General features: G+C 27.8%; 44 protein-coding genes and 1 riboswitch (1 of these 45 running past the window's edge). Of the genes, 4 read left to right on the forward strand and 40 right to left on the reverse strand.

From position 1 onward, the window contains the following. Nucleotides 1-211: 211 nt before the first annotated feature. The 4 genes from treP to EJJ37_RS12795 form a co-directional block, all read right to left on the reverse strand. Nucleotides 212-1,618 carry a PTS system trehalose-specific EIIBC component gene (gene treP, locus EJJ37_RS12780; protein WP_133015967.1) on the reverse strand — a complete coding sequence of 469 codons (1,407 nt, stop codon included), beginning with the start codon at nucleotides 1,616-1,618 and terminating at the stop codon, nucleotides 212-214. A 177-nt stretch (nucleotides 1,619-1,795) separates the two neighbouring features. Then, the gene (locus EJJ37_RS12785) at nucleotides 1,796-2,140 is read right to left on the reverse strand and encodes a PqqD family peptide modification chaperone (RefSeq protein WP_133015968.1); all 345 of its coding nucleotides are present in this window, start codon (nucleotides 2,138-2,140) and stop codon (nucleotides 1,796-1,798) included. Next, the gene (locus EJJ37_RS12790; protein ID WP_133015969.1) at nucleotides 2,130-4,055 is read right to left on the reverse strand and encodes an OPT family oligopeptide transporter; all 1,926 of its coding nucleotides are present in this window, start codon (nucleotides 4,053-4,055) and stop codon (nucleotides 2,130-2,132) included. The genes EJJ37_RS12785 and EJJ37_RS12790 overlap by 11 nt, the downstream gene beginning before the upstream one ends. A 157-nt stretch (nucleotides 4,056-4,212) precedes the next feature. Further along, nucleotides 4,213-5,655, reverse strand: a complete 1,443-nt coding sequence (locus EJJ37_RS12795) for an FAD-dependent oxidoreductase (protein ID WP_133015970.1) — start codon at nucleotides 5,653-5,655, stop codon at nucleotides 4,213-4,215. 654 nt (nucleotides 5,656-6,309) lie between these two features. Between EJJ37_RS12795 and EJJ37_RS12800 the strand changes: the two genes are divergently transcribed. Next, the gene (locus tag EJJ37_RS12800) at nucleotides 6,310-6,597 is read left to right on the forward strand and encodes a hypothetical protein (RefSeq protein WP_133015971.1); all 288 of its coding nucleotides are present in this window, start codon (nucleotides 6,310-6,312) and stop codon (nucleotides 6,595-6,597) included. Nucleotides 6,598-6,941: 344 nt separating this feature from the next. After that, nucleotides 6,942-7,334 (forward strand): hypothetical protein, encoded by a 393-nt coding sequence (locus EJJ37_RS12805; RefSeq protein WP_133015972.1) that lies wholly within the window; start codon nucleotides 6,942-6,944, stop codon nucleotides 7,332-7,334. 218 nt (nucleotides 7,335-7,552) lie between these two features. On the opposite strand, the gene EJJ37_RS12810 is transcribed toward EJJ37_RS12805, so the two are convergent. From EJJ37_RS12810 to EJJ37_RS12860, 11 genes are all read right to left on the reverse strand, one after another. Beyond that, complete coding sequence (locus EJJ37_RS12810) at nucleotides 7,553-9,604, reverse strand: ABC transporter permease (protein ID WP_133015973.1); 2,052 nt, start codon at nucleotides 9,602-9,604, stop codon at nucleotides 7,553-7,555. Continuing rightward, nucleotides 9,594-10,361: an ABC transporter ATP-binding protein gene (locus EJJ37_RS12815; RefSeq protein ID WP_133015974.1), complete on the reverse strand. Its 768-nt coding sequence runs from the start codon at nucleotides 10,359-10,361 to the stop codon at nucleotides 9,594-9,596. Before EJJ37_RS12815 ends, EJJ37_RS12810 begins: the two co-directional genes overlap by 11 nt. Before the next feature lie 92 nt (nucleotides 10,362-10,453). After that, a complete protein-coding gene (locus EJJ37_RS12820; RefSeq protein WP_133015975.1) occupies nucleotides 10,454-11,464 on the reverse strand; it encodes a sensor histidine kinase in 1,011 nt (336 codons plus the stop codon). After that, nucleotides 11,461-12,129, reverse strand: a complete 669-nt coding sequence (locus tag EJJ37_RS12825; protein WP_133015976.1) for a response regulator transcription factor — start codon at nucleotides 12,127-12,129, stop codon at nucleotides 11,461-11,463. The genes EJJ37_RS12820 and EJJ37_RS12825 overlap by 4 nt, the downstream gene beginning before the upstream one ends. An 84-nt stretch (nucleotides 12,130-12,213) precedes the next feature. Beyond that, entirely contained in the window at nucleotides 12,214-13,143 is a 930-nt protein-coding gene (gene rbsK, locus EJJ37_RS12830) for a ribokinase (protein WP_133015977.1), read from the reverse strand. A gap of 184 nt (nucleotides 13,144-13,327) precedes the next feature. After that, nucleotides 13,328-13,804: a glutathione peroxidase gene (locus EJJ37_RS12835; RefSeq protein WP_133015978.1), complete on the reverse strand. Its 477-nt coding sequence runs from the start codon at nucleotides 13,802-13,804 to the stop codon at nucleotides 13,328-13,330. 156 nt (nucleotides 13,805-13,960) lie between these two features. Further along, complete coding sequence (locus EJJ37_RS12840) at nucleotides 13,961-14,392, reverse strand: MarR family winged helix-turn-helix transcriptional regulator (RefSeq protein WP_133015979.1); 432 nt, start codon at nucleotides 14,390-14,392, stop codon at nucleotides 13,961-13,963. Nucleotides 14,393-14,637: 245 nt separating this feature from the next. Further along, a complete protein-coding gene (locus tag EJJ37_RS12845) occupies nucleotides 14,638-15,498 on the reverse strand; it encodes a DegV family protein (RefSeq protein WP_133015980.1) in 861 nt (286 codons plus the stop codon). 172 nt (nucleotides 15,499-15,670) lie between these two features. Continuing rightward, on the reverse strand, nucleotides 15,671-17,482 hold the full coding sequence (locus tag EJJ37_RS12850) for an immunoglobulin-like domain-containing protein (protein ID WP_133016012.1): 1,812 nt from the start codon (nucleotides 17,480-17,482) through the stop codon (nucleotides 15,671-15,673). Between the two features lie 31 nt (nucleotides 17,483-17,513). Further along, the gene (locus EJJ37_RS12855; RefSeq protein ID WP_133015981.1) at nucleotides 17,514-23,483 is read right to left on the reverse strand and encodes a fibronectin type III domain-containing protein; all 5,970 of its coding nucleotides are present in this window, start codon (nucleotides 23,481-23,483) and stop codon (nucleotides 17,514-17,516) included. Between the two features lie 156 nt (nucleotides 23,484-23,639). Continuing rightward, nucleotides 23,640-24,428, reverse strand: a complete 789-nt coding sequence (locus EJJ37_RS12860) for an EAL domain-containing protein (RefSeq protein ID WP_133015982.1) — start codon at nucleotides 24,426-24,428, stop codon at nucleotides 23,640-23,642. A 252-nt stretch (nucleotides 24,429-24,680) separates the two neighbouring features. On the opposite strand from EJJ37_RS12860, the gene EJJ37_RS12865 reads away from it, so the two are divergent. Further along, nucleotides 24,681-25,397, forward strand: a complete 717-nt coding sequence (locus EJJ37_RS12865) for a LytR/AlgR family response regulator transcription factor (RefSeq protein ID WP_133015983.1) — start codon at nucleotides 24,681-24,683, stop codon at nucleotides 25,395-25,397. Between the two features lie 33 nt (nucleotides 25,398-25,430). Here the strand turns inward: EJJ37_RS12865 and EJJ37_RS12870 are convergent, their stop codons facing one another. The 14 genes from EJJ37_RS12870 to EJJ37_RS12935 form a co-directional block, all read right to left on the reverse strand. Next, the gene (locus EJJ37_RS12870) at nucleotides 25,431-27,263 is read right to left on the reverse strand and encodes an ATP-binding protein (RefSeq protein ID WP_133015984.1); all 1,833 of its coding nucleotides are present in this window, start codon (nucleotides 27,261-27,263) and stop codon (nucleotides 25,431-25,433) included. A gap of 172 nt (nucleotides 27,264-27,435) precedes the next feature. Then, nucleotides 27,436-27,804, reverse strand: coding sequence for a hypothetical protein (locus EJJ37_RS12875; protein ID WP_133015985.1), 369 nt, complete (start codon nucleotides 27,802-27,804; stop codon nucleotides 27,436-27,438). A 176-nt stretch (nucleotides 27,805-27,980) separates the two neighbouring features. After that, entirely contained in the window at nucleotides 27,981-29,867 is a 1,887-nt protein-coding gene (locus tag EJJ37_RS12880; protein WP_133015986.1) for an endonuclease MutS2, read from the reverse strand. A 378-nt stretch (nucleotides 29,868-30,245) separates the two neighbouring features. Beyond that, complete coding sequence (locus EJJ37_RS12885; protein WP_133015987.1) at nucleotides 30,246-31,808, reverse strand: ABC transporter permease/substrate-binding protein; 1,563 nt, start codon at nucleotides 31,806-31,808, stop codon at nucleotides 30,246-30,248. Further along, nucleotides 31,805-32,941 carry an ABC transporter ATP-binding protein gene (locus EJJ37_RS12890; protein ID WP_133015988.1) on the reverse strand — a complete coding sequence of 379 codons (1,137 nt, stop codon included), beginning with the start codon at nucleotides 32,939-32,941 and terminating at the stop codon, nucleotides 31,805-31,807. The genes EJJ37_RS12885 and EJJ37_RS12890 overlap by 4 nt, the downstream gene beginning before the upstream one ends. Nucleotides 32,942-33,057: 116 nt before the next feature. After that, the gene (locus tag EJJ37_RS12895; protein WP_338032271.1) at nucleotides 33,058-33,684 is read right to left on the reverse strand and encodes a GntR family transcriptional regulator; all 627 of its coding nucleotides are present in this window, start codon (nucleotides 33,682-33,684) and stop codon (nucleotides 33,058-33,060) included. A gap of 117 nt (nucleotides 33,685-33,801) precedes the next feature. Continuing rightward, on the reverse strand, nucleotides 33,802-35,460 hold the full coding sequence (cplR, locus tag EJJ37_RS12900; protein ID WP_133015989.1) for an ABC-F type ribosomal protection protein CplR: 1,659 nt from the start codon (nucleotides 35,458-35,460) through the stop codon (nucleotides 33,802-33,804). A 111-nt stretch (nucleotides 35,461-35,571) separates the two neighbouring features. Beyond that, nucleotides 35,572-35,985 (reverse strand): MarR family winged helix-turn-helix transcriptional regulator, encoded by a 414-nt coding sequence (locus EJJ37_RS12905; protein WP_133015990.1) that lies wholly within the window; start codon nucleotides 35,983-35,985, stop codon nucleotides 35,572-35,574. A 21-nt stretch (nucleotides 35,986-36,006) separates the two neighbouring features. Continuing rightward, nucleotides 36,007-36,567 carry a hypothetical protein gene (locus EJJ37_RS12910; protein WP_133015991.1) on the reverse strand — a complete coding sequence of 187 codons (561 nt, stop codon included), beginning with the start codon at nucleotides 36,565-36,567 and terminating at the stop codon, nucleotides 36,007-36,009. Between the two features lie 136 nt (nucleotides 36,568-36,703). Then, nucleotides 36,704-37,501, reverse strand: coding sequence for a metallophosphoesterase family protein (locus tag EJJ37_RS12915; RefSeq protein ID WP_133015992.1), 798 nt, complete (start codon nucleotides 37,499-37,501; stop codon nucleotides 36,704-36,706). Nucleotides 37,502-37,510: 9 nt separating this feature from the next. Continuing rightward, nucleotides 37,511-38,428, reverse strand: a complete 918-nt coding sequence (locus EJJ37_RS12920; RefSeq protein ID WP_133015993.1) for an ABC transporter permease — start codon at nucleotides 38,426-38,428, stop codon at nucleotides 37,511-37,513. Further along, the gene (locus EJJ37_RS12925) at nucleotides 38,428-39,531 is read right to left on the reverse strand and encodes an ABC transporter permease (protein WP_133015994.1); all 1,104 of its coding nucleotides are present in this window, start codon (nucleotides 39,529-39,531) and stop codon (nucleotides 38,428-38,430) included. Before EJJ37_RS12925 ends, EJJ37_RS12920 begins: the two co-directional genes overlap by 1 nt. Next, entirely contained in the window at nucleotides 39,521-41,029 is a 1,509-nt protein-coding gene (locus EJJ37_RS12930) for an ABC transporter ATP-binding protein (protein ID WP_133015995.1), read from the reverse strand. Before EJJ37_RS12930 ends, EJJ37_RS12925 begins: the two co-directional genes overlap by 11 nt. A 106-nt stretch (nucleotides 41,030-41,135) precedes the next feature. Next, on the reverse strand, nucleotides 41,136-42,194 hold the full coding sequence (locus EJJ37_RS12935) for a BMP family lipoprotein (protein ID WP_133015996.1): 1,059 nt from the start codon (nucleotides 42,192-42,194) through the stop codon (nucleotides 41,136-41,138). 351 nt (nucleotides 42,195-42,545) lie between these two features. Here EJJ37_RS12935 and EJJ37_RS12940 point away from each other — a divergent pair, with 351 nt between their 5' ends. After that, nucleotides 42,546-43,217, forward strand: a complete 672-nt coding sequence (locus EJJ37_RS12940) for a cyclic nucleotide-binding domain-containing protein (RefSeq protein WP_133015997.1) — start codon at nucleotides 42,546-42,548, stop codon at nucleotides 43,215-43,217. Between the two features lie 57 nt (nucleotides 43,218-43,274). Here EJJ37_RS12940 and EJJ37_RS12945 read toward each other — a convergent pair whose 3' ends face one another. From EJJ37_RS12945 to gltB, 11 genes are all read right to left on the reverse strand, one after another. After that, complete coding sequence (locus EJJ37_RS12945; RefSeq protein WP_133015998.1) at nucleotides 43,275-45,587, reverse strand: cation-translocating P-type ATPase; 2,313 nt, start codon at nucleotides 45,585-45,587, stop codon at nucleotides 43,275-43,277. A gap of 211 nt (nucleotides 45,588-45,798) precedes the next feature. Beyond that, a complete protein-coding gene (locus EJJ37_RS12950; protein WP_133015999.1) occupies nucleotides 45,799-47,310 on the reverse strand; it encodes a bifunctional metallophosphatase/5'-nucleotidase in 1,512 nt (503 codons plus the stop codon). Between the two features lie 83 nt (nucleotides 47,311-47,393). Beyond that, nucleotides 47,394-48,686: an MBL fold metallo-hydrolase gene (locus EJJ37_RS12955; RefSeq protein WP_204596862.1), complete on the reverse strand. Its 1,293-nt coding sequence runs from the start codon at nucleotides 48,684-48,686 to the stop codon at nucleotides 47,394-47,396. 73 nt (nucleotides 48,687-48,759) lie between these two features. Then, complete coding sequence (locus EJJ37_RS12960) at nucleotides 48,760-49,887, reverse strand: SLC13 family permease (RefSeq protein WP_193553929.1); 1,128 nt, start codon at nucleotides 49,885-49,887, stop codon at nucleotides 48,760-48,762. A 40-nt stretch (nucleotides 49,888-49,927) separates the two neighbouring features. Continuing rightward, complete coding sequence (locus tag EJJ37_RS12965) at nucleotides 49,928-50,251, reverse strand: thioredoxin family protein (RefSeq protein WP_133016001.1); 324 nt, start codon at nucleotides 50,249-50,251, stop codon at nucleotides 49,928-49,930. Between the two features lie 125 nt (nucleotides 50,252-50,376). Beyond that, on the reverse strand, nucleotides 50,377-50,643 hold the full coding sequence (locus EJJ37_RS12970; RefSeq protein WP_133016002.1) for a hypothetical protein: 267 nt from the start codon (nucleotides 50,641-50,643) through the stop codon (nucleotides 50,377-50,379). A 103-nt stretch (nucleotides 50,644-50,746) separates the two neighbouring features. Continuing rightward, on the reverse strand, nucleotides 50,747-51,481 hold the full coding sequence (locus EJJ37_RS12975) for an amino acid ABC transporter ATP-binding protein (protein WP_133016003.1): 735 nt from the start codon (nucleotides 51,479-51,481) through the stop codon (nucleotides 50,747-50,749). Nucleotides 51,482-51,494: 13 nt separating this feature from the next. Next, the gene (locus EJJ37_RS20885) at nucleotides 51,495-52,271 is read right to left on the reverse strand and encodes an amino acid ABC transporter permease (protein ID WP_133016004.1); all 777 of its coding nucleotides are present in this window, start codon (nucleotides 52,269-52,271) and stop codon (nucleotides 51,495-51,497) included. 66 nt (nucleotides 52,272-52,337) lie between these two features. Then, complete coding sequence (locus EJJ37_RS20890) at nucleotides 52,338-53,156, reverse strand: transporter substrate-binding domain-containing protein (RefSeq protein ID WP_133016005.1); 819 nt, start codon at nucleotides 53,154-53,156, stop codon at nucleotides 52,338-52,340. Between the two features lie 135 nt (nucleotides 53,157-53,291). Then, nucleotides 53,292-53,477, reverse strand: a riboswitch (Lysine riboswitch). Between the two features lie 221 nt (nucleotides 53,478-53,698). Beyond that, on the reverse strand, nucleotides 53,699-55,168 hold the full coding sequence (locus EJJ37_RS12990; RefSeq protein WP_133016006.1) for a glutamate synthase subunit beta: 1,470 nt from the start codon (nucleotides 55,166-55,168) through the stop codon (nucleotides 53,699-53,701). Nucleotides 55,169-55,180: 12 nt separating this feature from the next. Continuing rightward, nucleotides 55,181-57,671, reverse strand: the 3' portion of a protein-coding gene (gene gltB, locus EJJ37_RS12995) for a glutamate synthase large subunit (protein ID WP_133016007.1). Its footprint extends 2,078 nt past the window's final position; 2,491 of the gene's 4,569 nt are visible here — the last part of the coding sequence; its start codon lies off the right edge, out of view — the gene reads right to left on this strand; it ends in the stop codon at nucleotides 55,181-55,183.

Consider the following 57,671-nt stretch of genomic DNA (forward strand, 5'->3'; position numbering starts at 1 on the left):
CATAGTGTTTACTATCTTAACTACTTTTATTACAACTATTTATTCTGTACTCTTCGTTATTTTTCTCTATGAAAGTATTATTTAAATTACTATAAATACGGTTTAGTTTCCTACACTATATTTCTTTTTAGCAAATAATGGACGATACATATCTAGTAACTTAATTACCTTCAATATATCATCCTTATATTATCCTTTTAACTTTATTTTTTTAGCTTAATTTTTTTCTACCAACAATTATTGTTAATACAAATGGAACTACTATTGCTACGACCATTGCTACAGCAAACATTAACATATGTTGTGGTTGGATTGAAAGTATTCCTGGAATTCCTCCAATACCTATTGCATTTGCCATTACTCCAGTTCCTACTGAAATAACAGCTGCTATACCAGATCCTATCATTCCACAAACAAATGGGAATCCGTATTTTAAGTTAACACCAAATATTGCAGGCTCTGTTACTCCTAAGTATGCTGAAATACATGCTGGTATTGAAACTTGTTTTTCTTCTTCATTTTTTCTTTGTAAGTATATCATTGCAAGTACCGCTGAACCTTGTGCTATATTTGATAGCGCAATCATTGGCCATAATAATGTACCACCAACTTGTGACATTAATTGAAGGTCAATTGCATTTGTCATATGATGTAAACCAGTAATAACTAATGGTGCATAAACAAATCCAAATATACCTGCAAATAACCAACTGAATGATGATGTTAAACCTGAATATACTACTGTTGATATAATATCTCCAATTTTCCAGCCTATAGGTCCAAGTACTGTATGTGCAATTAGTACTGCTGGTACTAATGCAAAGAATGGTACTATTATCATAGAAATAGCTGCTGGTGATATTTTTCTAAAGAATTTCTCTAAGTAAACTAATACAAACCCTGCTAAAATTGCTGGAATAACTTGTGCTTGATAACCAATCATATTAACTTTAGCAAATCCAAAATCCCAGAATGGAATATCAGCTCCACCAGATACTGCATAAGCATTTAAAAGTTGTGGTGATACTAATGTAATACCTAATACTATACCAAGTATTTGAGTAGTTCCCATCTTCTTAGTTATAGCCCATACTATACCTACAGGTAAGAAGTGGAATATTGCTTCACCTATTAACCATAAGAAACTATAAGTTCCTGCCCAAAATTGTGATATTTCAATTAAAGTTTTTGTACCATTTTCAAAAAACTTTACATCACCAATAATATTTCTAAATCCTAATATAAGACCACCAACTATAATTGCTGGAATAAGTGGTGAAAATATTTCTGCTAAATTTGCCATAAGTCTTTGAATAAAAGTCATATTTGATTTTGCTGCATCTTTAGCACTATCTTTACTTACACCTTCAATTCCTGAAACTTTTACGAAATCATTATAAAAATCAGTTACTGTATTTCCTATTATTACTTGGAATTGACCAGCCTGAATAAAAGTTCCCTTTACACATTTTAACGCTTCTATTTTTTCTTTATCTGCTATACTTGTATCTTTTAATACAAATCTCATACGAGTTACGCAATGTGTAACGGCACTAATATTATCTTTTCCACCTACATATTGCAATAACGCCTTTGAATCATCGATATATTTTCCCATCGTTTTGCCTCCTAATTTCAAACATGTACGTACATCTTACGTTATATTTAAATAATAACTTGTACGTATATGTTTGTCAACACCCTTTGAAATAGTTTTCACTAGTAATTTTATCCTTTTAAAACATAAGCCCCAAGCGGAAGGGATATTTTCCCTTACACTTGAGGCATATAATCATTAATCTATTTTTTCAATATAATTACAATTTACATAAATATGGTTAAGAAAAACTAGTAATCTTTCATAAAGTGGATTTACCTTATCTCCAAACTTTACTTCTAAGCACTCTCCAATTTCCTTAACAGTTTTAACTCCATCAATTTGTGTAAATACTTCACTACTAATTTCATCAAGGGTAATTTCCTTATATAAAGGAATTTTAAATTTTAACTTTCTGAAAAACTTTTGAATCTTATGATCCTGTTTTTCAAGTACTGTAACTATTCCATTATCATCAATTTTATAGTTAAGATTATCGCAAATTCTAAATTTTAAATTTAGAATTTCTTCATTATCTTTCATTCTTTTTCACCTTTGACATCATAATTGGAATTGTAGTAGCTATAACTAAAACAATTAATAATAGTATTCCCATCATATTGCTAGCAGCAAATCCACTTGGAACTCTTGGTTTTATTAATCCTGTTACTTGTAATATAATTCCTACTAGTCCTATGATAGAACCTCCTGCAACAAGTCCTGATGAAAGACTTATTCCATTTGCAACTTTTACTTCTTTATCCTCTTCACTCTTACTCATCTTCTCAACAAACACACGTATTAATGCTCCAACTAAAATAATAGTTGTTGTTGATATAGGTAAATAGAAACCTATTGCAATTGTCATTATTGGTAAATTTAATAAGAATAAAAATAACGCCATTACAACACCAACTATAATCATTGGCCAAGGTAAATTACCTGACATTATACCAGATGTTAATGTAGACATTAAATTTGCTTGTGGTAAAGCAAATGGTGCATCTGCTCCAGTAATTCTTAATTGACTAGAAAGCACTAATATTGTTCCTGTAGTAACAATAACACCTACTATACTTGCTATTGCAAAATAGTTTTGCATTTCTTTTTTACTTCCACCTATAACATAAGTTACTTTTTGTGATTGGCTATATCCACCTGCTACTGATATTGCTACAACCATAAATGCTGCAAATAAAAGTAGTGATTTATTATCGGCTTGACCTTTCCATCCCATTATTACAAAAACTAATGTTAGTATTACTAATGATGCAATTGTCATTCCTGAAACTGGAAGGTTTGATGTTCCTATAGTTCCTGTTAAACGTCCTGCAACTATTACAAACAATAATGATAGTATTAGTGAAACAATTGCAGATACTATTGCCATTGCAATACTTTGTGAAATAAAGAATCCTGCTACAAATGCTATTACAACACCTGCTAAAAGTAGTATCATTTCACCTGAACTCTTTTCTCCATTACCATCTTTAGCTGATTTTGCTTTTAATGTTTCTTTTATAGAAACAACTATAGTTGGTATAAGTTTAAGAGCACCTATTATACCACCACAAAGCATCATACCTGCACCTATATACTTAACATAACTTCCTGTTATAGCATTTACATCCATTTGACTTATAAGAACTGTTGTATCATTCCATGCATGAGCATTACTTTGTGCCATATCTGTAAAATAACCTATTAATGGTGCAATACCAAAATTAGATAATATTGATCCAGCAAGCATAGTTAATGAAACTTCTAACCCAACTATAAATCCTATTCCTAATAAAAGTGGATTTACTTCAATAGAAAATTTCCATTTATAAAACTTACTTCCTACATATGTAATAGTATTATTTATTACATTTAAAAATGAACCTGTTAATACGTTTATGATACCACTTATTACAAAACCTATACCCATAAATTTAATAGCATCTCCGCCACCTTCAGAAGCAACTAATGTTTCTGAGATTGCCATTGATTCTGGATACATAAGTTTTCCATGTTCTTCAACAATTAAATAATTATAAACTAATGATAAAGCTCCTATTCCAAATAAAGCTCCACCTACTCCTACACTTAGCCCTTCTAGGAAAGTGAAGTCGCTTCCAATTAGAATAATAGCTGGTAAAACATATATCATACCACTAGCTATTGATTCCCCTCCACTTGACATACCTTGTGTTATATTTTTGCCAAGTATTCCTTTGTCTTTAGCAAATACACCTATAAACATTGAACCTATTATTGCCCCTGGTATACCTGCTGCTACTGTTAATCCTGATTTCATTCCTGAATAAGCAGTTGATGCTGCAAATATTACTGATAAAACTATTCCTATTATCATTACAGCAATATTAGTTCCTTTTTTTGATTTATCAGTTATATATGGAATATAATCTTTTCCATGTACACCACCGTAAGCTTCCTTAGGTAATTTGTTCTTCATATATAATCTCCTCCTTCGTTTTATTACTGCAACATAGTTAGTATAGTCATTTTATGCTATTACTGCAATATATTTAGTATATGTATTTTATTTTTTTACATTATTGGAGACTATTTTTTATTATAAATATCTCTATAATACTATTATTATATACTCTTTAATCTTCTACAATGCCCTTAACTGCAGGGCTATCTATCAAATTTCCTTTATAATCAAATCTTGATCCATGACATGGACAATCCCATGTTAACTCATCTGCATTCCAATGAAGTTCACAACCTAAATGCGCACATTTAGTTGATACAATAAATTCTTTTCCCTTTTTATCTTTATACACTCCAACCTTTTGACCTTTGTACTCAACAATTCCAGCATGCCCATTTTTAATATGCTCTATTTCACTACTTGGAATAGATATCTTTTGCGCTATAAAATTCTTAGCTGTTTCAACTAAATCATTAGCAATATTATTGATTGATAATGATAAATCAAATCTTTTTGGTGAAAATATTTCGGAGAAATTATTATCATTCCCTAATATCAAATCTGATATTATCATAGCTGATACCATAGCACTTGTCATTCCCCATTTATTAAAGCCTGTAGCAACATATATATTAGGTGTACTATCAGAATATCTTCCTATATAAGGTATACCATCAATAGTAATACAATCTTGAGCTGACCAGTGATATTTTTCTTTTGAGTTTGGATAAATTTCCTTTGCAAACTTTCTTAATTTATCATAGCTTCCTCCACCCTCATTTTCACCTGTTCTTTGACTTATGCCACCTAATAATAGTAATCCCTTATAATTTCTAAATGAATAACCTTGTTTTTCATAATCTATATACATTCCTTCAATATTATTATCTGCATTTTCTAAAGCTATAACATAAGATCTTTCTTGATGCATTTTCATAAAATAATATCCAGGTGCATTCATTATTGGATAGTGCGTAGCTATTACTATATGATTGGCTACTATATTTCCTTTATCAGTACTTACTAAGTTTTCTTCTATTTTTATTGCTCTAGTATTCTCGTAAATAACTAATTCCTTTGAAATATCCTTCAAAAACTTTAGCGGATTAAATTGTGCCTGATTATTAAATTTAATAGCCCCTTTAACATCTAATGGAATATCAATTTTTTCTATAAATTCTGCGTCTATTCCCAACTTTTTAGCTGCTTCTACTTCTTTTATTATTTTGTCAATTTCATTTAAGGAATAAATATATGCAGGAACTTTTTCAAAATCACAATCTATTTTTCTTTCTTTAATAATTTCTGCGTACTTTTTTATAGCAAGTTCATTGGCATATGCATACTGCTTAGCTTTTTCCTCTCCAAACTCTTCAATTAATGTATTGTAAATTAAATCATGTTGTGATGTTATCTTTGCAGTGGTATTTCTTGTATTTCCGCTTGCAATCTTAGATTTATCAATTAATACTACCTCTCTACCACTTTGCTTTAAAAAATATCCTATTAGTATTCCTGTTATTCCTGCTCCAATAATTAAAACATCAGTTTTTATATCACCCTTTAGTTCTTCTCTTTTATCAAATTCACAACTTTCATCCCATATTGATTTCATCAAATCACCTCCATTATATTATTTCACATTTATAAATCTGTATGCAGCTATATAAAAATAAGCATAATAGCATTTACTATTTTAAATATTTTTCATAATACTTCCTTTTAAATAACTTTACTGAATGTTTACCTCATATATATTGATTTAAGAATATTAATTCATGATTTTATTCGACTAAATATGATAAAACTTGTTATTTTAAAGCTTTTTACTTAGTTTTTATTTAATTAAATATTTCAAGTTTTACCATATTAAAACTCCTTATCCAGACTTATATCAAGCAAATACGACAAATTATATTAATTTTTCTATTTTATTATTCTTTTATTAAGTTTTATTAGCATATTTCAATGAATTTTACACACTTATTGCGTTATGCTATACTTCCTTTTGGTTAGCTAACCAAATTTAAATTGTATATCAAAAGTAAGGAGGTGGGGTTGGTGAAAGAAAAAAACTCTATATATTAATAGCAGTTTTAACATCTATTACTTTCTTTACTATTGGAATTCTACATATTAAAGGTCAAAATCTTAAATTAAATAATGAGAATCTTCTTTTATCTAATAAGTATCAAGAGTATAAAAATGCTTCAGAGGAAAAGTTTAACAGATTAAATTCTGATTTATTTAATAAAGAAGAAGAAATATTATGTGTTATTTAATTGCTGGAACTTTAACTACAAGTGTAGTAGTATCAGTACTTAATAGTGATAATATGGATAAGCTTACAAACGCTTTAGAGATTACTAAAAATAAGATTACTCAATATGAAAGTAATGAAGAATATTTAGTAAGCAAATATGGAGAAATCAAAGCCAATGCTGAAGCTGAAATCGCTAAGGCTAACTCAATAATCGAAGAGAAAAACACTGAAATTGAAACTCTAACAATTCAAATATCAGAAAAAGAAGAGGAAATTGCTAATTTAAAAGAATAATTAAAAGATAATACTTCAAATATAAAAGATTTAAATGATAAAATAAAGGAATTAGAAGCTGAAAAAGCTGAATTAGAAAGTGAAATAGACGTATTAAAAGAAGCAACTACTGCAGAAATAGATAAAGCTAATCAATATATTGCAGACACTTTAGAAACTGTTAATGAAATTAATGCTGATGCTACGCCTTTAACAAGTAAAGAGTTAGAAAATATTACTGGTAAATTAGATTCTTCAGTTGTTGATACTTCTATTCCTACTGTTAAAAATTTAAAAGTGTATTTTTATTTTATAAAGACCATACTCAAGTAACCTTTGAATTACCTGAAACTATAGATTTACCAATGAGTAAAAAAGGAAACATTGTGATAAAGCTTACTGATGAAAATGGAAAGGTTACAAGAAATGATAAAACTTGGGATGGATACTTAAATGACTCAAATGGTAATAAATACGGACAAGGTATTTGGTATGAAAATAATGAAGCATTTTTATTAGAAAAATATAATTCACTTAAAACTGAAGCTGAAGAAATGATTAAGAAAGCTAATATAATTATTCTGGATAAAAATCAAAAAATTAAAGATCTTGAAGATAAAATATTAGAACTTAATGATATCAAAATCAATACAGATACTATTGAATTAGAGGAACCTGATACAGGAACTCTTACTCAAGAGAATATTGATAGTGAAATAAATATTGAAAAAAACATTGATAGTGAAGTAAATAATTAAGAAGATATTAGTGTTGAAACAAATAGTATTGAAGATACTTCTATAGATAATATAGAAAATTTTGATACAGATGTTAACTAAATAAAGCAATTAAAAATCTCCTACTTATTTAAACTTATTAGTAGGAGATTTTTTATATTATATTATTATTAAAATAATAATATAATATTTATTTTCATAATTAATTCAATCCTAAAACTATTTAATGCTTAATTAATTTAAGTATTAACATTTCTCTTAAAAGTATAATATGTTCCTCCAAAGTAGCATATATAGACAACAAGCATTAAAGTAACTCCAAAGATTACACTTAAAACGAATGTTCCATCTCCAACAAAAACTGTAATTATATTTTTATAAAACAAATAATAATTATATATAAATATTGCAACACCAATCATTGCTATAGAAATAGGAACTATAAAATATATTGAAATTTGCTTTAAAATAATCTTACTTATTTCTTTATCCTCAATGCCTAGCCTTTTAAGCACATTAAATCTATCTTTATGCTCAATAGATTCAGAAAGTTGGCTAAGAGATAAAATAGTTAAACTTATCATTAATAAAACTACTCCTAAATATATACCAAGAATTCTCATAGCTAAAGTTGTAATTAAAATATTATTAGTTTCTAGTGATTTAATTCTTGTATCAATTACTCTATATGTTATATCTCGCTCATTACTATACTTTTTTACAAATTCAGAATTATTTTTTCTAAACCACTCATTTATATAGTTATTTTGAAATTCACTAGCATCTTCATAACTCATTTCATTATTAATATTAACAATAAAATTAGCTTCTGAAAAATCAAGTTTATTACATACTTCATCAGGTAAAATCATAATACTATTTGAATATGGACTATAAAAACCTTCTCCAATAGATTCTTTGTAATTTGATTTTTCACTTATTTTCAAAGTTTCACCATTTATATTTAAAGTAGAATTTCCTTTAATATAATTATTTATTTCTTCATCAGTAACTACACTATACCATTGAGTTGTAAACTCATTTTCATTTAGTTCAATTTCTTCATTTCCTAACATACTTCTTAATTTATTAAAATCACTTAAGCTTATTGCTGAAATTAATCCACTATTTTCATCTGTTTTTATACTATATTTCTCTACCTTACAATAACTCTCTACATCGTATCCTTTATTCATTAAGTTATTTAAAACTTCACTATAATCTAATTTAGGTAGTTCTTTACTATCATTTATATTAGCTTGTTCTAAAAATACTGTACTATAGTTATTTCTTATATCTATATCATAAGGAACTCTCATATCTAAATATCCAAGTGCCCACTGAGCCATTACAATAGTTATTATAAAACTTATCATAGCACCTAAAAAAGTCATTGATATTGTAGCCATTAATATGGGTGCCGTCTTTATTTTTGATACTATTGATCCTATGAAAAATAAATTTGTTCCTTCATATTTAAAATTAATCCACTTATTTTTTATATAAATAATTATATAAGCTATTGAATAAAATAATGCATAAGTTCCTATTATAAAGGTAATTAGAGATATTCCTATATTCATCAATGATTTTATACTATAATCACTTTTTGTGTTTATTAATTTAAAAGTACAATAACCACAAATAGTATATAAAATTATTGATACTATAAATATTACAGTATATATTTTGCCACTTCTTTTAAATTGGAACTCAACTTGTTTGTGTGCATTTAGCATATCTATAAGCTTGATCTTTCTTAAAACTATAATATTATACAAGCCTATTATACAAAACATAGCTATAAAAAATATAAATGTAATTCCTACTGTATCTATATATAATCTTAAACTAAATACTATTTTTTGCTTTGCACTTATTAATACTAAGGCTGTAATTGCTTGTGAAAATAAAGTTCCAACAAATATTCCTGTAATTATAGCTAAAACTCCAATTACAAGAGTTTCAATAAAAAACATTAATGCCACACTTTTTTGCTCTGCTCCAAGCAATATATACGTTGCAAACTCTCTTTGACGTCTTCTTATCATATATTTGTTCACATAAGCTACTAACAAAATAAGAATTGCTGTAATTACATAAGTTGAATACTGTAATATTAATTTTAAAGCTCTAAAGTTATAAGATTCCTCAGTAATCAATTCATAACTTGAACTAGAAAGAGAGGTAATTGCATAAAACAAACTTACACATATTGTTATAGTTATAAAATAAATTAAATAATCTTTTATAGATTTTTTTGCATTACTTTTGGCTAACTTAGCGTACATCCCTAACATCACCACCTAATAATGCTACTACATCTAATATTTTATTAAAAAATTGCCTTCGCGTATTTTCACCTCTTACTAATTCTGTAAATATCTTTCCATCTTTAATAAATAATATCCTATTACAATAGCTGGCAGTAAAAGAATCATGGGTTACCATTAATATTGTTGCATCTAAATCCTTATTCAGATTTGATATCATCTCTATTAACATTTGAGCTGATTTTGAATCTAAGGCTCCTGTAGGTTCATCAGCTAAAATAAGTTTAGGATTAGTTACTAATGCCCTTGCACATGCTGTTCTTTGTTTTTGTCCTCCTGATACCTCATAAGGATATTTTGAAAGTAAATCTTCTATTCCTAGTTTCTTAGCCACACCTAATACTTTACTATCTATATAATCTTTTTTAGTTTTATTTATTGTTAATGCTAAAGCTATATTTTCATGAATAGTTAATGTATCTAACAAATTAAAATCTTGAAATATAAATCCTAAATTTTCTCTTCTGAACTTTGCTATATTCTTTTGATTTATTTCTGTTAAGTCATTTCCATCTAAATAAATATTACCTGAACTAACATCATCAATTGTTGCTATCATATTTAGCAATGTTGTCTTACCTGATCCTGATGGCCCCATTACTCCTACAAATTCACCTTTTTTCACCGTAAAACTTATATCATCAATCGCTTTAACTATATTTCCTTTATTTCCATAGTATTTTTCAATATTTTTTATTTTTAATACTTCATTCATTATTATCACCTCAAAGATATTTTAACTTATATATCACACTGTAGATTCGATTTAATATTACTTTTAGGTGACAATGTTGTAACATTACTAAATTAGAACTTACAAAAGCTTCCCATAGGAAAAGTAATACTGACTTTTGTATAACTATTTATTTCTGATTCTATATCTATTAACAATCCTAATTTATTACATAATTTTCTGCATAAATATAATCCAATCCCTGTAGATTTACTATTTAATCGACCTGTACTTCCTGTAAATCCTTTTTCAAATACCCTCTCTAATTCATCTAAAGGTATTCCAATACCATTATCTTCAACTATCAATTTAATCCCATTTTTTATATCTCTTACATATATCTTAACTATTGGATCATTGTTATTTCTGTATTTTATAGCATTTACTATTACCTGATTTAAAATAAATTCAAGCCATTTGCTATCGCTATAAACATTTTTATCTAAATTATATATTTCAACATCTATATTATTCAAAATAAATATTTGCTTATTTTTTATTATGACCTTATTTATACATTCTCCTAATGACATCTCCCTTATTAAATAGTCTTTTTCTACCTCTTCACTTCTAGCATAAAATAAAGCTTGTTCAACATATCTATCTATGTTCTCAAGTTCTTGTAATACAAATCTTGAAGTACTTGTCTTATTATTTTCTTCTATAAGTTTTATAGATGCTATTGGAGTTTTTACTTCATGTATCCACTGTTCAATATACTCTTTATACTCTTTTCTACTATTTTTAATAGAATTTATTTCTTCTCTCATGGACTTACTAGCTTTCTTTAACAAATCATAATATGGCTCTGCTTCTAAATAGATTGGTTTATCAATAACTTCACTTATTAAGTATTTTTTATCCAAATTATCTACAGTTTTTGAAAGTTCATTGTAAAATTCTTTTCTACTTTTATATTGAAAAAATAAATAAACTCCTACTACTATAGTCCATACAAACGCTACTATCTTTAAAATGTCTATAGTATTTCCTACACTAAAAAGAAAAATTAATAAAATTATTAATCCAATAAAATTTACAAATATAACTGAAAATCTACTTTTAATAAAATCACCTAAGCTCATACTAGATATCCTTGTCCTCTTTTCGTTTTAATATAATCCTTCACCCCAAGCTCTTCAATTTTACTTCTTATTCTTCCAATATTAACTGTAAGAGTATTATCATTTACAAACATTGAACTATCCCAAAGATATTCCATAATATCTACTCTAGAAACTATCTTCCCTCTATTGTTTAATAAATAATGTAATATTTTAAGCTCATTTTTTGTAAGCTCCTGAAACTTTCCATTATACTCCACAGTACTTGCTAAAATATTTACCTTAACTCCATTATGTTCAATAACCTCTGTAATTCCTTCATTAGGATATGATCTTTTAATAAGAGAGTTTATTCTAGCCAATAAAATTTGAGTATTATAAGGCTTAGTTATAAAATCATCTCCACCTAATGTTATTCCCATTAACTCATCTATATTAGTATCTCTGCTTGTTATAAATATAATTGGAACATTTGAAAAGCTTCTTATTTCAGTGCAAATTTTAAACCCATCACTTTCTGGTAAATTTATATCTAATAATATAAGACTTGGTTTATTTTCTTTTACTAAATAGGGAATATTACTAAAGTCCTTTGGCTTAATAATTGAATATCCATTTCTAATCATTATATTTCCTATTTCATTTTGTAATTGCTCATTATCATCGATTATCATTATAGTATACATATCTAATAATTCCTTACTCTAGATTATTCTTAATATAGATTATACAAACATTTTCCATTTGCATATAGCAATTTTTATATAAATTTAATACTCTCCATAGATTTCTTCTATTTCTTTTAAATATGGAATTGATGGCTGAGCACCTTTTCTTTGAACTGATATTGATGATACTTTATTTCCAAAATTCACTGCCTTTATTAAAGTTTCTTTATTAATATTTTTAAAATCTAACTTCGAACTTAAACCTCCAATAAAACTATCTCCTGCTGCAGTTGTATCTATAGATTTTACCTTATATGCTAGTACCAATTCACAGAAATCTTTTCCTATTACTGCCGCCCCCTTATCTCCCAAGGTAATTATTACAAACTTAACTCCTTTTTCTAAAAATATTTGCCCTGCTCTATTTGCATCTTCCAAAGTTTCAACGGTAACTCCTGTTAATACTTCTGCCTCTGTTTCATTAGGAACTATAATATCTGTTACCTTTAAAAGTTCTTCATTTATTTCCTTTGCTGGAGCTGGATTTAATATTGTTACCTTTCCAAATTCCTTAGCTCTTTTAAATGCCTTTAAAGTCATTTCTTCAGCTGTTTCAAATTGAGCTATTAAAATATCAGATTCTTTAATTTTCTCTAATGAAGATTCAATTTCATATTCATCAATTGTCATATTGGCTCCTGATACAACTATTATTGAATTATTTCCATTTTCATTAACCATAATAAAAGCCATTCCTGTTGCTTCTTTTTTATCTTCAAAAACGTATTTCACATCTATATTATCTTCTTGTAGTTTATTCTTAAGAATTTGTCCATTTTCATCTTTTCCTATTTTAGCTATCATAGAAACTTCAGCTCCGCATCTTTTAGCTGCAACAGCTTGATTTGCCCCTTTTCCTCCTGCTATCTTTTCAAATGATTGTGATAAAATAGTTTCTCCTACCCTTGGTATATCATTAACTTTTACAACTAAATCCATATTAATACTTCCAAGTACACATATTTTATTCATAAATTCATCTCCTACTTCTACAACTCTATTTAAATTATTAAATCCTTTAAGTATATAATACACTTTTAATAAAAGTTATTTAATAACTTTTATTAAAGATTTCTTTTATGATTTTTCATAAATAAAAAAAAGATATTTATAAGTTACTAAGATTTACTTAAAAATACCTTTTTTAATAGTTAAATTATTTTAGCAATAATTTAATATCCTCTTCTATTTTTAGTGGTTTAACTGTAGGTGCATATCTCTTAACTACATTCCCTTCTGAATCAATTAAAAACTTTGTAAAATTCCATTTAATTTCTTTATTTAATAAACCCTTTTTCTCATTTTTCAAAAACTTATATAATGGATGTGCATTTTCTCCATTTACATCAATTTTTTGGAACATAGTAAAAGTAACTCCGTAATTTAATGAACAAAACTCTTGTATCTCCTCATTACTTCCTTTATCCTGATTAGCAAATTGATTGCATGGAAATCCTAAAATCTCTAATCCCTGTTCTTTATATTTTTTATTTAACTCTTCTAATTCAATAAATTGAGGAGTTAATCCACATTTACTTGCAGTATTAACTACTAATACTACCTTTCCCTCAAAGCTATCCATCTTTATATCTTGTCCATTCATCTTTTTAGCTGAAAAATCATAAAATTTCATATTCTTTACTTCCTCTCTTCAATAATTTTGTTAAATTTAATTTTATTCAATTAATTTGTTTTTAATAATAGACTTTGATATTTACACGTTTAATTATAAAAAGCTAAAAAATAATTAATTATAATCTCCTTCTAATTAAACGTATAAAACAAATTCTTATTTAAATTCCATTAATAATTTATCTAACATTTTTTTTAACTGTATTGCATCTTCAACATTACTACCTAACCTACAATACATTTGCTCTGGAACATCTATAATTTTATCCTTTAACTCTCTTCCTTTTTCACTTACTTCAACAATAACAACTCTATCATCATTCTTATCTCTATACTTAATTATTAACCCCATTAACTGTAACTTTTTTAATACAGGCGTAAGTGTTCCTGAGTCTAAATGAAGTTTTTGTCCCATTTCTTTTACTGTTATTCTTTCATATTCCCATACTACTAACATTGCAATATATTGAGTATATGTAAGCCCATACTTATCTAATAATGGCTTATAAATTTTGATTACTTCTCTTGAAGCAGCATATAATGAAAAACATAATTGGTTATCTAATTTTATTTTTTCATATTTATCCATAACTGACTCCTTTTGATTTTTTGCAATTTAATTTAATTCAATTAATTATGTTATGATTATATTTATAAAAAATATTTTTGTCAATCTTTTTATATCCATCTTTCAATATTAATTTTTCTTGAAGCTAACTCTAAAGCTTTGTTAATATTTTAGTCGTTAAGATAATATTTTCATCACATTTAATATTAATAATCATTATACTTAACGACTAAAATCAAAACCTTACTCTTTAATAATTATATTTTTTATAATAATTCTTCTACACAGGCTATACCTATAGCCCCTGGTCCAATATGACAACTAACACTTAGTGATAATGGATATAGCTGAATATCATAGTTTGGAAACGCTTCTTTCAACTCATCTTTCCACTCTATCCCTATTTCTTCATTACCTGTATATGCTGCATATATTCTCATATTTGAATTACCTGCAAACCTATTTTTAATATCATCAGCTATTGCTTCCTTCATAGCTCTCTTAGCCTGCTTCATTCCTCTAACCTTTTTAAATGCATCTAATTTTTCACCTTGAATTTGTAGAACTGGCTTAATATTTAATACTTTTGCAAAAGAAGCAACTGCTGGTGTAAGTCTTCCACCTTTTTTAAGGTAATCTAATGTATCAGGTACTATATAAATGCTAGCCTGATATTGTCTATCTTCCAATATTTCTTTTATTTCTTTAGCTGATTTACCTTTCTTAACAAGATTTATTGCATCTTTAACTGATTGTAATTGAGTTACAGATATTCTTCTATTATTAACAACAAATACCTTTCCTTCATACTCCTCTGCTAACATTACTGCTGTTTCATAAGTTCCACTTAGTGAACTAGACATAGGAATATATATTATGTACTCTTTCTCTTTAAGAACTTCATCCCAAGTTTTCATTACATCTCCTGGTGATGGTTGTGATGTATTCACATCTAAATTATCCTCTAAAAATTTATAGAATTCTTTTTGATTTAATGTTAATCCTTCATAATAAAGTTCTCCATTTATGTAAAAAGGCATAGGGATAACAGTTACTCCCCACTCATTAGCTTCCTTTGGTGTTATTCCACTATTACTGTCTGTTACAATTCCAATACTATTACACATATCTTTTCCTCTCTTAACTATTTACTCTAGTACATATTTTATATTTAACACTAATATTATTCAACCAAAATAATTTTAATAATATAGTTTTTATACCTCTTCATTAATAAATAAAAAAATTTTCTCATAGGAAAAGAAAGTATTCTATCTCCTATGAGAAAACTATATTATATTACTTTTTCTTTTTTGTTACTAAATATACTCCACTTCCAATAACTATAACTGCTACAGCTATAGTTACTCCATAGAATACACCTTGTCCTGTTTTTGGTAAATCATTTTTATTTTCTTCAGTTATCTTATCATCATTAGTAACACCATTATTACTATTATCTGATGAATCAGGATCTTCCGGATTTACTGGTACTTCTGGTTTATTTGAATTATCAGTATTTCCATTATCTCCTAGGTTTCCAGAATCTGAATCACCAGTTCCTATATCTCCAGAACCTGAGTCATCTGTTCCTGCATCTCCATTATTTCCGTTATCATCATTACTTCCATTATTGCCATTATTTCCGCTATCTCCTGATGTAGCATCATTTATTACTATATCTGGTATTGTAATAACATTTCCTTTATTATCTTCTGTCAATTCAATAGTAACTTCAGAACCTGTTACTTCATTGCCAGTTGCTGAATTAACTTGCTTTAATACATACTTTCCTGCCTCTTCTAACTCTGCATAAATTTCTCCCTCTTCATTACTTTCTAAAGTAGAAATATATATAAGATTTTCAGAATCAGCTCTAAACCATCTCTTCTTAACTTCAATTTTATATAAATTGAACTTCTCACCTGCAACTACTTTTCCTTCACTATTTGTTATAGTAGCTTTAAATTTATATGCTTTTGATACTCCATCTGAATCACTTGAATCATCTGATTTCTCAACAACTAAAGTAATTTCTTTTTCACTTACATTTCCAAATCTATCTGTGGCTATAGCAGTTATAATATAAGTTCCTGGAGTAGTTAAATCATAATCTCCTGTTATTTCAACAGTAATAGGTCTTCCTAAATAATCAACTGCAGTTATATACTCATTTAAATCAACATTATTTCCAGCAGAAATAGTTAATTTATCACTATCACTATTATTAACAGTTATTACTGGATTAGTTGCATTATCTTCTGCTATATCTTCAACAATTACCGTTGTTTCTAAAGAAGAAATATCTCCTTCTGTATCAGCTACACTATATGTAATAGCATAAGATCCAACTATTTTAGTATTAACCTTTCCTTCAACAGTAACATTGTCAGTAGAAATTACGCCATCTTCTTCGTCAGTAACTTCAATATAACTTTTTGCATCAAAAGTATCACCCTTAGATATAACAATCTTTCCATCAACTATTGAAGACGAATTTTTTAAACTAATTACCGGTAATGAATTTATAGTTAGTTTATCCTCACTTAAATTAGCCATATCAATACCACTAACTTGTTTATTTGTGTCATTTACTACATAACTATAAGAAATTCCATCACTATTCACACTAGCATCAATAGAGTATGCTGAACTTCCACTTGAAGTTTTAGAAACTTCTATTTCACATATATCTAATGTTCCACCAACTTTATTTAAAGCATCATTTGAAACAATAAAAATTTCCATACTCTTTTTATCACTACCCATTTTTACATGAGTTTTTACATCATTTGAATCAGAACTTACAATCCAATTAATGCTATCCTCTACAAATTTAACATTTCCATTAATTTCTAAGTTTATTTGTAATGATTTTATTACTGGCGTAAAATTACTTAATGCTATTTTTACTTTATCTCTGCTTATCTTCTCAACATTTAACTCTACAGAAGGGTTACTAACTTTATTATTATCTGCAGAACTATTTTTTGAATATGCAAATACACTTATAAAAAGTGTAAATATAATTACTAGAGGTATAATTTTCTTATTTATTTTTTTCTTAGCGTTTCTTCTCTCAGATCTCTTTTGGTAAATCTCCTTTTGCATAACAATCCTCCTTACAGCGCATTATTTCTTATTATCTACCTTCTGTAATCTTGTTAATTGTAGATTCTTTAATTTCAATTGCTTTAATATTGTTAGAAGTTAGACTTCTAATTTTTCCAGATGTTAAGCTTATTTCTGGTAATTCATCTGGTACTGTAATTCTAAATGTATCACTTACAAGTCTTTGTCCACCTTCTAATGCATCAGCGCTATCTGTTCTGTATAATTCAGCAAATATCTCAGTATTACTTTCCATAAATTCTGCTACATATTCTGGCTCAACCCAATAAATCCAATTTCCTTCAGCTATTTCTTCTAAGTTACCATTATCAGGTACTTCTGCTAAAAGTATTCCATCATATTTATCTGCAATATGCTCTTCATTTTGATTAAGCACTAAAGGTACATTAAATGCAGGATTTCCTCTATATTCACCAGTTATAATTATTGAGCCTGCTGGAATTGATTTCTCTTCATTTTCTTCAGTTTCAATATTATCAACTTGATATACATAATCTTCTTTTAATATTCCTATACCATTTTTATAGTTGATATTATCATCAGCAACACCAATTTCAATATTGTCTCCCGGAGGTGTTATTAATTCAAGTTCTGCAGCAGATATACTCTTTGTACCTAAAGCAGTTATTTTAACATATCTTGCATTATATGAATTTAATTGATTTCCTCCAGTAACTCCTTCTTTATCAAAGTAAATAGTTGCTGTAGGATTTTCTGCTGTTAAACTTAAAGTTCCTTCCTTAGCAGTTGTCCAATTCACTCCATCCTTACTTACTTCTATCTTATACTTATTAAGGGCACTGCTAACTATAGATTCTTTCTTAAATATAAATCCAGTTGTTTCTAAAGGTGCTGTATACTTAATACCAACTAAAGTTTGCATTTCTGTAGTGTCTAATATTAAATATGGATCATTATTTGGATTCATTTCAGTACCATGAACTGAACTATTATATTCTGATTTACTTAACATTCTACCTTCATAAGCAGTAGTATTATCATCATCTAAAGCAAGTGTTAAATCTTCATTACCTTCACAAGAGTGAATATCATTATTTTCTTCATGTACACTTATAGTATTCGTAGTTAATAAAGTACTAGATTTTGCTAATCCACCTTCATGACGTATTTTAACAGTTCCTATCTCAACTTCATTAGTTGGATTTAAGTTATAGTCATATGCAATAGCTGAATATTCAACCACTCTATTATTTATATTATCAACGACATCAGTATAAACAGTTTCTTCCCCATCTTTATTTCTTACAATAAATCCACAAGGTTCACCATTTCTGTAAATTTCATATCCTAAAATATTATCATTGCTCTTATCTACAGATAAATTAATTGAAACCTTTTTATCATTAACATAAGAACCATCTGTAATTGTATTACCTTTAGAATCTGTTCCAAATTCAGCTGATAAAGTAGTTCCTGCTTCCATATCTGCAGTTCCTGCCATTCTTCTTCTTCTAGCTTCATCATTTATATATTGAATCTTTTTAGTTTCTTTAGGGAATTGAGATACATATTCTAATGTTGTAGCATTGGCTATTATTCCATGTGCTTCATAGAAATCAGTTAAATCCTTTCCTACAACTTTAGAGCTCATTCTAATTAACCATTGATCTCTATCACCATTTGCTCTTTCTTCTTCTGTCATTTCTCTATATGCTCTATTTAATTTAGCAAAATAAGAATCATCATCTAAGTTACCATCAAAACCGTTAAGTAACATCTTATAAGTGCTGTTATCTTCATATGCTAAATAAGGTTGCCATAACATATTTAATACTACACTTCTATTCGTAGATAAACCTAAAGTGTTTGAAGTAACCTTCTCATATAAAGCATTCATTGATGATGCATATGGACTATCTTCATCAAGCATAGTTGAAGTAATAGCTACCATTAAGTTATTACTTGTTTCTGGATATAATCTATCTCCAATATCCATAACATGTCCCATTTCATGCCCTATTAAAGCACCATAAAGGTGAGCTTCATTTGAATTAGTTACATTTCCTTCTGAATCAAATTTATAAGGAACACCTTGAATATAATTAGAGCTTTCAAAACCAACACCTATATGATGTCCTGATGCATATGCTGCAGCACCCATTATCATTCTTTGATATTTAATATTTAATCTAGTTGCTGGTGCCTTGTGTTTATTGAAATATGCTGTATCCTCTGTATCTACTTCTCCATTATTATTAAAGTCTTGAACTGATTCAAATACCCCTTTCTTAGCAAATCCAACTTGAACTTCTTGCTCCCAAGCTAAAAGTGCATTATAAACTCTTTCTACTTGAGCTTCTTCATTACCAACTAAACCTTCTTCAATACCTTTTAATATCTCTGATGCTGGTAAAGTTAAAGTAAATCTATCTCCTTCAATATCAGTAGTGTTTAAAGGTGATGTTTTTTCATCATAAAGATATATATTATTTTCCTTATCTGTATCACTAACCTCTGTTGGATAAAGACTCTTAATATCTGTCATATATGCTTTTAACTCTGATATATATGTTCTTATTCTATCTTTAACTTCATTTTCTTTAGATTCATCATTTATTAAGTTATTAACATCTAAATGCGGAATATCTGTAACTCCACTTAAACGTATTTGTATATCTGCACTAGTGCTACCAGATGTCACCCTTGCCATTACTTGCCCACCTTTTTCTACATCAGCAGCTATAATTGATGGAATAGTAATTTCAGTTCTACCTGGTTTTATAGTAACAGTTCCTCCTTGATATGAACCTGGAAGACCATAGTTTTGAAGGAATGTTATTTGAACTCTTGTATTTGGATCACTTGATCCCATATATACAACAATTTGTTTTGATGTACCATCTTCATCAACACTTGGTCTTGCAACACTTCCTAATGATTGCCAATCATTTTGCATTCCTAAAGATGGACCAGTACCACCACTTCTAATACTTGCATCTAACTTAGTTATTTTTTCTGATACTTGTTTATCATCAAATAATTTCTGTGCTACCTCTAATTCTGCTTCTAAAACAGACTTATCTGGATGATACTCATTACTTATAGGATCCGGTGTATTTAATCTATTAGCTAAATCATCTAAAGTATCTTGAGTTACATCATCTTTAAGCACAAGTCTTAAATCATCAGTATATAAACCTTTTATATCATCAGCCAAACTATCATATTCATAAAATCTAATTTCAGACATTGTTTGTACACTTCCACCATATCCTGATGTATCTACCTTAATCTTCTTTGCAGTTATTGGTTCTGATAGCTTTACAGTGTAATATTTATGTCCATTAGAAACCTTTGATTGGAATGATGTTGGGTAAACTACATTTTGATTTCCTTCCTCATCCCAGTAAGTAACCTTAACTTTATATAAAGACATATTATATCCTTGCTCTAATGTCTCTGCAAAAGCTATTGACCCTATTGTATAACTATCATCAAATGTAATTTCTGAACCTCTATTAGCTCCATAACTAGCCCCTGTATCCCAGTCATTAACCTTCCATGAAGTAGTAAAATCTCCATCTACTAATGCATATTCTGAGTCGTATTTTAAAGCTGAATCGCTAGTTGCCCATCCATCAGCATCTAACTTGTTACGTACATCAATAATATGAGTTGTACCTATTTCATTTTCATCTGTTGGTCTATTGATAAGCTTATACTCTGACATAACTGGTGGATTAACAGATGTAGTACTAGCTATATATGTACTAGACATCTTACTAGTTCCTAAGTGATTAGTTGCAGTTACTCTTACTTCATAAGTTGTATTATCTTCAAGATTATTTATTGTATAGCTGTGACTTTTCACTAATTTACTCTTATCTGGATTAGTTACATCAGTGCTATCTTCAGTTACCTTTTTATTATTATCGTTAGCCTTTATCCAACTTTTATCTGTATCTCCTACTTTTCTATAGTAAATATCAAATTCCCTAGCTTGAGAATGTTCTTCCCAACTTACAGTAAATGATTTATATCCTTGAACTGTTGTTAAGTTTCTTGGTGGTTCTGGTGATTGTATTGGAACAACTTGTATTTCTGATACCGTTCCTTTATATCCATCATAATAACTTTGAATTATGTTGTAGTTTTCATCTACATTATCAGGTTTTCCATCAAAAGCTGATGGATTTTCGCTTTCACCTTGGTATCCACTGCTCCATTCTCCATTTAATGATTGAATACTAACTCTATATATATCATAAGGCTTAATGTCTTTATCCAATATATTTAAACTTGTTTTATTTGTTTGAAGTTTTTTAGTACTCTTAACATTTCCATTTGAATCAAGCTTTTGATATGTAACTTCATATGCAGTTACATTAGGCTGTGCATCCCATGTTAAAGTTATTCTTTCATCATGTAAATTTGTTGATGTTTCAACTGTTTTTATTTGAGGAATATTCATTTCTGGCTCTGGAATTTCTTTATAAACATTATTTAAAAACTCTATTTTAGCTATTTCAGAAATCTTTTTGTTACCTCTATTTCCTGTTACATTAATAGAAATCTTCTTAACAGCTACTTGTTTTCCAAGGTCTATTACTAAATCTCCAGATTCTGCACTTCTAAAAGTTGCCACTCCTGCACCTTCATTAGGGAAACTTATTGTTTCAACATTTCCATTTTCATCTTCATAAGTTATAGTTCCTGTACTTGGAAGTGCTGCCTCTCCATTACTTGAATATTCAGGTTCCTTAAGCACTATTTGTTCCATTTCTACAGCTTCATTACTTCTTAAACCTGTAGATAAATCTATACCGATAACTAATGGTGATTCTTCACTTGGTGCTTCTCCATCAACCTTAGTCATTGTAACTGACTTATTATTGTCTACAAATATATCTCTTATATCTGTTCCTTCTTCTAACTTTAAATTACTATCATCAATAGTAATTTTGTTTAAATCTAATATTGCATCAGTATCAACTATTTCTACATTACCTCTAGTTGAACCTATATTTTCATTAACATAAGTTAAATCCGTAACATTAACTTTTCCATCTTTATTAATATCATATTTTGAATTAGATGATCCTATATTTTCAAATACTAAATTATAATCACCCATATCTATTTTTCCATCGCCATTAACGTCTCCAGCTAAAAATACTCCATTATACTTTAAAGCTTCATTATAACTAGTTCCTAAAATGACTCTCTTTGAAAAATCTTTTATTTCTATATTATCTACTGTAGTATCTATGTAACTTTCTGATTTAATTTCAGCACTATATGTTCCAAGCTCTAACTTTTCAATTATAATATGTAAGAAGTAAATATCATTTTCTCCATCTTCTAATGGCTGCTTCTTTGAATTTAACTTTTCAATTCTATATGTTACTCCATTATCTAAAGTTCCTTCTTCAGTTGATAGATCAGATATTTGCCCAATATTTTGATTTTCCTTAAATAAGTTAATATTTATTGAATCAGTATTAATTATTGGCATAGCAAAATTAATATCAAATTCTAATTTCCCATAACTTTTTATTTCTTCAGAACTAGTAGCTTTACTTTGACTCTCTTTCTCATTTACATTAATTTCATCTATATTATTAGATTGTTCATCCTCTACACTTAAACTACTTTCAACATCACTATTCTCTAAATTATCATCAGAGGCTATATTACTTTCCTCAGATGTTTGTCCATTATTTTGAGTTAATGATTCTTCAGAATCTGAATCATCAACACTTTCATTAGAATATTGATTTTCTTCACTATTATTTTCATTAAGATTATTATCGCTAGAATTATCACTCTCTACAGTGGTATTATTGTTTTCTATTTTATCAGTATCCTCAACAATTACCTCCGTTGAATTATTAATGTGTTCATTAACATTAATAGAATCATCTACTTTAGTAGTTGAGTTCATGGCTTCCACTGATATAGTAGTTAAATTTGTTGTTGCCAATGCTGTCGCAATAGTACATGACACTATTTTTTTCATTTACACCCTCTCCTTGTTTTAATAAAATTTAGCTAATATAACTTAATATTTTACATTTTACCTTATTATTGAATATTTTAAAACCCTATTTTTAAATGATTTGATTAGTAAAATTAAAATTAATATTAAAATTTTTCAAGAAAAATTCTCTTTTTATTAATTATTCTTTAAAGTATTTAAAATTAATACATTTTCTAGTTGCTCCACTGATTTAGGTCTTGATAAATAATATCCTTGTCCATATTTATATCCATAATTAATAACCGTTTGTAATTGTTGCTTCGTTTCAATTCCTTCCATAATTGCATGAGCATTACTAATTTCTACAATTTTATTTATTGCCTCTAAAAAAATCTTTACTCTTTCATCATTATATATATTATCTATTAGAAATTTATCAACCTTTAAATAGTCAAAGTTTATATTAGATAAAAGTAAAATATTAGCTGTCCCCACTCCAAAGTCATCTATAGAAATTCTAACTCCGAGTTTTCTTATTTCTTTTATCACATTACAAAACTCTTCCATATTTTCTTCAATATTTTCTCTTTCTGTTAACTCTAGAACTATATAGTTAGAATTAATTTTATATTCTTTTATTTTACTTTTTAATATTTCTATAAAATCACTTCTTAATATAGTACTTTTAGATATATTTATAGACACTGGGACAATTCTTATAATTTGTAACTCCCACTGATTTATAACCATCATAACCTTATCAAGTACATAATAATCTAATAGATATATTAATTTAGCTTCCTCTAATTTTGATATAAATACATTAGCACCTATTTCTTTTCCACATTTATTCCATCTCACCAAAGATTCAACTGATATTATTTTTTGTTTTTCTAATTCAAATATTGGCTGATATACAATACTGAACTCTTCATTTAATATTCCATTCACTATGGAGTTCAAAAAATCAATATTATCTTCCATGTTTCTATTCCCCTTTTCTACTTTCTATTCCCCTTTTCTACTTTAATGAATAATATATTAAATTAATTTTACAATGTATATTTTTTAATAAAATACTTGATGATTTTATACTTTATAAAATTATCACTTCAACAATTATGTTATGAAATCACACTATTTTGTAATATTTTTCACACCTTTTGCTTATATTAAATATGTTAAAATAATAGTACTTGCTATTTAATTTATTTATAAATAAAAAGGAGGGCTTTTATGATTAATGTTGGAATTTGTGATGATGATAGTTCTATATTAAAATTTATAAAAGATACCCTAACCTCTATTTCAAAAGCTGAAAAATTAAGAATAAATATAAAATGCTTTACTACTGGAAAAGATTTAATAGACTTTTATAAAATCTCACCTCATAAATGTGATATTTTATTTTTAGATATATTACTAGACTCTGTTAATGGATTGGATTTAGCTAAGAAAATTAATACTTATAATTTTAATACTAAAATAATACTAATTAGTAATAGTAAAGATTATATTCTAGATGGATATAACGTAAATGCTACAAATTATTTGCTTAAACCTTTAAGAAAAGAAGATATTTATAAAGAATTTTTCAAAGTATTAAATTTATTAAATAAAGATATACATAATTACTTTAAATTTGTTAATAATGGCTCAGTTAACATAATTCCAATTAAAGATATTTTCTGCTTTGAAGCATTTCGTAGAAAAGTTATTATTCATCTTGATGATAAATCCCTAGAATTTTATGGTAAAATCTCAGATATTGAAAAACAAATGAAGAAATATAACTTTATAAAATGTCATAGAAGTTATATTGTTAATTTAAATAAAATAAAAAGTTTATACTCATCTGAGTTAGTACTTTTAAATAATCAAAAAATACCTATAAGTAAAAGTTATTTTTTAAATATAAAAGATTCCTTATTATCTTTTATAAATGATACATAAAAAATAGAGGATAAATAGTTTATCCTCTATTTTTTATGTATTAATTATTATTTTTGTTCTAAACATATTATTATCATAATCAAAATCTAAATGTCCATTATATTTTTCTACACTTTTTCTAACACTTTCTATCCCTATTCCATGATACTCTTTATTCTTTTTTGATGTAATAAATTTACCATCTATCTTTTTAGGATATTTATAACTAGTATTTTCCACATAAATATATATAATATTATTTTGCATTCTTACTTTTATAAATATCTCTCTTGGAATATTATTCATTTTGCTACATGCCTCTATAGCGTTATCAAGCAAATTTACAAATATAATACATAAATCAAAATCATCAATTGGAATATTTTCATTAATTTTTATATCTATATTTATATCTATTCCTTTTTTAATACACTCTGCTTTTTTATAAGTTAATATAGCATTAATTGGCTTATTTTTAGTAATAACATTATTTTCATATTCATTAATTATATTATTAAGATTAATTAAATACTCTTTAACCTCATCATACATTTTATCATCAATTAATTTCTTTACGTAAATATAATGTTGCTTACTATCATGCCTTAATCTTCTAATACTCTCATCATTATGTATTATACTTTCATAACTTTTTCTTTCATATTTTATTTGTTTATTTAATTTTTCTATACTATTTTGTAAAATATCATTTTTTATTTCTGATTTTTTTCTATATATGTATATAAATAATATAATAATAATTATTATCAATATTAATATATATCTTTGCATATTTAAAATTTTTATTTCAAAACTACTATTTTCTTCATTTATATTTCCTATTTGAGAAGAAATTATATCAAATTGATTCATTATATCTAGTTCATTAAGATCTTCTATATATCGCTTTCTAACAATTCCTAATACTTCTTCACTATCGTTATAACTCATTATAATAGAAAGAATTTTAAGCTTCATTAAAGTATTACTAGTCTCATTATATGCTAGATTAAAATACTCATTCCCCATAACTTTATTACCCATTTCGCAATATAACTTACCTTTTAATATAATTATTCCAACTACATTTACATACATAGCGTCATAATTATTTTTATCCAATTCCTTAATAGCTTCACTAGCATTTTCAAATTCACCAAGTTTTATATATGAGTTAGCCAGTACTAGCTTTGACCAAATATAAATGTCCAGATATAACTTCTCTCCATTATATTTTTCTAATGCTTTTACTGAGTAATATTTAGCTTTCTCGTGATTATTTACATTTAAATAATACTCAGAAAGATTAAAGTATATTGGCATAGTTATTATTGAATTATTTTCATTTACAAATTTTTCAACCTCATAAACATCCTCTTGTGGGTTTACTCCCATAAAAGTCTCACTCAAACTACTTAATGACTGTACTTCTATATTGTCTACTATGTATTTTTCATCTCCTGTTTTTTCATATAGTCTATCTAACAACTTTTTATGCTTATATAATATTACATATAAATCTGAATAATTATTTTCATACTTATAAACTTTACTAATTAAATAATACAATTTATTTAATTCATCATTCATATTTTTTTCTTTTAATATTTCTTCAGCTTCATAAAAATATTTATGACACTTATCGTATTCTCTATTTATAAAAGAATAATAAATAATAAGTAATAAATCTGTCCCTTTATTTTTTTTGCTTATATTCTTATCCTTTATCTCATTCTCTAAATAATTAATTATTTCATCATAATTATCTCCATACTTTTCTTCTAAAAACTTTACATCCAAACTCTGATTATTACTCATTGTAATAATTAATATAGGAAAAAATAAAATCAAGAATATCATACATAAACATATTATCTTTTTCTTCACTCTAAATTTCCCTCCCCTTACCTTAATATAATAGCTATTAAAATTCACTCAAAAGTTTATAATAATTTCTATATTAAATCAATCTAAATAGATAATTTATTTAGATCGATTTAATATATTATCTTTATAAAAATAGCCTAAGCAATTTATTTTTTATGTCATAATCTCTAAATTAATAAGGGTAATATGGATATGGATACGGGTATGGATAAACTGGATAGAATGGTATAATATATGGGAATCTTATTGGCCTTGCACTATTAATATTCCTCATTGGAAACCTTCTTCTATTGAATCGTCTGAATCTTCCAGGCTGCCTATATCCAATATATTGCTGCCTATTCATCTCATTTTCATACTCACTTTCCATTACCTCCTCTGCAACTAATATACTTACACTATCATTAATTACCTCTTCAATAACTCCCTCTAATCTAGCTCCATTGCTAAGTACAATAATAGAATAATAAGATATACATTTCTTACATTCATCGTATAAAGATTCATTATCACGGTAGAATCCAACAACTTCCATTGCCATTTTGTAATCCCTCCTTTTCAGTAATATATTATTCAATTTTAAAATATAGGTGAATTATTATATTTACTTGATTAAAATACTCTTATAATAGACTTCTATTATTCATTTCAAACAACAAAAAATGCATAAATCCTTAATATAGATTTATGCATTTTACCAAGTGATATTAACCTAACTTATATTGTACTTTTTCTTACTTTTTTTAGTGCTTTCTTTGAACCACGTATAATATCATGCTCAATTTTTCTTTCTTTATAACTTATAAAAATCTGATTTAAATCATATCCTTCAGGATATAATTCACTTGCTGTTAATTCTAACTTAACTCTCTTATAATTAACTTTAATAAATTCTTTCTTATAAAAAACAGTTAAATTATTTAATTCATCTAACTCCTTATAAACTATGGCACTTTCATTATTATCTAAAAGAACCACCTTGTCACCGATACAATAATTATACTTTAAATTTACCTCTTCTACTTCTTCCTTCTTTTTAATAACCTTACTACTATTTATTACATCATAATTATACTTCTTAGTTTCTATATACTTTCTAGTTCTTTCAATAATAGAATCAGGAATACCCATTTTCTTAGAAATATAAAGAGCATTACTGTCACCACTTTTACCAATATGAAGCTTATATAAAGGTTCAAGAGTATCCTTTTTGAATTCCATAGCTGCATTTTCAAAATCAGTATGCTCTTGTGAAAAATTCTTAATTTCACCATAATGTGTAGTTGCTATTGTGATGCAACCCTTATGATATAATTCTTCTAAAATAGCTATTGCTAGAGCTGCCCCTTCATTTGGTTCAGTTCCACTTCCTATTTCATCAAATAATAAAAGAGTAGATTTTGAACTTTCTTTTATTATTCTAGCTAAATTCTTAACATGAGATGAGAAAGTACTTAGAGCATTTTCTATACTTTGATTATCTCCAATATCAACAAATATTTTATTAAATACTGAAATCTCTGTTCCTTCTTTAGCTGGTATATGGAATCCTGATTGTACCGCAAGTGTTAATATTCCTACTGTTTTTAAAACTACCGTTTTTCCTCCTGCATTTGGACCTGTTATTATAAGTGTTCTATAATCATCACCTATTTCAAAATTAAGTGGTACTGGATTTTTTATTAATGGATATTTTCCATCAACTATTTTTATATATCCATGCTCATTTAACTCAGGTTTAATTCCATCAATATCATTACTGTATTTTGCTTTAGCCCAAATCATATCATATTCAGCTATTACTTCTATATTAATTTTCACTTCTCTTATTTTTTCATTAATAAGTTCCGTAAGCATACCTAATATTTTATATTCTTCTACACTTTCTTCTGCCTTTAAAATAGCTAACTCTGAAGTATACTTTGAAACTGTACTTGGTTCCATAAACACAGTTGTTCCCTTTGATGATGATTCAATAATAGTTCCTTGTACATAATTTTTATACGAAGCTTTTATTGGAATTGTATATCTTCCATTTCTCTTACTTATAAAGAACTCTTGAATATACTGTTTGTTTTCACTATTTTTTAAGAATCTATCTAATTTTTCTTTTATTTTATTCTCACACTCATCAATACCTCTTCTAATTTTTTTAAGTTCTCTACTAGCATTAGAGTCAACTCTTGAGCCTCTTATACATCTATTTATTTCTTCCTCAATAAAGCTTAAATCTGTTATACTTTCTCCATAACTACTTAATGTTGGTGCATATCCTTCTTTATCTTTAATAAATGATTTTACTTTTCTACATCCTCTTAAAAAGTCAGACATAATTGCTAAATCTTCAGGATCTAAAGATGAGCCTTTTTCAATTTTATCTATATAAGGTAATACATTAAATATTCCAACCAAAGGTATATGATATGAAGCATCAATAAGCCTTCTACCTTCTGAAGTTTCATCTAATCTTCTATTAACAATTTTTAAGTTACTACTTGGTTCTAATTTATCAATAAGTGCTTTTCCTAAACCGCTAACACAATACCCCTTAACTACCTCTTTTAATTCATTATAATTTAATTTTTCTAATGTCATTATATCCATTTTTATTTTCCTTCCTTGTATCAAATCTAAATACAAGTCAACGAAATCATGATAGATTTCATAAACTTAAATATAAAAAAGCTGTGGATACTTCCACAGCTTAAAATTCAACTTTAAATAAAGGTAGACTACTACCCCTGAAGTAAATTCGTGGACTTGTATCAATTAGTTATAATTAATTCCGCAACAAATAAAGGTATAAATATACCATAATTTAGGGAATCAATATAAAATTAACTATTTGATACTAAACACTCACACAAATACCTCTCTTTTTCTGAAATCTATCATTTATATTAATATATTATAATATGTCCTATGGGTTGTCAATCTATTAATTATATATTAAAACATACTTTTAAACTTAATAATTGCTTCTTATATCAAACCTTTACTTTGAAGAAAGTCTTTTGCAACTTTCGAAGGCGATTCTTGTAATTCATCTACCTTATAATTAAGTTCCATCATAACTTCATTTGTAAGAACCTCACCTAATTCCTCTAAAATCCCCTCTATTTCTGGGAACTCCTCTAATTTCTCAGAGCTTATAATAGGCATTGCATAGTAAGGTGGGAAAAATCCCTTATCATCACTTAAGGCTTTTAAGTTAAACTTTTTTAGTAAACCATCAGTTGCAAATGCATCAACAACATCTACTTCTTCATTAACTAAAGCTGTATATCTTGGTGCACCATCTAAAGTTACTACATCTCCAATTTTAAAGTTATATTCCTTTTGTAATCCTGATAATCCATCTTCTCGATTTGCAAATTCAAAAACAACTCCTGCTTTCATAGATCCAGCAACTTTAGCTAAATCGCTTATTGTCTCTAAATTATATTTTTCAGCGGTTTCTTCAGTTACTGCTAAAACCCAAGTATTATTAAAACTCATTTGCTTTAATACTTCGATATCATAAAGTTCTTTAAACTCTTTTTTTACTGTATTATAAACTTCATCTACATCATTAATTGGAGTATGCTTTAGTGTATCACTATAAGCTGTTCCACTATATTCAACATACATATCTATATCACCACTTTGAAGTGCTCCAAAACAAACTTGAGTTCCACCCAAATCTAATTTTCTATTTACTTTTATATCTGTCTTTGCCTCTATTAAATCAGCAACTAAATTTCCTAAAACAGCTTGTTCAGTATAATCTTTAGATCCAATAGTAATTGTACGCTGCTCATTTCCTGTATTTCCAAAAGAAGTTACAACAAAAATAATTACAAGTACCAATGCTGAAATACTCAATATTGCCTTTTGTGTTGTACGTTTTTTCTTTTTAGATTTTATATTACCTTTTTGAAGACTAATAGGCATAACTAGATTTTCTACCAATCCAATTAAGAAATCTACTAATAAAGCTAATAAACATGCTGGAATAGCTCCTGCTAATATTTGATTATTATTTACTGTACGAATACCTGAAAAGACAAGATACCCCAAACCACCAGCCCCTATAAATGCAGCCATAGTCATAAGTCCTACGGCAGTTACTGATGCAATACGTACCCCTGCCATAATCACTGGAAGAGCTAAAGGTATTTGTACTTTAGTTAATACCTGAAATGGCGTAAGCCCAATACCTTTTGCAGCCTCAAGAGTCTGCTCATTAATATTCTGAATTCCAGTATAGGTATTTTTTATAATAGGAAGAAGTGAGTAAAGAACAACTGCAACTATAGCAGGTACTGTTCCTATTCCTAAAAGCGGTATCATAAATCCAAGGAGAGCCATACTGGGTATAGCTTGTATAATATTTGCTATACATAAAATAGGCTTACTAGCTTTAGATGCATATGAAATGAAAATCCCTAGAGGTACTCCAATTAAAATTGCTACTCCAACAGAAATTGCTGTCAGTTTTATATGCTCTATTAATAATGATAATATTTGTGCTTGATTATCAATTACATATTGCAATAAACTCATATAATTTCATCCTCCTCATAATCAAAATATTGTTGACTTAATGTTGTAACTAGACTACTTCTTGTGACTAGACCTACTAAATGTGAATCATCATCAACAACTGGAACAGTAGATATATGCTCTTCTGTAACCACCTTTAAAGCATCTAAGATACATTCATCTATGAGAAGAGTTGAAAAATTTTTATTCATAAACTTTTCTACAGGCTGAGTTTTATCTTCAATTCCCCTAAGCTTACTTGCTTTTACAATACCAATTAGTTTATGATCATTAGGCTCAATTATAAGAAGGCTGTCCACCTTTTTTTGACGCATTTTATCAATACATTTAAAAACAGATAAATTTTTATATGATGTAATTGGCTTATCAATCATTATATCTGAAATTTTTATATATTCTGGAGATGACCATATTCTATTCTTACCTACAAAATTAGAAACAAATTCATCAACTGGATTCCTCAATATATTTTCTGGAGTATCGTATTGTAATACTTCTCCATCTTTCATTATACAAATCATATCTGAAATTTTAATGGCCTCATCCATATCATGTGTAACAAATACAATAGTCTTTTTTAATTTAGATTGTAATTCAACAAGCTCATCCTGCAAATCTGATCTTGTCATTGGATCTAGAGCTGAAAAAGGCTCGTCCATAAGAATGATATCTGGATCATTAGCAAATGCTCTAGCTACACCGACCCGTTGTTGTTGTCCACCACTTAATTCTGTTGGATAACGATCTAAAAATTCTTCGCAATTTAAACCTACCATCTGCATTAATTTTTTAGTGTTTTCAATAATCTTTTCTGAATCAACTTTTTGTAACTTAGGAATAAGCTCTATATTTTCTCTAATAGTCATATGAGGAAATAAGCCAGTCTGCTGTATAACATAACCTATATTTCTTCTTAACATAACTTCATCAATTGATTGTATTTTTTTATTATTAATATAAATAAATCCACTAGAAGGTTTAATTAATCTATTTATCATTTTTAATAAAGTAGTTTTCCCACAACCACTTTCTCCAATAATTGTGACAAGCTTTCCTTTTTCAATTGTTAAATTAATTTCTTTTAGTACTTGTTTTGCTTTGTATCTTTTTGTGACATTTTCAAATCTAATCATTTCATTCCTCCTTTTACCAAGTAACAACCTCATTTTATTACAAAGTTGTTACTTTGTCAAATAATAGAAAAATGCCCAAGACTATTTTTAGCCTTGAGCACTTTAAAACTCTCTTATTATTTTATAGGATATAAAAACTCCTTCACTCTTTGTGAGGAATCATCTTGTGATAGAAAATATATAATATCATTTTCTAATAATATAGCATATGGTCCTGGCGATTTAATTACATTTCCATTTCTACCAATGGCAAGCACAGTAGCTCCTGTATGTTGCCAAAATTGAATTTCTGATACAGTCTTATTTAAATAAGAACATTGTGCAGTTATCTTTACTTCAAATGGCATAAATGGATTCATTGATCTAAAATGTTCTGATGCTGCAATTAAATCAGATAAACATTCATTTAAAGTATCCATTTCTTTCTGCTGACGTGCTATGCTTTTTAGTAAATTTTCTTTTATAGTATCAATAGTTTGGCGCTTACTATATTGCTTAATGAAGTTAACCGCATTTTCATATGATTTAATTATAACTCCACTTCCCTTTTCTGATGTAACAATTTCTAAATCGCATAATATACAAATTGCACGCCTTGCGGTTTCCGAAGAAACCCCATATTGACTGGCTATAGATGAACGTGCATATATCTTTTCACCAACCTTATATTGTCCACTAGAAATCCTCGAAGCAATTTCAATTGCTATTTGTTGATATCGAGGGATTGAAATCTTATTTTTCACTTTTTCTTCCATCATCATTATTTCCCTTTTATATATTCATATATTTTATAAATTCAGTATAATTTATAAAGATAAATAAGACAATATAGCATTAGTGTTTTGTAATATTATCCTAAATTAAGATTCTCTTTTTAATTTTACTTCTCTTAAAGAATTTATAAGCTCTAAATACTCTTTATTAAGTTTCTCCTTTTTATCTTCTTTAGTTTCTATTGATAAAAGAGAAATCACCTCCGATAATTTATTCTCAAGAAGTAATATTTCATCATCTAAATGTTTATTTTCTGAATTCTTTCTAATACTTTTAAAATTCTTAATATATTCAGTATAAGTTCCTGCAAATTCCTTTATCTCTTTATCCTTAATCTCAATTATGTGGTTACATACATTAGATATAAACTCTATATCATGTGATACCAATAATAAAGTTTTATTAGTATTAACTAAAGCATTTTCTAACGCTTCTATAGTTTTTATATCTAAATAATTAGTTGGTTCATCTAATATTAATAAGTTATTGTCAGATAATATTATTTTACATATAGCTACTTTGACTCTTTCTCCTCCCGATAATTCACTTACCATTTTATTTACAGAGTCTTTCTTAAATCCAAACTCACTTAAATTTATTCTTATAAAGCTATCATCCCACTTAGAATCTTCTTTTATATTTTCTAAAATACTCCTTTCATTATTTAAAATATCTTGTTTTTGATCAAAGTATCCTATTTTAACATTACTTGATATATTTATTTCTTTTGAATCATTGCTTAAAATTCGTCTTAGTAAAGTGGTTTTCCCACACCCATTAGCTCCAATTAGTGCAATTTTAGCTCCATTTCTTATATTTAAATTAATTTCATTCACTAAAATTTTATCTTCTACTAGTAACTTTAATTTCTTAATTTCTATTAAATTTTTAGTAGAAATTTCAGTACCTTCATTTATATTAATTATAATCCTTTCTTTCTTCTTAGGTGGTGCCTTAACTTCCATATGCTCTATTCTTTTTTCTATTGATTTTATATTGTTTTCAATATGTTTTTTTCCTCTTTGATCTCCCATTTTAATAGTTTTTGCTTCTGATTTCCCCATTCCTTTAGGGGCCTTTTTTATTCTATCTCTAAGTACTTCTTTTTCATTTATTACACGCTCTAATCTATCTTTTTCATGTATATATTTTTCATATTCTCTTTTTTGTTTCTTATGATTTTCTTCTTTTAAAGTTACATATTTACTATAATTACCCTTATATATTTTTAATCTTCCCTCTTCTATCTCTACAATTTCATTACATACATCATCTAAAAATTTTCTATCATGTGAAACTATTAATAATGCTCCCTTATAATTTTTAAACATATTATCTAAAACTTTAATACTTTCACTATCTAAATTAGAAGTAGGTTCATCTGCTATAATAAGGCTTGTATTTTCTTCTAATGCACTCACTACTCTAATTTTTACTTTTTCTCCTCCAGATAAATAGTCTTCATATTCATCAGGAGCACTAAAAACTTTTTTCACCTTACTATTATTACAAATAGTATATCCCTCATCTATTTGGCTTATATATGAATAACTATCTGTTAAATTTACCAAACCTTCATCAGCTTTTATTTCTCCAAGTAAAATTTTCAATAATGTTGTTTTTCCCGCTCCATTTTCACCTACAACCCCTATCTTATCTTTTTCTTCTATTTCAAATTTATCTATATCTAATATTAATCTATCTCCATAATACTTTTTTAAATTTTTAATTGTTGCAAGTTTCATTTTACACCTCCAATTACTCCTATAAAAAGTTTGTGCAAAATTCTTATTAATAATCTTTAATTTTCTACATTACGAACAAAGTCCAGTAACATTTGTTACTGGACTCTTTATTTAAATATTACTACAAAGCTTATTAAGCATATTAATTAAATTACTAACTTCCTCTTCATTAAAATTATGAGTTATTTTTTCATACCATTTATCATGATATTCATTAATTAACTTAAGAATATCTAATCCTTTATCAGTAAGACATAAATCAAAAAATCTATTATCATTATCCCTTTTTACTTTTATAACATAATTTAAATCTTCAAGCTTTTTTATATTTCTTGTTATAATTGCACCATCTACATTTAATGCCTTTGCTATATCCTTCAAATTGCAGCCTCTATTATTTTCTATTATTATCATACAACGCCACATATTAAGAGTTAATCCATATTCCGATAGATTTGATTCAGAATATCTTATAAAGTCTCTATTTAAATCTGATAGATATTTACCTAATATTTTATATGACAATCATATTCCTCTTTTCTAACATTAATTTATTTTTTCATAAACTATTGGATCAACAAATCCAAAAGTAATTTTACCATTCTTTCTAAAAACTTCACTTACATACATTTTACCATTTTCAATTTTCTCCCTTAAAGTAAATTCAGTTTCTGGTGTAAAATTACTAATACTTTCTCCTTCATACGCATTATTTTTTTCTTTGTAAACCATAGGAGTAAACTTAGAAGAAACTTTAAGTTCTTTATAATCCATGGTTAAGTTTTCATTATCATTTCTAAATTCTTCTTTTGAGATATTACTTGGAATTTCATAAGAAGTTAAAACTATATTATCATCTTCATTAACTGTAAATAAGAATAGGTGCGGAAGAATATTTTTAAATTTTCCTTGTTCATAATAACTTTCTTCAATAACAAAATATCCTGAAAAATCATTTGGCAAATTAATTATCTTATCATTACAAACACCATTTATATGCTTTGCCTTTGGATGTTTTAACTCTCCTGATTCTAACTCATCATTTATTTGCCTATCATTATTAAATGTTCCACATAATTCATTTATAAACTTATCTAATTTATTCATAAAAAACACCTCTTAAATACTTGATACTATCAATTATACTCTAATAATTGATAATGTCAATTATTATAATATACTAAAAAAAAGATGATTCCTATTTAATATTAGAAATCATCTTTTTTAAATATTAATTTATATTTTATTCTCTAAAATTAACTACTCCTAATAACTTATTATCATCTAAAGCCGAAATTACCTCTACTGATATTTCACCATTTTCATAGGTACAAAAACTAAACTTGGCACTTTCCTCAAACCTTACAATACCATTACTCTCATCATATCCTATAAAACTAAGACTACCTGTAGAGAAATAAGGCTTCTCTGCAAAACAACCTTTAAAAGGATGATGAGTATGACCAGCAAAAATTCCAATTATAGAACTTTCTCTTATTATATTTTCAAATCTATCATCATAACTAACAGCTGGTGTAGTAAATTGATCTTTTATAAGATGATGATGAAGCATTAAAATAGTATCTTTTTTAGTGCTACCCTTTAATTGATTTTCTAACCACTCATACTGCTCCTCTGAAATAAATCCATCACTATTTTTATACTGTGAATTATCAAAACTAATTATTCTTAATTCACCTATTTCATTAACAGTATTATAAGGAGCATTACATTCTTTATTAAACCAGCCCTTATAAAAAGCCTCTTTATTATCATGATTTCCTAAAGTAAGTATATATGGAGTATTACCTAATAATTTTTCTAATTCACTTTTTAAAATTACATAATCTTCATAAGTTCCTGATTCCACTAAATCTCCAGTTATAATAACAAAATCTATTTTACTTAAGTCTATTTGTTCTAAAGATTTTCTTATCTGTATTAAAGGACTTGTCATATTATTAAAAATAGAATTATAACCCTTTTCAGCTTTTGGATACTCTCTTAAAAAGTGAATATCTGATAAATGTAAAAACTTCATATTCTACACCTACTTAATCTTCTTTTTCTTATTTCTTTTAGTTTGTATACTAAATAATATAAGTGCAACAATTGTTGCTACATAAGGAATAGAAGCTGTAATTTGTGTTTTTAAAGAAGTATTTTGAAGTACATTTCCTGCTGCTTGTGAGAATCCAAAGAATAAACTTGATAAAAGAACTCCTATTGGATGAGACTTTCCTAAATTATTAGCAGCCATAGCAATATATCCACGTCCTGAAGTCATATTTTGCATAAATAGTGTTACAGTTCCCATAGAAAGAAGAACTCCACCTAATCCACATAATATTCCTGATAAACTTATTGTAAGGAATTGATATTTCTCTACTGGAGTACCAAGACTTCTTGCAGCTTCTTTATTTATACCTATAGCACGTAATCTATATCCTAATACTGTCTTATATAAGAATATATACATTCCTATAGCTAGTATAAATGCTAAATAATCAACAAATGTTAATCCTGAAAAAATAGTCCCTAATACAGGAATATCCTTAATAATAGGTAAATCAATTTTTGGAAGACTTACTAAACTAGGGTCAGTAAATACTCCCTTTGTTTTAAAAATTATATAAAGTAAATATGTTGTAACTCCTCCCATCATAGTATTAGTTGCCATACCAACAACAACAGGAGATGCTTTTAATTTAATTATACAAAATCCTACAATAGCAGATACTATCATTCCACTAATTGCACCTGCAAGAACAGATAAAAATACATTATGAGTGTAATAATTTGCAACAATACTGAAAAATGCGCCTGTTAGCATAGTTCCTTCCATTGCAATATTAAAAATACGTACCTTAGAACATATAGCTGCAGCTAATGTAACTAATAAAATAGGTGTCATCATACGAAGAGTGGAATTAGCTACCACTGCTAAATAATCTACACTTAACTCCATTATTGTACTCCTTTCTTATCTGTTGTATTTTGTTTTTTCTTATACCACTTCACAGCAAATTTTGCAGTAATTAATAAGGTGATAATTCCTTGAATAATCGTTGTTACTTCAGATGGTACTCCCATACTACGTTCGATAGTACTTCCCCCTGTTGTAAGACCAGCTAAGAAAATACTACTTACTAAAATACCAACTGGATGATTGCTTGACATTAATGAAGCTATAATACCAGTCCATGCATATCCTGGAGATGTAATCATATTATCAACATAACGATATCTTGTTCCTAAAACTTCACATGCACCACCAATACCAGCTAATGCACCACTTAACATTAATACATAGTACATCATCTTAGTACTGTTAACACCACCATAATTAGCAAAGTTAGGATTTAATCCACCCATCTTTGCTTTATATCCAAAACTTGTTCTCTTCATTATAAAAAGTACAATTAAGACACAAATAATTGCAATTACAAATCCCCAATGTAATGAATATCCTTCAAACATTTTAGGTAAAATATTATCAGTTAACTTTTGAGTTTGAATTGCTGATGAGTCTAAACCTAATGGGTCTTTTACAACATATGTTGTAAAGTAAGATGCTATGTAATCAGCAACATAGTTCATCATAAGAGTTATAATAAGTAAATCCAACTTAAATCTTTCACTTACATATGCTGAAATAAGTGAATATAAAATCCCTACTAAAGCACCACTAATAATAGATATTATAACAACAAATGCTGGTGGCCCTGGACATATTACAGCTACAACTGATGAAGTAAAGGCACCTAAAACCATCTGCCCTGCAGCACCTAAACTAGAATAACCAGATCCCCAAGCTAATGCACCAGAAAGTCCAGCAAATATAATAGGAATAGAACGTGTTAAGGTTGTAGTTAAATAATAAGTTGAGCCAAATCCACCTTTAAACATTCCTATAATTGCTTCAAAAGGATTAAATCCAGAAAGTGCAATAATTACACCACCTATTAATAATCCAACAACAATAGCTTGTAGAGGATGTTTTAATGGTTCAAATATAGTTGAAAGTTTACTTCTTGTAATACTTCCTGATAACGAGCTTTTACTTTTCATTATTTTTACCTCCTACCATTAAAAGACCTAATGCCTTTTCATCAATACTTCCTCTTTTAAATTCACCAACAATTTCCCCATCATAAATTACATAAATTCTATCACTTAAGTCCATAATCTCACTTAACTCTGAAGATACCAATAATACACTATCTCCTTTATTTCTCTTTGCAACAAGTTGATCATGAATAAACTCTATTGCTCCTATATCAATCCCTCTTGTAGGTTCACAAGCAATAATAAGTGGAGTCTCCATAGACATTTCTCTTGCAACAATAAGTTTTTGTGCATTTCCACCTGAAAGCTCTTTTATTTTTTGTGTATGTGAATCAGCCTTAACTCTAAATTTTGAAATTAACTCTACAGCATGCTTTGTAACTTTATTAATATTTAAAATTCCTTTTTTAGAGAATTCTTCACTATCTTCATATCCCATTAATGCATTCTCAGCAAGTGTTGCCTCCGGTGCACTTCCCCACATATATCTATCCTCTGGAATATGAGCAATACCGGCTTCTCTTATACCCATTACAGTATTATTTGTGATATCCCTTTTATTAATAATTACATTACCACCATCAACCTTCTCTAATCCTGTTATACATCTAATAAGCTCAGATTGACCATTACCAGATACACCTGCAATACCTACTATTTCACCTTTTTTAATATGTAAATTAACATTATTTAATATATTTTTATTATGTTCACCCTTTAAAGTTAAGTTTTTAACCTCTAAAAGCTGTTCTTTAGTTTCCTTTTCAGGAATTACTCTATTAGCTATTTGTCTTCCTACCATTAAATAAGATAACTCTTCTATACTTGTATCTTTCTTTAATTTTTCAGCAACAACTTCTCCAAGTCTCATTACTACTACTCTATCTGCAACTTCCATAACTTCATGAAGCTTATGAGTTATAATTATTAAGCTTTTACCTAATTTAGCTAACTGTTTCATAGTTTTTAAAAGCTCGTCTACTTCTATAGGAGTAAGAACTGCAGAAGGTTCATCAAAAATTATAATATCTGCATTTTGATAAAGAGTTTTTAATATTTCAACACGTTGTTGAAGCCCAACAGGACATTCCTCAACAATAGCATTTGGATCTACATCTAACATATAACGCTTTGAAAGCTCTTCTACCATTTGAATATTCTTTTTATAATCAAAAAATATTCCTTTTTTCATTTCGTTTTTATATACAATATTTTCTGCAACAGTCATTGATTCAAAAAGCATAAAGTGCTGTTGAACCATTCCTATTCCCTGTTTCATTGCATCTGATGGATTATGAAAATTCATCTTCTTACCATCTATAAATATTTCTCCTGAGTCTGGCTTTTCTAATCCATAAAGTATCTTCATTATAGTAGACTTTCCTGCACCATTCTCTCCAACAACAGCTAGTATCTCTCCTTTATTAAGATTAATATTAACCTTGTTGTTAGCTACTACATTACCATAGGTCTTAACAATATTTTTCATTTCTAAAAGCATGTCAAAGTTTCTCCTTTTCTAAATTAATCTGGAATATAATAAGAGGCAAAGCAAAAATTGCCTCTGCCCCTTATATTAAGTACACTAAATATAAATTATACTCTAATTAGTTTGCAGACTCTTCAGGAACTTCTATTACTATTTCGCCTGAAATAATCTTTTCTGCTGCTGCCTTACCAGCTGCTATAACTTCATCAGTTATAATTTCAGTATTTCTATAATTCATTTCTTCTGGAGAAACACCAACAACTCCAAATGCGCCTTCTTTTAATCCAAGAACTTGTGAACCACCATTTAATTCACCAGCTAAGAATTCATCAATTATAGTATTCATAACAGCACCAGTATTCTTTAATAATCCACTAATAATACTTGGGTTTTCAGAAGTTGTTTGGTCAATACTTAATCCAGTTGTGTATATTGGTGTACCCTTTTTGCTTAACTCTTGAGCTGCTTGATATATACCTGAATTTGCACTAGCAGATACTCCACCAAATATAAAGTTTGCTCCTGCTGCTTTTTGTTGTAATGTATATTCATAAGCTAAGTTTGTATCATTATATGAGTTAATATAGTTATACATAAAGTTAGCATTTGGATTAACAGATTTTACACCTTCAGAAAATCCGTATCTATATTTGTAAGTTGCTTGTGTTTGGAATGATGCAATATATCCATATAAGCTTTCATTAGGGAAGGCTGTTCCAACCATTACTCCTAAAACATATGCTCCTTGTGCTTCATCAAATCCAAAGCTTGTTACTTTTTCATTAGATGCAGTTGTATCAATTACAGCATATTTTGTATTTGGAAATTTATCTGCAGCATCACTAAACGGATCAGCAGCTTGCCATCCAATTCCTATAATTAAATCATACCCTTCATTAGATGCAGCAAGAGTATTTTCTTCCCATGCAGCAGTATCTGTACATTCAATAGATGTCATATTGAATCCATAAGTTTCACTTGCTTCTTCTAAAGCTTCGTATGCTTGAAGAATAAATTGTTCTGTTCCAATTGTATCTGAAATTAAAGCTATATTTAATTTTGAATAATCTCCATCAGTACCTTGACTTCCTGCTGATTTATCATTTCCTGAATTAGAACATCCAGCAAAAAGAAATGTTGTCATAATAAGTAGTAAAGAAGTTATTATTTTTTTCATTATTTCATCTCCTATAGTTCATTTGTTAATTTAATTATAATAATTATATACATTAAAAAATATGACATAAGTCATATTTTGACGAAAAAACTGTATATTTTTTTAGTTTTTTATTTTAATATTCGTTTTTTATTAAATAATTCCATTTTATCTAGATAAATTATATAAACTAATTTAATATTTTACTAAATATTAATTGGGTATTTGTAAAATTTTATTTTTACAAATATTGTGTATTTCCTTATTTTTCTTAGCTTTAGAATTTATTGTTATATATTTTGCTGTATGTTAAAATTATGAATATAAATAAACGAACAATATTATTAATTTACTCACTTATTGGGAGGAACTATGATAAATGTTAAAAACCAAGAATTATTAGATAAATATGTTAATAACACCGGTATTTCCAAACTATTTTCACAAGATATTAGTAACTTATTAGAACTTTTTTCTTTAAATAAAGGAGATTTTTTAATTAATGAAGGTGAATGTTCCGATTATCTATATTTTTTAGTAAGTGGAAAACTAAAAGTTTTTTCTCACTCAACTTCAGGTAAAATAATGTCTCTAACTCTTTTTAATTCTTTTGAAATCGTAGGCGAAACCTGTAGTTTATGGAATAAGCCTCCTACAGCCTCAGTTCAAGCTACATCCAAAGCTTATTGTATTGGTATATCAATGAAATATAGGGATCTGCTTTTAAATGATGTGATATTCTTAAGATATATTTGTCAAAACTTAGGTGAAAGACTTAGCTATATGAATAATACTACATGTATCAACCTTTATGAATCATTAGAAAGTAGGCTGGCCTCTTTTATATTAAAAACTGAAAAGGATGGAATTTTCTCTTACAACTTAACAGAGTGTGCCGAACTTTTATGTACAAGCTATAGACATTTATTAAGAATAATTAATTTATTTTGTAGCACAAATAAATTAGTTAAAAACGGTAAATTCTATAAAATTATAGATCGCTCCTATTTAGAGAAAGTTTCATCTAATTCTCTTATTACATAAAATAAAAAATGTATTGATTTTTAATCAATACATTTTTTATTGAATATAATTGTATATCTATTTAACTCTTGTTAAATAATTTTTTATTAGAATTAAAATTGTACTGAATATAGCCATTACTAAAAATACTATTAACTCTTGTATTCCTAACTTACTTAAATGTAGTAAATTTCTAAATAAAATTGTTGCTACAAAAAATCCTATAGCAGTTGTTGTGCATAAAAATACACGCATTTTATTAAATGGTCTACATACTCTTATTACAGCTAAAATACTAGTAAATCCAATCATATAATACATTAATGTAGTCATCTTCGGCTCTGCTATACCTAAAGCTGGAGCTAAGAAATATAAGACTATAATATTTATTATTATAACTACAGAATATGGGAATGAATTTTTTAATACGCTTTTTAAGAATTTTTCTTTTATTTGTTTTCCATTAGGTTCAAAAGATATAAAGAATGATGTATATCCTTCAATTGCAAGATCCACTAATGTAATTTGTATTGGAATAAATGGGAACGCTGTACAAGTTATAATATTTAATATTGATAACATTACTGAATACAATGTTTTTATAAAGAATATTGTAGCAACATTAGTAATATTATTTACAACTCTTCTTCCCTCCATTAAAACATCTTTTAAAACACTAAAGTCTGAATTTAAAAGCACAATTTGTGAAACTTGCTTTGCAACATCACTTGCCTCTGGTAATGTTATACTACAATCTGCTTGCCTTAATGCAATAACATCATTTACCCCATCACCCGTCATTGCAACAGTATGCCCTTTTGCTTGTAATGCTTGCACTAACAAACTCTTCTGATTTGGAGATACTCTTGCAAATATACTATATTCATCTACTAAATCTATTATTTCATCATCACTTTCTATAGTAGATAAATCAATATATGATTCATAATCCTCTAACCCTGCTTGCTTAGCTATACTAGAAACAGTCAATGGATTATCACCTGAAATTACTTTTACAGTTACACCTTCCCCCTTAAAGAATCCAAGCATTTCTTTGGCATTTTTTCTTAAAGGATCTGATAATTCTATTGCTGCAACAATCTCTATATCTGGTAATATATCTTCCACTACATCTTTAGAAAATCCTACAAGAAGCACTCTTTTTCCTTGCTTTTGTGCCTCTATCATATTCTCTTTAATTTCAAAGTTACTTTTAGCTGTTAATCTTTCAGGTGCTCCAACTATTATAGATCCTATATCCTTAAAGGAAATAGAACTCCATTTTCTTTCAGATGAAAATGAATTTTTATAGTCAACTTCAAAGTTGTCATTTCCTTTAAAATACTCTTTTAAAGCTTGGAAAGTACCATTATTATCTCCTATTTCATTAACAAATGCACTTAAGGCCTGATTTACTGAAATAGGCATTATTTCTTCATTAAATGTTTCAACATTTGAAACTTGCATCTTCCCTTCTGTAATAGTTCCAGTCTTGTCAAGACATAATGTATCTACATGCGCTAATGTTTCAACACTATATAAGTCTTGAACTAATACTTTTTTCTTTGCAAGCTTAATTACTCCAGTTGCTAGCGATATACTAATTAATAAAACTAAGCCCTTTGGTAGCATTCCTAGTAATGCTGCTGCTGTTGATACTACAGAACTTTTTATTACTTGATCTCTGAAAAAGAACGCCTGTACAAATAATAACACACCTACTGGGATTATTATAAAACTTGTAAGTCTTGTAACTTTTCTCATAGAATTTAATAATTCTGAGTTTACCTTTTTATGCTTTTTACTCTTTAATGTAATTTCTACCGCTAAGTTATCCTTACCAACTTTTTCAACCTTAGCATAACATTTTCCACTAACAACATAACTTCCTGAGTATAGCTTATCTCCTGGCATCTTTACTATTGTATCTGATTCTCCAGTAAGAAGAGACTCATTTACTTCTATTTTCCCATCAATAACAACTGAATCTGAGCTAATTTGATTCCCCATGTTTAGTATCGTTATATCATCTAAAACTACTTCATCAACACCTATACTCTTTTCTTTACCATCTCTTATTACATCAACCTTAGATACTGTAAGTACTGATAGCTTAGCTACCATATTTTTTGCATGTATTTCTTGAAAACTTCCAATACATATATTCAATATAATTATTAACATAAAAGCTAAGTTAGAATATGCTCCAACAGACATTAAAGCAATAGCAATAAGAAAATTATATAAATTAAATAATGTAAATACATTTCCTGATATAATCTCCCAATTAGATTTTACAGTTTTTTCTTCTACAATATTAATTTGCCCCTTTTCCTTTCGCTCTAACACTTCCGCTTCTGTTAATCCTAATATAGTTCGTTGCTCTTCCATACCCAACACACTCCATATCAATTTCTATTGTAATTACATTTGTATGTATTACCCCAAATATTTACATAATAATTAATAATATCATTTATTTTGCATCTTTAGTGTAAAATCTATGTTAAATATTATTAATATAACTATATAAGGTTAATAAAACCTTATCTTTACCTAAAAAATATGCTGTATCATCTTATTATTGATACAGCAAAACTTATTATTTAATTATATAATTACTTTTTTCAATAGCTTTTATATTATTATGTTTTAAGAAATAGTTAATTATAAGCTCACTTATATCAACATTAATTTCTCTAACAACTTCTGCCCCTTCATACGATGGATAAATTGAAGTATTAGTAGCACGATAATTATTCATAACAACATCATAATACTTATCTAAGTCAATACTCTTACCGTCCTTTTTAATAGAAACTACTCTATCTCCAAAATTTCTTGATAAATCAATTTCATAATCAAAACCTCCAAAAGTATCATAATTATAATTTTGCACTTTCGGAACTAGGAATCCATCACTAATTTTTACTTTTCCATTATCAACAACAAAATAAGTAGCAGCCTTTTCAATAGCTTCTTTTAATTTATCTCCTCTTACTTTTAAAACCATTAATGTATTAGGATAAGGATAATTTATTAATACATCTCTAATAGATACATTTTTCTTAAATCCAATTGCACTATCAAATAATGATAAAGCTGAAAAATCTGCCTCAGAAGCTTCTAATTGCACTTGATGTAAAAAATTAATAAATGGGTGACCTTTTAACCTCGCTTCAAAAATATCATTTATAAGTATATCCGTATCAAATTTACCAATTTCTTTATCTAAGTAATCTTTTAGCTTTAACTCAACATCATTAAATATTTTTTCAAGACCTTCGTTAATCTTATCATTTAATATAGAAACATCAACTAACTCATAGCTTACATCTTTAGTTTCTGTATCTAATATAATCTTACTAAACTTTTGCCCATTATGAAGTGGTTGTGCACAAACTACTCCATTTATTTTAGTAATAAAGGATCTATGTTGATGTCCACTTAAAACCATATTAATTGAATCATACTTTTCTAACAATTCACTTCCTTGATTTTCCTTAGTAAGCTTTTCTGTTGGAGTATTAGTTCCATCTAAGCTTTTTTCAAATCCACCATGATAACATACTATAATATAATCAGCTTGTTCTTTTAATTCTTTTTCATATTTCCCATACATCTCAACTGGATCTAAGAATTTTAACCCTGTTATATTTTTTTCATGCTCCCAATTAGGAATAAAAGATGTTGTAAATCCAATGCATGCAATTTTAAACCCATTAAAATCAAATATTTTATACGGTTTTGTATTTAAAGTTAATCCTTCAATATTAGCATTAATTATTTTGTCTTCAACAAGTTTATATGAATTATTTAAATAGTCTAATCCATAATTAAATTCATGATTTCCTATAACATAAGCATCATAACCTATAAATTCCAATCCTTCTAAAATAGGATTTTTTTGAACCTTTTGTTTTGATAAATAATGTGCTAAGGCTGAACCTTGTACTAAATCCCCACAATCAACCTTTAAAGAAGCATCATAATTTTTCTCATCATTTAATATGTAACTTCCTATTTTAAGTATTCCAAGTGGTTGCTCTTTTACATAGTTAGTTGGATAAACATATCCATGTAAATCACTTGTTTGATATATTGCAAGCTTCATAACTACTTCCTCCTTCATTTACAGTAAAACTATAAAATAAATACTTTTACAATGCTATCTTTCTAATCATTAGTTTGAATATATTATATTGTTTGCCCTTTTTTAGGTAATAAAACATCTCCATTTTCATTATAAAGTTTTTCAGGACGATAAGAATGAATTGGAACTAATAACTTAGGTTTAATTAAGTTAATTATTTTTATTAAATCATAAGGACGTGCATGACCACTACATGGCAATAATATGAATTGTATATTATAATCACTAAATTGTTTTACAAATGGTTCATATGCCGGATCAAATTCACCTAATGGTTGAGCATCAGTATGAATATAAATTCCATTACTCTTAAGTTTATTTATATGCTTTAAAGCAAGCTTATCTAATTGCCAGAAATACTTACTTTCATCATTTAACAACTCTTTAAAATCAATCCTTAAATTTTCGTCTAGCCCATATTCCTTATCATCTAATTGATAATAATAAGTTTCAATTCCAGATGCCTCTTTTACTACATATGAATAATATGCATCCAATACAACAGTTCTTGGATTATTCTTAATTATATTTAAAATTCTTTCTACATTTGATATGTAGTAATTAAATGTTATTTGTTTATTAGGATTATTATTAACTACTTCATTAATTTTCTCTATAAGTTCCGGTTCATTTACTGCTTCTGTCTCCCTTATAGGATCTCCAAATTCTTGGAATGAAACACTTACACCTTCTATTAATAATACATCACAATTTTCACTCTCCTTACAGAAATTTAATGTATCATTTTCTCCATATCCATGAAGTCTAATATCTCCTGTATACGCTATAGTTAAGTCAGGTGTTTCTATTACTAATCCACTAGCTCCATAAGCATCATGATCAACCGGCATAACTTTAACTTTTATTTTTCCAACTTTAACGACTTCATTTTCTTTAACTCCAACTACTTCCCTTGTATTAGAATCTTGTTTTTCATATAGAGGAAAAATAAAATCGTTATTAATGTTCAAAGTATTTAGTAATGATTTTGTACCTTCTAAAGTATATAATGGTATTTCAGGATTTAAGTAATTAACTATTTTAGAATGGTCTAAGTGAATATGAGATAAGAATACAGCAGTATTTTTAAAAGTATTTTCCTTTGATTCATATCCTATTAAAGGTATTTTAGGATCAAATATATTATTTAAATATGGCACTAAATTTTCATCTAATAATCCTTGTAAATCAGTAGGCTGTACTTTTGCAGCTGGATTATACTCACTACCAAAGTCAAAGAAAATATGACTATCTTCATATGCAACCTCTATTATTGTTCCTCCAATTGTTAAAACACCACTATGAAATGTTATTTTTGTCTTTTTATCCTTAAGCATAATTGTTAAACAACTCCTCTTTGTTATATTTTATCTTTAGTTAGATTTATAGTTATTAAAATTAATCTTCATTTTAAATAAAAAAATATATAATCGATCCTATTATAACTAATCCTAAAACATTATAAATAGTAAATTTTTTCATATAATCAGTCCCATCTTTTGGATATTCATTAATATATAGCTTATAAGAAATTACACTAGCAAGTGAAGCTATAATTGTCCCTAGTCCACCTATATTCACTCCTAATAATAGTTCCTTATAATATGGTGTAAATGCTGAAATAAGCATCGTTGCTGGAACATTACTTATAAATTGACTAGATATTATTGAAGATATAAATGTGCTCTTTTCTGAAGACAATATATTTACCATAAAATCTTTAATTACACTCATAGAAGATATATTACCTATAAATATAAAAAAGGCTACAAAAGTAATAAGTAATGAGTAATCTACTTTTTTAAATAACTTTTTATTAAAAATCATTATAGCTATTATTGTTATTATAAAAGCAATTCTATAATCAATTAAATGAAATACTGAAAGTAATGTTATGAAAAATAAAACTGAGTATATTATTATATCTCTATTATTTTCTATTTTTATATTTTCAACTTGAAAATATAACTCCTCCTTTTTTTCATTCATTGTTATGGCACTTAAAAATACAACTGATAATAAAACTAATGGAAATGTTATCTTAAAAAACTCCATAATATTAACATTAAAATAAGAGTAAATAAAAAGATTTTGTGGATTTCCCATTGGAGTTAACGCACTTCCTAAATTAGCGGCTAATGTCTGAAGTACAATAAGCTTTAATGGCTTTATATTAGCTTTTTTAGCTATAACTAATGTTAATGGTACAAAAGTAATTAAAGCAACATCGTTTGTTACTATCATTGCTGAAAAGAAGGTTAAAAATACTAACGTACATGTAATTGCTTTAAAACTTGTACATCTTTTTAATAATGAAGTAGCTATACTATCTAAAACTTGCAACTCTTTAAATCCAGCTACTACTATCATTAAATTAAACAATAGAATTATTACCTTAAAATCTATATATTCCAACTTAGGTAATGATATAAATGATGTTCCTATAGCTAATGTTATTGCAATTATTAATACTATTTCCTTTTTTATAAATTCTAAAAATACTCTTTTATCCTTTATTAAATTCAACTCTAAATTCATCTTAAAACCTCTATTCAATTTTTAAATATTTAAAATTAACCTAAAATATCATTTCATAATATCTTTTTATATTTCTTTCAAGCTCAAGTAAATCTACATTTCTACCAATTCTCAATGTTTCTTTCCCTTCAATAAATAATAAAAATATAGGTAATGAAAACACACCATATTTTGCAGCTAAATCTAAATTTTCCTCCCCATTAATTTCTCCACTCTTAATTTGTGGTAAATTTTTTAAAATGCCTTCAATTTTATATTTTATTGCTTCACAAGCACCACAATCCATTCCTGTAAAATATAATACAGCCATTTTATTATCATTAACTAAATTTATAATATCATTTTCACTAAATAATCTATTCAAAATATTTTTCACCTCTTTTATAAAAAAATTATATCTTTAATCTTATCTTTGTTCTTAAATTATATACCTATAATCTACAAAAAAATAGCTACTACTTAAATTTATAAGTAATAGCTATTTATCTTCTAATTATTATTTTTATAAAAATATTCTAAAATATCATCAAAAGTTTCAAATGCCAATCCAGCTAATTCACAACATTCAATTATTGCTTCCTTCATCTCATTTATAGGAATATCTTTTATTGACTTACATTCAAATCCCTCTTCACAATAAGACTCACAAATTGCCTTTTCTAACTCTTCTTGGGAAATTCCATCTTCTTTAAACATACTTAAAAATATTTCTCTAATATGATTTTCTCTCTCGATTGTTGTTAATAAATTCTCCATATATCCTCCAAAGTAACCTCTCTCAATTATAATTGTATTCATATTATAGCATATTTAAAAGAAATAAAGTCTCTAGTTTTGTTTAAAACCTTATATAAAGATATTATTTTAAAGTACGTTTTAAAAATTCCCTTGTTCTTTCTTTTTTAGGATTATTGAAAATTTCCTCAGGCGTTCCTTCTTCTTCAATTACTCCATTATTCATGAATACAACCCTATCTGAAACTTCTCTTGCGAATTCCATTTCATGAGTTACAACTAACATAGTAAGTCCACTTTCTGCAAGTTCTTTCATTATCTTTAGAACTTCCCCTACCATTTCTGGATCTAATGCAGATGTTGGTTCATCAAATAATATAACATCAGGCTCCATAGATAAAGCTCTCGCTATTGCTACTCTTTGCTTTTGCCCCCCTGATAATTGCTTTGGCTTAGCATTTATGTAGTTACTCATTCCAACAATGTTTAAATATTTCATAGCAACTTTCTCTGATTCTTCTTTACTTCTTCCTAAAACCTTCATTTGTCCAACTATACAATTATTTAAAACATTATGGTTATTAAATAAATTAAACTGTTGAAATACCATTCCTAACTTAGTTCTATACTTATATATATCATGTTTATCATCTAATATATTTTCTTTATTATATATGATTTCTCCACCTGTTGGCTTTTCCAAAAGATTTATACATCTTAATAAGGTTGATTTTCCAGATCCAGATGATCCTATAATACAAACAACTTCTCCTTTATTTACTGAAAAATCTATATCTCTTAAAACCTTATGGTCTCCAAAGGATTTACTTAAATGCTTAACTTCAATTATTCTTTCCATTCCTTACTCCTCCTTAAGCTCCCACACTACCATTAACTTTTTTAGCTATATCTTCTGTTGTTTCAACTTGCATTTGATTGCCTGCAATAATATAATTTTCAGGCCCATCTAACTTTTTCTCTATTGCTCTTAATATTCTTGTAATTGTAAATGTCATAATGAAATAAATTATACATGTTATAAAGAATGTCTCAAAGTATCTGAAGTTATTTCCTGATATAGTCTTAGTTTGGAAATATAATTCTGATACTGATATTACATTTAAAACAGATGTATCCTTTATATTAATTACAAACTCATTTCCAGTTGCAGGTAAAATATTTCTAATAACTTGTGGTAACACCACATTAATCATTGTTTGAAAATGATTCATTCCTATTGCTTGTGCTGCTTCAAATTGTCCTTTATCTACTGAAAGAATTCCACCTCTTACTATTTCAGACATATATGCCCCTGTGTTTATTGATACTATAAACAATCCTGCTGCAATTCTATCTATATCTATTCCAAAGGCTGCTGCTGATCCATAATAAATAACCATAGCTTGTACTATCATAGGCGTACCACGGAAAAATTCTATATAAGCTGATAAAATCACATTAATTGTTTTTAATAAACCTTTTTTTGCTCCTTTTTCTGGAACAGGTATTGTTCTTACAACTCCAACTATAAGACCTATTAATGTTCCTATTAATGTTCCTATTATAGAAATTAATAAGGTCATTCCGGCCCCTCTTAAAAACATTGGCCAATTATTTTGTAATATCTTAATTATCCATTCTAGACTCATGACAAACTCTCCTTAAAATATTAATTATATAATCATTAAGCTTATTATAATAATTTCTACCCTTAACTATTGAGCTGCAGGTTGATTTTTAATAGCGTTATCCATAATCTCTAATCTTTCTTCTTGTGATATTCCGCTTAAAACTTCATTTATTTTATCTTTTAATTCACTTCCCTTTACTAAACCAACCGCTGTATTAGTATCTTCCTCTGATGTGACAAATCCATCTGTGAACTCTACCATTTTAAAGTTTTCATTTGCCATTTCAGCACTTAAAGCTTCAGGTCTCTCAGTTACATAACCATCTATAACTCCTGTTTCTAAAGCCACCCTCATAGCTGAAAAGTTATCCATAGCAGGTTGTTTATTTACTGACGGTATTTGATCTATTACTGAATAATGGAAAGTATTTAACTGAGCTGTTATTTTAGCACCTGAAAAATCACTTAATGTTTTTGCATTTTCATATGCTCCGCCCTTCTTTACTAACATAACTAAATCTGATTTATAATAGTTATCTGAAAAATCTATTGTTTTTTTACGTTCCTCTGTTGGTGACATACCTGCAATAATAGCATCTATTTTTCCTGATATTAATGATGGTACTAATCCATCCCATTCAGTTTTAACTATAACTAACTCTTTTCCTAATGAATCTGCTATTTTTTTTGCCATTTCTACATCGTATCCACCAGCATATTCTGAAGTTCCCTCTATTTTTACTGCACCATTTGAGTCATCTAATTGAGTCCAATTAAAAGGAGCATACCCCGCTTCCATCCCAACTCTAAATACATTTTCTGATGAAGTTTTTGTTCCACACCCCGTTAATGTTATTGCAGCTGTTGTTACAGCTAAAATTAATGCTGATAATCTTTTTTTCATAATTTATCATCTCCTTTTTTGTAATAAAAAAACCAACCCAATTGGGCTGGTGCTATCTTAAACATCATATGAACATCAAAAAAACTAATCCTCTATAGCTTAGTTTAGAATTCATAGTAACTCCCCATCTTTCTCCTTTGAGATAGCACAACTTAATAAGTCTGGGAAAACTTATTAAGACAGTCCTGCAGCTCTTAACTGCAGACCCAGCAAGTAATATCGAGACATATTACAAACTTCGGCAAAATCTCCTTCTTTTTAGATTCATCACACTCTCTAGCTCCACTAAAAACTGTTAGATTTTGCGCCTCTACCTCATAATAAAATGAGGTGTATATTCAATTTTATGTTTCCATAATATACATGTATTTCCTTTTTGTCAACATTTTTTTAACTTTTTGTTAACATATAAATTTGTAATAGTTTTCTTTAAATAATTCATATAAATACATATTATGTAAACTAAAATCATTAACTATTTATTAATATTAAAAGGAAATATCACATTATAGTATTAAACTATAAGTAATATCTCCTTTTTACTATTCCATCAAATATTTATCTACAGATAATGCAGCATTTCTCCCTTCTGCAATTCCCCACACAACTAAAGATGGTCCTCTTCTTGCATCTCCAGCTACAAACACATTATCCTTAGAAGTCTTATAATCTACATCAGTTGCATTAATGCTTCCTCTACTATTTAACTCAACCCCTAAATCCTTAGCTATATAATCTTCAACCCCAGTAAAGCCCATAGCTATTAAAACTAAATCTGCATTCCAAATCTTTTCAGAACCTTCAATTTCCTTAAGACTCATTCTACCATTTTCATCTTTAACCCATTCTACATCAACGGTTTTAAGAGATTTTACATCACCATTTTTGTCTCCATAAAACTCTTTAACACTAGTTAAATACATTCTTGGGTCATGACCAAACTTTGCAATATACTCTTCTTGACCATAGTCAACTTTTAATATTTTTGCATATTCTGGCCAAGGATTATTTTCACCTCTAGTTTTTAAAGGCTCTCCCATTATTTCAAATTGATTTACAGATTTACATCCTTGTCTAAGTGCTGTACCAACACAGTCAGTTCCCGTATCTCCTCCACCAATTACTATTACATCTTTATCTGTAGCTATAATATCGGCTCCTTTATTAAATACTGAACCAACTACTCTTTTTGTATTATTAGTTAAATATTTTACTGCAAAATGAATTCCATTAAGTTCTCTTCCAGGCACCTTTAAATCTCTTGGTTTAGATGCACCTATTGTTACAACTATTGCATCATACTCTTTATCTAATTCATTAAAAGTAATATCAATACCAACATTTACACAAGTTTTAAAGGTAATACCTTCTTCTTTAAGAAGATTAACTCTTCTTTCTATAACAGTCTTTTCAAGCTTCATATTTGGTATACCATACATCATAAGTCCACCAACACGGTCTTCTCTTTCATATACAGTAACACTATGACCTAACTTATTTAAAAAGTCTGAACATGTAAGACCTGATGGTCCTGAACCTATAACAGCAACTTTTTTTCCTGTTCTTATTTGTGGTGGATTAGCTTTAATAATACCCTCACTAAAGCCCTTTTCTATTAAATACTTTTCATTAGCCTTAACTGTAACAGCATCTCCATGTAATCCACAAGTACAAGCATTTTCACATAATGCAGGGCATACCCTAGAAGTAAATTCCGGGAAATTACTAGTTTTTAAGAGTCTTTCTAGCCCTAATTTCCACTTTCCTAAATATACAAAGTTATTCCACTCAGGAATAAGGTTATGCAAAGGACAGCCAGTCGCCATTCCATTTAATATTATTCCTGATTGGCAAAATGGAACTCCACAGTCCATACATCTTGCCCCTTGCTCTTTTCTTTCCTCTTCAGTAAGAGGTGTATCAAATTCATTCCAATGATTTATTCTACTTAGCGCATCCTCTCTACTACAGTTCTTTCTACTAAATTCCATAAAACCTGTTGCTTTTCCCATGATACTCCCTCCTTACATTCCTTTTCCTGTTTTTTCATAGAAAGCATTAACTAAAGCTTCATCTCTAGTAAACCCTTTCTCTTCATTTATTTTAACAAGCTCTAAAACTTCCTTATAATCTTTAGGAATTACTTTTTTAATTTTAGTTATATTTAAATCAAAATTATCTAAAATTGTTTTAGCTTTTACTGAATTTGTAAGATTATAATGCTCCGTAATTATTTCTTTCAAGAAGTTAATATCTTCATCATTTATCTCTTCAATAAGTACCATCTCTTTATTAACTTTAGAAACAAACTTATTACTTTTATCTAGAACATAAGCTATACCACCACTCATACCAGCAGCAAAATTAACTCCTGTTTCTCCTAATATAACAGCTCTTCCTCCTGTCATATATTCACAACCATGAGCTCCACACCCTTCAATTACAGCTGTTGCTCCTGAATTTCTCACACAGAATCTTTCACCAACAACTCCATTAAAAAATGCCTTACCAGATGTAGCTCCATATAATGCCACATTACCAACTATAATATTTTCATCTGCAACTATTTTACTATTCTTAGGAGGATATACAACTATCTTTCCTCCTGATAACCCCTTACCAACATAATCATTACCATCACCTTCAACTTCTAAAGTTAAACCTCTTGGTATAAATGCACCAAAGCTTTGTCCAGCTGCTCCTGTACACTTAATCCATACTGTATCTTCTGGTAATCCTTCAGCCTTATGTCTTCTAGTAATTTCAGACCCTAAGATAGTACCAAATGCTCTATCTGTATTTAAAATATCAAGTTCTATTTTAACTTTTTCCTTATTATCTAAAGCTGGTTTTGCAAGGTCTAAAAGTATTGCTGAATCTTTAACAGAATCAAGCTTATGATCATACTTATTATCTAAATTGAATCTAATACCATTTTCAGAATCAACTTGTGATTTGTCTAATACTAGTGATAAATCAACTCTTTTAGCCTTCCAGTTATCAACATTTTCTTTTTTCTTCAACTTGTCTACTCTACCAATCATTTCGTCAATAGTTCTAAATCCAAGTTTAGCCATGTATTCTCTTAGTTCTTCAGCAATAAACTTCATAAAGTTTACTACATATTCTGGCTTACCAGTAAACCTCTTTCTAAGTTCTTCATTTTGTGTGGCAATCCCAACTGGACAAGTATCTAAATTGCATACTCTCATCATTACACAACCTAAAGTTACAAGTGGTGCAGTTGCAAATCCAAATTCTTCAGCTCCAAGTAAAGCTGCTATTGCAACATCTCTACCTGTCATAAGCTTACCATCAGTTTCAACTCTAACTCTATCTCTTAAGTTATTCATAACAAGTGTTTGATGGGCTTCTGCAAGTCCTAATTCCCATGGAAGACCTGCATGTTGAATAGAAGTCTTAGGAGATGCCCCTGTACCTCCATCATAACCTGATACTAATATTACATCAGCCCCAGCTTTAGCAACACCTGCTGCAACTGTTCCAACTCCAGCCTCTGCAACCAATTTTACAGAAATATCTGCATATATATTAGAATTCTTCAAATCATATATAAGTTGTGCTAAATCTTCTATTGAATAAATATCATGATGAGGTGGTGGTGAAATAAGCCCAACTGCAGTAGTTGAATGTCTTGTTTTTGCAATCCAAGGATATACCTTTGATGCAGGAAGTTGTCCACCTTCTCCTGGTTTTGCACCTTGAGCCATTTTTATTTGTAATTCATCTGCATTAACTAAATATTCTGAAGTAACTCCAAATCTACCTGATGCTATTTGCTTAATTTTAGATCTCTTTGAATTACCATTATCAAGTGGAATCCATCTTTCTCTATCTTCTCCACCTTCTCCAGTATTAGACTTACCGCCTAATCTATTCATTGCTATAGCAAGTGCTTCATGAGCCTCCTTAGAAATTGAACCATATGACATTGCTCCAGTTTTAAATCTCTTTACAATTGAAGATACTGGCTCTACCTCCTCTAGTGGAATAGGATTTGCTTCAAATTCAAAGTCTAATAATCCTCTTAAAGTTAATCCTTCTTCCTCTTTATTTATTAATGTAGAATATTCCTTAAACCTATTATAATCTCCAGTTTTTGTTGCTTGTTGTAACATGTGAATAGTTGCTGGATTGTATAAATGCTTTTCTCCATTACTTCTTAATTTATCTCTACCGAAGTTATCTAAATCAAAATTAAGTTGTTTATATCTCTTGTTATAAGCCTTTTCATGCTTAGATAACGCTTCTTTTTCTATATCCTTTAAAGTTAATCCACCAATTCTACTAGTTGTATTTGTAAAGTACTTATCTATTACAGATTTATCTATACCTAAAGCTTCAAATATTTGAGCTCCTTGATATGATCTAATAGCTGAAATCCCCATCTTAGAAAGTATTTTAGTTATGCCTTTAACAACAGCTGTATCATAATTATTGATAGCCTCTTCATATGAAATTGTAATGATTTCATCTTCAATTAACTCATGAATA

Source organism: Clostridium cuniculi, from assembly GCF_004353185.1.
Lineage (GTDB): Bacteria > Bacillota > Clostridia > Clostridiales > Clostridiaceae > Clostridium > Clostridium cuniculi.

Excerpts from the sequence above, each read along its gene's own strand:
- treP (WP_133015967.1), bottom strand. The coding sequence starts at position 1,618 with ATGGGAAAATATATCGATGATTCAAAGGCGTTATTGCAATATGTAGGT.
- EJJ37_RS12785 (WP_133015968.1), bottom strand. The coding sequence starts at position 2,140 with ATGAAAGATAATGAAGAAATTCTAAATTTAAAATTTAGAATTTGCGAT.
- EJJ37_RS12790 (WP_133015969.1), bottom strand. The coding sequence starts at position 4,055 with ATGAAGAACAAATTACCTAAGGAAGCTTACGGTGGTGTACATGGAAAA.
- EJJ37_RS12795 (WP_133015970.1), bottom strand. The coding sequence starts at position 5,655 with ATGAAATCAATATGGGATGAAAGTTGTGAATTTGATAAAAGAGAAGAA.
- EJJ37_RS12800 (WP_133015971.1), top strand. The coding sequence starts at position 6,310 with ATGTGTTATTTAATTGCTGGAACTTTAACTACAAGTGTAGTAGTATCA.
- EJJ37_RS12805 (WP_133015972.1), top strand. The coding sequence starts at position 6,942 with ATGAGTAAAAAAGGAAACATTGTGATAAAGCTTACTGATGAAAATGGA.
- EJJ37_RS12810 (WP_133015973.1), bottom strand. The coding sequence starts at position 9,604 with ATGTACGCTAAGTTAGCCAAAAGTAATGCAAAAAAATCTATAAAAGAT.
- EJJ37_RS12815 (WP_133015974.1), bottom strand. The coding sequence starts at position 10,361 with ATGAATGAAGTATTAAAAATAAAAAATATTGAAAAATACTATGGAAAT.
- EJJ37_RS12820 (WP_133015975.1), bottom strand. The coding sequence starts at position 11,464 with ATGAGCTTAGGTGATTTTATTAAAAGTAGATTTTCAGTTATATTTGTA.
- EJJ37_RS12825 (WP_133015976.1), bottom strand. The coding sequence starts at position 12,129 with ATGTATACTATAATGATAATCGATGATAATGAGCAATTACAAAATGAA.
- rbsK (WP_133015977.1), bottom strand. The coding sequence starts at position 13,143 with ATGAATAAAATATGTGTACTTGGAAGTATTAATATGGATTTAGTTGTA.
- EJJ37_RS12835 (WP_133015978.1), bottom strand. The coding sequence starts at position 13,804 with ATGAAATTTTATGATTTTTCAGCTAAAAAGATGAATGGACAAGATATA.
- EJJ37_RS12840 (WP_133015979.1), bottom strand. The coding sequence starts at position 14,392 with ATGGATAAATATGAAAAAATAAAATTAGATAACCAATTATGTTTTTCA.
- EJJ37_RS12845 (WP_133015980.1), bottom strand. The coding sequence starts at position 15,498 with ATGTGTAATAGTATTGGAATTGTAACAGACAGTAATAGTGGAATAACA.
- EJJ37_RS12850 (WP_133016012.1), bottom strand. The coding sequence starts at position 17,482 with ATGCAAAAGGAGATTTACCAAAAGAGATCTGAGAGAAGAAACGCTAAG.
- EJJ37_RS12855 (WP_133015981.1), bottom strand. The coding sequence starts at position 23,483 with ATGAAAAAAATAGTGTCATGTACTATTGCGACAGCATTGGCAACAACA.
- EJJ37_RS12860 (WP_133015982.1), bottom strand. The coding sequence starts at position 24,428 with ATGGAAGATAATATTGATTTTTTGAACTCCATAGTGAATGGAATATTA.
- EJJ37_RS12865 (WP_133015983.1), top strand. The coding sequence starts at position 24,681 with ATGATTAATGTTGGAATTTGTGATGATGATAGTTCTATATTAAAATTT.
- EJJ37_RS12875 (WP_133015985.1), bottom strand. The coding sequence starts at position 27,804 with ATGGCAATGGAAGTTGTTGGATTCTACCGTGATAATGAATCTTTATAC.
- EJJ37_RS12880 (WP_133015986.1), bottom strand. The coding sequence starts at position 29,867 with ATGGATATAATGACATTAGAAAAATTAAATTATAATGAATTAAAAGAG.
- EJJ37_RS12885 (WP_133015987.1), bottom strand. The coding sequence starts at position 31,808 with ATGAGTTTATTGCAATATGTAATTGATAATCAAGCACAAATATTATCA.
- EJJ37_RS12890 (WP_133015988.1), bottom strand. The coding sequence starts at position 32,941 with ATGATTAGATTTGAAAATGTCACAAAAAGATACAAAGCAAAACAAGTA.
- cplR (WP_133015989.1), bottom strand. The coding sequence starts at position 35,460 with ATGAAACTTGCAACAATTAAAAATTTAAAAAAGTATTATGGAGATAGA.
- EJJ37_RS12910 (WP_133015991.1), bottom strand. The coding sequence starts at position 36,567 with ATGAATAAATTAGATAAGTTTATAAATGAATTATGTGGAACATTTAAT.
- EJJ37_RS12915 (WP_133015992.1), bottom strand. The coding sequence starts at position 37,501 with ATGAAGTTTTTACATTTATCAGATATTCACTTTTTAAGAGAGTATCCA.
- EJJ37_RS12920 (WP_133015993.1), bottom strand. The coding sequence starts at position 38,428 with ATGGAGTTAAGTGTAGATTATTTAGCAGTGGTAGCTAATTCCACTCTT.
- EJJ37_RS12925 (WP_133015994.1), bottom strand. The coding sequence starts at position 39,531 with ATGAAAAGTAAAAGCTCGTTATCAGGAAGTATTACAAGAAGTAAACTT.
- EJJ37_RS12930 (WP_133015995.1), bottom strand. The coding sequence starts at position 41,029 with ATGCTTTTAGAAATGAAAAATATTGTTAAGACCTATGGTAATGTAGTA.
- EJJ37_RS12935 (WP_133015996.1), bottom strand. The coding sequence starts at position 42,194 with ATGAAAAAAATAATAACTTCTTTACTACTTATTATGACAACATTTCTT.
- EJJ37_RS12940 (WP_133015997.1), top strand. The coding sequence starts at position 42,546 with ATGATAAATGTTAAAAACCAAGAATTATTAGATAAATATGTTAATAAC.
- EJJ37_RS12945 (WP_133015998.1), bottom strand. The coding sequence starts at position 45,587 with ATGGAAGAGCAACGAACTATATTAGGATTAACAGAAGCGGAAGTGTTA.
- EJJ37_RS12950 (WP_133015999.1), bottom strand. The coding sequence starts at position 47,310 with ATGAAGCTTGCAATATATCAAACAAGTGATTTACATGGATATGTTTAT.
- EJJ37_RS12955 (WP_204596862.1), bottom strand. The coding sequence starts at position 48,686 with ATGCTTAAGGATAAAAAGACAAAAATAACATTTCATAGTGGTGTTTTA.
- EJJ37_RS12960 (WP_193553929.1), bottom strand. The coding sequence starts at position 49,887 with ATGAATTTAGAGTTGAATTTAATAAAGGATAAAAGAGTATTTTTAGAA.
- EJJ37_RS12970 (WP_133016002.1), bottom strand. The coding sequence starts at position 50,643 with ATGGAGAATTTATTAACAACAATCGAGAGAGAAAATCATATTAGAGAA.
- EJJ37_RS12975 (WP_133016003.1), bottom strand. The coding sequence starts at position 51,481 with ATGGAAAGAATAATTGAAGTTAAGCATTTAAGTAAATCCTTTGGAGAC.
- EJJ37_RS20885 (WP_133016004.1), bottom strand. The coding sequence starts at position 52,271 with ATGAGTCTAGAATGGATAATTAAGATATTACAAAATAATTGGCCAATG.
- EJJ37_RS20890 (WP_133016005.1), bottom strand. The coding sequence starts at position 53,156 with ATGAAAAAAAGATTATCAGCATTAATTTTAGCTGTAACAACAGCTGCA.
- EJJ37_RS12990 (WP_133016006.1), bottom strand. The coding sequence starts at position 55,168 with ATGGGAAAAGCAACAGGTTTTATGGAATTTAGTAGAAAGAACTGTAGT.